This is a genomic window from Geodermatophilus sp. SYSU D00965 (assembly GCF_054050075.1).
In genome coordinates, this window is record NZ_JBJGYQ010000004.1 from 112,954 (window position 1) to 169,128 (window position 56,175).

55 protein-coding genes and 3 tRNA genes are annotated in these 56,175 nt (G+C 74.0%); 35 read left to right on the top strand and 23 right to left on the bottom strand.

Annotated elements, in window-relative coordinates:
* The first annotated feature begins 2 nt into the window (after positions 1-2).
* Positions 3-185, top strand: coding sequence for a hypothetical protein (locus ACI789_RS05105; RefSeq protein WP_457007014.1), 183 nt, complete (start codon positions 3-5; stop codon positions 183-185).
* A gap of 237 nt (positions 186-422) precedes the next feature.
* On the opposite strand, the gene rpsA is transcribed toward ACI789_RS05105, so the two are convergent.
* Entirely contained in the window at positions 423-1,883 is a 1,461-nt protein-coding gene (rpsA, locus tag ACI789_RS05110; RefSeq protein WP_457007015.1) for a 30S ribosomal protein S1, read from the bottom strand.
* Between the two features lie 214 nt (positions 1,884-2,097).
* Here rpsA and ACI789_RS05115 point away from each other — a divergent pair, with 214 nt between their 5' ends.
* Positions 2,098-2,946, top strand: coding sequence for a class I SAM-dependent methyltransferase (locus tag ACI789_RS05115; RefSeq protein ID WP_457007016.1), 849 nt, complete (start codon positions 2,098-2,100; stop codon positions 2,944-2,946).
* 400 nt (positions 2,947-3,346) lie between these two features.
* On the opposite strand, the gene ACI789_RS05120 is transcribed toward ACI789_RS05115, so the two are convergent.
* Together ACI789_RS05120 and polA are read right to left on the bottom strand one after the other, a co-directional pair.
* Positions 3,347-4,546, bottom strand: a complete 1,200-nt coding sequence (locus ACI789_RS05120) for an FAD-dependent oxidoreductase (RefSeq protein WP_457007017.1) — start codon at positions 4,544-4,546, stop codon at positions 3,347-3,349.
* A gap of 173 nt (positions 4,547-4,719) precedes the next feature.
* Positions 4,720-7,464, bottom strand: a complete 2,745-nt coding sequence (gene polA / locus ACI789_RS05125; protein WP_457007018.1) for a DNA polymerase I — start codon at positions 7,462-7,464, stop codon at positions 4,720-4,722.
* A 97-nt stretch (positions 7,465-7,561) separates the two neighbouring features.
* Here polA and ACI789_RS05130 point away from each other — a divergent pair, with 97 nt between their 5' ends.
* Entirely contained in the window at positions 7,562-7,978 is a 417-nt protein-coding gene (locus tag ACI789_RS05130) for a PaaI family thioesterase (RefSeq protein ID WP_457007019.1), read from the top strand.
* A gap of 20 nt (positions 7,979-7,998) precedes the next feature.
* Here ACI789_RS05130 and ACI789_RS05135 read toward each other — a convergent pair whose 3' ends face one another.
* A complete protein-coding gene (locus ACI789_RS05135; protein ID WP_457007020.1) occupies positions 7,999-8,394 on the bottom strand; it encodes a VOC family protein in 396 nt (131 codons plus the stop codon).
* Positions 8,395-8,449: 55 nt separating this feature from the next.
* Complete coding sequence (locus ACI789_RS05140) at positions 8,450-9,091, bottom strand: GNAT family N-acetyltransferase (protein ID WP_457007021.1); 642 nt, start codon at positions 9,089-9,091, stop codon at positions 8,450-8,452.
* A gap of 346 nt (positions 9,092-9,437) precedes the next feature.
* Between ACI789_RS05140 and ACI789_RS05145 the strand changes: the two genes are divergently transcribed.
* The 5 genes from ACI789_RS05145 to ACI789_RS05165 all read left to right on the top strand — a co-directional run bounded on the left by ACI789_RS05145 (position 9,438) and on the right by ACI789_RS05165 (position 14,113).
* The gene (locus ACI789_RS05145) at positions 9,438-10,640 is read left to right on the top strand and encodes an ABC transporter permease subunit (protein WP_457007022.1); all 1,203 of its coding nucleotides are present in this window, start codon (positions 9,438-9,440) and stop codon (positions 10,638-10,640) included.
* Positions 10,641-10,643: 3 nt separating this feature from the next.
* Complete coding sequence (locus ACI789_RS05150) at positions 10,644-11,642, top strand: branched-chain amino acid ABC transporter permease (RefSeq protein WP_457007023.1); 999 nt, start codon at positions 10,644-10,646, stop codon at positions 11,640-11,642.
* On the top strand, positions 11,632-12,681 hold the full coding sequence (locus ACI789_RS05155; protein WP_457007024.1) for an ABC transporter ATP-binding protein: 1,050 nt from the start codon (positions 11,632-11,634) through the stop codon (positions 12,679-12,681). The genes ACI789_RS05150 and ACI789_RS05155 overlap by 11 nt, the downstream gene beginning before the upstream one ends.
* Positions 12,678-13,535 (top strand): ABC transporter ATP-binding protein, encoded by an 858-nt coding sequence (locus ACI789_RS05160; RefSeq protein ID WP_456920602.1) that lies wholly within the window; start codon positions 12,678-12,680, stop codon positions 13,533-13,535. The genes ACI789_RS05155 and ACI789_RS05160 overlap by 4 nt, the downstream gene beginning before the upstream one ends.
* A gap of 158 nt (positions 13,536-13,693) precedes the next feature.
* Positions 13,694-14,113, top strand: a complete 420-nt coding sequence (locus ACI789_RS05165; protein ID WP_457007025.1) for a DUF7712 family protein — start codon at positions 13,694-13,696, stop codon at positions 14,111-14,113.
* Positions 14,114-14,323: 210 nt separating this feature from the next.
* Here ACI789_RS05165 and ACI789_RS05170 read toward each other — a convergent pair whose 3' ends face one another.
* The 3 genes from ACI789_RS05170 to ACI789_RS05180 are packed head-to-tail and all read right to left on the bottom strand — an operon-like array spanning position 14,324 to position 17,099.
* Positions 14,324-15,142, bottom strand: coding sequence for an ABC transporter permease (locus ACI789_RS05170; protein ID WP_457007026.1), 819 nt, complete (start codon positions 15,140-15,142; stop codon positions 14,324-14,326).
* Positions 15,139-15,993: an ABC transporter permease gene (locus ACI789_RS05175; protein WP_456917693.1), complete on the bottom strand. Its 855-nt coding sequence runs from the start codon at positions 15,991-15,993 to the stop codon at positions 15,139-15,141. Before ACI789_RS05175 ends, ACI789_RS05170 begins: the two co-directional genes overlap by 4 nt.
* 29 nt (positions 15,994-16,022) lie before the next feature.
* Positions 16,023-17,099, bottom strand: coding sequence for an ABC transporter substrate-binding protein (locus ACI789_RS05180; RefSeq protein ID WP_456917692.1), 1,077 nt, complete (start codon positions 17,097-17,099; stop codon positions 16,023-16,025).
* A 419-nt stretch (positions 17,100-17,518) separates the two neighbouring features.
* On the opposite strand from ACI789_RS05180, the gene hisD reads away from it, so the two are divergent.
* The 5 genes from hisD to ACI789_RS05205 all read left to right on the top strand — a co-directional run bounded on the left by hisD (position 17,519) and on the right by ACI789_RS05205 (position 22,603).
* A complete protein-coding gene (gene hisD / locus ACI789_RS05185; protein ID WP_457007027.1) occupies positions 17,519-18,838 on the top strand; it encodes a histidinol dehydrogenase in 1,320 nt (439 codons plus the stop codon).
* A gap of 35 nt (positions 18,839-18,873) precedes the next feature.
* Positions 18,874-19,875 (top strand): amidohydrolase family protein, encoded by a 1,002-nt coding sequence (locus tag ACI789_RS05190; protein WP_457007028.1) that lies wholly within the window; start codon positions 18,874-18,876, stop codon positions 19,873-19,875.
* Positions 19,876-19,883: 8 nt separating this feature from the next.
* Complete coding sequence (locus tag ACI789_RS05195) at positions 19,884-20,870, top strand: Gfo/Idh/MocA family protein (protein ID WP_457007029.1); 987 nt, start codon at positions 19,884-19,886, stop codon at positions 20,868-20,870.
* A gap of 168 nt (positions 20,871-21,038) precedes the next feature.
* The gene (locus ACI789_RS05200) at positions 21,039-21,725 is read left to right on the top strand and encodes a cyclase family protein (protein WP_457007030.1); all 687 of its coding nucleotides are present in this window, start codon (positions 21,039-21,041) and stop codon (positions 21,723-21,725) included.
* Positions 21,722-22,603 carry an NAD(P)-dependent oxidoreductase gene (locus ACI789_RS05205; RefSeq protein WP_457007031.1) on the top strand — a complete coding sequence of 294 codons (882 nt, stop codon included), beginning with the start codon at positions 21,722-21,724 and terminating at the stop codon, positions 22,601-22,603. Before ACI789_RS05200 ends, ACI789_RS05205 begins: the two co-directional genes overlap by 4 nt.
* Positions 22,604-22,674: 71 nt before the next feature.
* On the opposite strand, the gene ACI789_RS05210 is transcribed toward ACI789_RS05205, so the two are convergent.
* A complete protein-coding gene (locus tag ACI789_RS05210; RefSeq protein ID WP_457007032.1) occupies positions 22,675-23,823 on the bottom strand; it encodes a DUF3500 domain-containing protein in 1,149 nt (382 codons plus the stop codon).
* A 176-nt stretch (positions 23,824-23,999) separates the two neighbouring features.
* Here ACI789_RS05210 and cimA point away from each other — a divergent pair, with 176 nt between their 5' ends.
* A complete protein-coding gene (gene cimA, locus ACI789_RS05215; RefSeq protein WP_457007033.1) occupies positions 24,000-25,607 on the top strand; it encodes a citramalate synthase in 1,608 nt (535 codons plus the stop codon).
* Between the two features lie 73 nt (positions 25,608-25,680).
* Here the strand turns inward: cimA and ACI789_RS05220 are convergent, their stop codons facing one another.
* The 5 genes from ACI789_RS05220 to ACI789_RS05240 form a co-directional block, all read right to left on the bottom strand.
* On the bottom strand, positions 25,681-26,088 hold the full coding sequence (locus tag ACI789_RS05220; protein ID WP_457007034.1) for a hypothetical protein: 408 nt from the start codon (positions 26,086-26,088) through the stop codon (positions 25,681-25,683).
* Between the two features lie 81 nt (positions 26,089-26,169).
* Entirely contained in the window at positions 26,170-26,823 is a 654-nt protein-coding gene (locus ACI789_RS05225) for a response regulator (RefSeq protein WP_457007035.1), read from the bottom strand.
* Positions 26,820-27,938, bottom strand: coding sequence for a sensor histidine kinase (locus ACI789_RS05230; protein ID WP_457007036.1), 1,119 nt, complete (start codon positions 27,936-27,938; stop codon positions 26,820-26,822). Before ACI789_RS05230 ends, ACI789_RS05225 begins: the two co-directional genes overlap by 4 nt.
* 65 nt (positions 27,939-28,003) lie before the next feature.
* The gene (locus tag ACI789_RS05235; RefSeq protein ID WP_456917681.1) at positions 28,004-28,333 is read right to left on the bottom strand and encodes a putative quinol monooxygenase; all 330 of its coding nucleotides are present in this window, start codon (positions 28,331-28,333) and stop codon (positions 28,004-28,006) included.
* Between the two features lie 51 nt (positions 28,334-28,384).
* On the bottom strand, positions 28,385-28,765 hold the full coding sequence (locus ACI789_RS05240) for a VOC family protein (protein WP_457007037.1): 381 nt from the start codon (positions 28,763-28,765) through the stop codon (positions 28,385-28,387).
* A 66-nt stretch (positions 28,766-28,831) separates the two neighbouring features.
* Here ACI789_RS05240 and ACI789_RS05245 point away from each other — a divergent pair, with 66 nt between their 5' ends.
* From ACI789_RS05245 to ACI789_RS05290, 10 genes are all read left to right on the top strand, one after another.
* Complete coding sequence (locus ACI789_RS05245) at positions 28,832-29,644, top strand: fumarylacetoacetate hydrolase family protein (RefSeq protein WP_456917679.1); 813 nt, start codon at positions 28,832-28,834, stop codon at positions 29,642-29,644.
* Positions 29,641-31,128, top strand: a complete 1,488-nt coding sequence (gltX, locus tag ACI789_RS05250; protein ID WP_457007038.1) for a glutamate--tRNA ligase — start codon at positions 29,641-29,643, stop codon at positions 31,126-31,128. The genes ACI789_RS05245 and gltX overlap by 4 nt, the downstream gene beginning before the upstream one ends.
* Positions 31,129-31,135: 7 nt before the next feature.
* Positions 31,136-32,380, top strand: a complete 1,245-nt coding sequence (locus ACI789_RS05255; RefSeq protein WP_457007039.1) for a CPBP family intramembrane glutamic endopeptidase — start codon at positions 31,136-31,138, stop codon at positions 32,378-32,380.
* Positions 32,366-32,437, top strand: a tRNA-Gln gene (locus ACI789_RS05260). Before ACI789_RS05255 ends, ACI789_RS05260 begins: the two co-directional genes overlap by 15 nt.
* Before the next feature lie 34 nt (positions 32,438-32,471).
* Positions 32,472-32,544 (top strand) — tRNA-Glu (locus ACI789_RS05265).
* Positions 32,545-32,657: 113 nt separating this feature from the next.
* Positions 32,658-32,730: transfer RNA gene (locus ACI789_RS05270), tRNA-Glu, on the top strand.
* A gap of 137 nt (positions 32,731-32,867) precedes the next feature.
* Positions 32,868-33,962, top strand: a complete 1,095-nt coding sequence (gene galT, locus ACI789_RS05275; protein WP_457007040.1) for a galactose-1-phosphate uridylyltransferase — start codon at positions 32,868-32,870, stop codon at positions 33,960-33,962.
* Entirely contained in the window at positions 33,959-35,116 is a 1,158-nt protein-coding gene (gene galK, locus ACI789_RS05280) for a galactokinase (protein WP_457007041.1), read from the top strand. The genes galT and galK overlap by 4 nt, the downstream gene beginning before the upstream one ends.
* Before the next feature lie 28 nt (positions 35,117-35,144).
* The gene (locus ACI789_RS05285) at positions 35,145-36,806 is read left to right on the top strand and encodes a sodium:solute symporter family protein (protein WP_457007042.1); all 1,662 of its coding nucleotides are present in this window, start codon (positions 35,145-35,147) and stop codon (positions 36,804-36,806) included.
* Between the two features lie 14 nt (positions 36,807-36,820).
* Entirely contained in the window at positions 36,821-37,090 is a 270-nt protein-coding gene (locus ACI789_RS05290) for a hypothetical protein (protein ID WP_457007043.1), read from the top strand.
* A gap of 91 nt (positions 37,091-37,181) precedes the next feature.
* Here the strand turns inward: ACI789_RS05290 and ACI789_RS05295 are convergent, their stop codons facing one another.
* Together ACI789_RS05295 and ACI789_RS05300 are read right to left on the bottom strand one after the other, a co-directional pair.
* On the bottom strand, positions 37,182-38,288 hold the full coding sequence (locus ACI789_RS05295; RefSeq protein ID WP_457007044.1) for a sulfite oxidase: 1,107 nt from the start codon (positions 38,286-38,288) through the stop codon (positions 37,182-37,184).
* A gap of 184 nt (positions 38,289-38,472) precedes the next feature.
* Positions 38,473-39,150, bottom strand: a complete 678-nt coding sequence (locus tag ACI789_RS05300) for an IclR family transcriptional regulator (protein WP_457007045.1) — start codon at positions 39,148-39,150, stop codon at positions 38,473-38,475.
* A 99-nt stretch (positions 39,151-39,249) separates the two neighbouring features.
* On the opposite strand from ACI789_RS05300, the gene leuC reads away from it, so the two are divergent.
* Both leuC and leuD read left to right on the top strand, forming a co-directional pair.
* Positions 39,250-40,674, top strand: coding sequence for a 3-isopropylmalate dehydratase large subunit (gene leuC / locus ACI789_RS05305; protein ID WP_457007046.1), 1,425 nt, complete (start codon positions 39,250-39,252; stop codon positions 40,672-40,674).
* 38 nt (positions 40,675-40,712) lie between these two features.
* The gene (leuD, locus tag ACI789_RS05310; RefSeq protein ID WP_457007047.1) at positions 40,713-41,318 is read left to right on the top strand and encodes a 3-isopropylmalate dehydratase small subunit; all 606 of its coding nucleotides are present in this window, start codon (positions 40,713-40,715) and stop codon (positions 41,316-41,318) included.
* 46 nt (positions 41,319-41,364) lie between these two features.
* On the opposite strand, the gene ACI789_RS05315 is transcribed toward leuD, so the two are convergent.
* The 3 genes from ACI789_RS05315 to cofC are packed head-to-tail and all read right to left on the bottom strand — an operon-like array spanning position 41,365 to position 45,036.
* A complete protein-coding gene (locus ACI789_RS05315; protein WP_457007048.1) occupies positions 41,365-42,279 on the bottom strand; it encodes an NUDIX hydrolase in 915 nt (304 codons plus the stop codon).
* A complete protein-coding gene (locus tag ACI789_RS05320; RefSeq protein WP_457007049.1) occupies positions 42,279-44,348 on the bottom strand; it encodes an RNA degradosome polyphosphate kinase in 2,070 nt (689 codons plus the stop codon). The genes ACI789_RS05315 and ACI789_RS05320 overlap by 1 nt, the downstream gene beginning before the upstream one ends.
* Before the next feature lie 40 nt (positions 44,349-44,388).
* Positions 44,389-45,036 carry a 2-phospho-L-lactate guanylyltransferase gene (gene cofC, locus ACI789_RS05325; protein ID WP_457007050.1) on the bottom strand — a complete coding sequence of 216 codons (648 nt, stop codon included), beginning with the start codon at positions 45,034-45,036 and terminating at the stop codon, positions 44,389-44,391.
* A 140-nt stretch (positions 45,037-45,176) separates the two neighbouring features.
* Here cofC and ACI789_RS05330 point away from each other — a divergent pair, with 140 nt between their 5' ends.
* Genes ACI789_RS05330 through ACI789_RS05345 form a run of 4 tightly spaced genes read left to right on the top strand, consistent with a single transcriptional unit; the run spans position 45,177 to position 49,790 of the window.
* The gene (locus ACI789_RS05330; RefSeq protein WP_457007051.1) at positions 45,177-45,986 is read left to right on the top strand and encodes a lysophospholipid acyltransferase family protein; all 810 of its coding nucleotides are present in this window, start codon (positions 45,177-45,179) and stop codon (positions 45,984-45,986) included.
* Positions 45,983-46,978, top strand: coding sequence for an NAD(P)H-dependent glycerol-3-phosphate dehydrogenase (locus tag ACI789_RS05335; RefSeq protein ID WP_457007052.1), 996 nt, complete (start codon positions 45,983-45,985; stop codon positions 46,976-46,978). The genes ACI789_RS05330 and ACI789_RS05335 overlap by 4 nt, the downstream gene beginning before the upstream one ends.
* 26 nt (positions 46,979-47,004) lie before the next feature.
* Positions 47,005-48,138 carry a cystathionine gamma-lyase gene (locus ACI789_RS05340; RefSeq protein ID WP_457007053.1) on the top strand — a complete coding sequence of 378 codons (1,134 nt, stop codon included), beginning with the start codon at positions 47,005-47,007 and terminating at the stop codon, positions 48,136-48,138.
* Entirely contained in the window at positions 48,135-49,790 is a 1,656-nt protein-coding gene (locus tag ACI789_RS05345; RefSeq protein WP_457007054.1) for a TIGR03767 family metallophosphoesterase, read from the top strand. The genes ACI789_RS05340 and ACI789_RS05345 overlap by 4 nt, the downstream gene beginning before the upstream one ends.
* A 4-nt stretch (positions 49,791-49,794) precedes the next feature.
* Here the strand turns inward: ACI789_RS05345 and ACI789_RS05350 are convergent, their stop codons facing one another.
* Positions 49,795-50,598 carry a CDP-alcohol phosphatidyltransferase family protein gene (locus ACI789_RS05350; protein WP_457007055.1) on the bottom strand — a complete coding sequence of 268 codons (804 nt, stop codon included), beginning with the start codon at positions 50,596-50,598 and terminating at the stop codon, positions 49,795-49,797.
* 98 nt (positions 50,599-50,696) lie between these two features.
* On the opposite strand from ACI789_RS05350, the gene ACI789_RS05355 reads away from it, so the two are divergent.
* The gene (locus ACI789_RS05355) at positions 50,697-51,848 is read left to right on the top strand and encodes a D-alanine--D-alanine ligase family protein (RefSeq protein WP_457007056.1); all 1,152 of its coding nucleotides are present in this window, start codon (positions 50,697-50,699) and stop codon (positions 51,846-51,848) included.
* Positions 51,845-52,531: a hypothetical protein gene (locus ACI789_RS05360; protein ID WP_457007057.1), complete on the top strand. Its 687-nt coding sequence runs from the start codon at positions 51,845-51,847 to the stop codon at positions 52,529-52,531. Before ACI789_RS05355 ends, ACI789_RS05360 begins: the two co-directional genes overlap by 4 nt.
* 4 nt (positions 52,532-52,535) lie before the next feature.
* Here ACI789_RS05360 and ACI789_RS05365 read toward each other — a convergent pair whose 3' ends face one another.
* Together ACI789_RS05365 and ACI789_RS05370 are read right to left on the bottom strand one after the other, a co-directional pair.
* On the bottom strand, positions 52,536-53,132 hold the full coding sequence (locus ACI789_RS05365; protein WP_457007133.1) for a DUF3515 domain-containing protein: 597 nt from the start codon (positions 53,130-53,132) through the stop codon (positions 52,536-52,538).
* 7 nt (positions 53,133-53,139) lie between these two features.
* On the bottom strand, positions 53,140-53,373 hold the full coding sequence (locus tag ACI789_RS05370; RefSeq protein ID WP_135140864.1) for an Lrp/AsnC ligand binding domain-containing protein: 234 nt from the start codon (positions 53,371-53,373) through the stop codon (positions 53,140-53,142).
* A 92-nt stretch (positions 53,374-53,465) separates the two neighbouring features.
* Between ACI789_RS05370 and ACI789_RS05375 the strand changes: the two genes are divergently transcribed.
* The 3 genes from ACI789_RS05375 to ACI789_RS05385 are packed head-to-tail and all read left to right on the top strand — an operon-like array spanning position 53,466 to position 55,604.
* Positions 53,466-54,506: a thiamine-phosphate kinase gene (locus tag ACI789_RS05375; protein ID WP_457007058.1), complete on the top strand. Its 1,041-nt coding sequence runs from the start codon at positions 53,466-53,468 to the stop codon at positions 54,504-54,506.
* Positions 54,490-54,996, top strand: coding sequence for a GNAT family N-acetyltransferase (locus ACI789_RS05380; RefSeq protein ID WP_457007059.1), 507 nt, complete (start codon positions 54,490-54,492; stop codon positions 54,994-54,996). The genes ACI789_RS05375 and ACI789_RS05380 overlap by 17 nt, the downstream gene beginning before the upstream one ends.
* Entirely contained in the window at positions 54,984-55,604 is a 621-nt protein-coding gene (locus ACI789_RS05385; protein WP_456917655.1) for a cytidylate kinase-like family protein, read from the top strand. The genes ACI789_RS05380 and ACI789_RS05385 overlap by 13 nt, the downstream gene beginning before the upstream one ends.
* Before the next feature lie 231 nt (positions 55,605-55,835).
* Here the strand turns inward: ACI789_RS05385 and rpmB are convergent, their stop codons facing one another.
* The gene (rpmB, locus tag ACI789_RS05390) at positions 55,836-56,027 is read right to left on the bottom strand and encodes a 50S ribosomal protein L28 (RefSeq protein WP_457007060.1); all 192 of its coding nucleotides are present in this window, start codon (positions 56,025-56,027) and stop codon (positions 55,836-55,838) included.
* Between the last annotated feature and the right edge of the window lie 148 nt (positions 56,028-56,175).

Below are 56,175 nucleotides of genomic sequence, written 5' to 3' on the forward strand. Positions count from 1 at the left end.
GCGTGCGGTGCACCGACCTGCCGGCCGTGCGTGAGCGGCTGGAGCGCAACGCCGGTGTCCGCCCGCGCAACGCCTTCATGCGCTGGCTGTCGGCCACCGCCCCGGCCGGGCGGCACACCTGGCAGTTCCTCGCCCAGGCCGGCGGCCGGCCGCGCACGGCGTTCGCCATCATCCTCAGCCTCTGAGCTGGGATCCCGCCCGCTCGTAGAGCACTCCCTGCGCCGCGCCCGCGGTGGGGTCCCCACAGGGGGCCGGGAGCCCGCGTGAACGACGAGAGAGGGCCCGTGGACGCACGTCCCCCGGCCCTCTCTCGTGCCTGCCGTCCGCCCCGCCTGCCGGCCGACCTGCGGACGACGGAGGCCCGGGACCCCGCAGGGTCCCGGGCCTCCGCCTCAGGTGTCGCTCAGCTCAGCCGAGGACGGTCACTCGCCGCCGGCCAGCTTGGCGCGCAGCGCCGCGAGCGCCTCGTCGCTGGCGAGCGTGCCGCCGGAGGTGTCGCTCGGAGCGGTGTCGCCGCTGGAGTAGTTCCCACCGGCCGCAGCCTCGGCGTCGGCCGCGCGGGCGTCGGCGATCTGCTTGCGGTGCGCCTCGTAGCGAGCCTGGGCCTCGGCGTACTGCCGCTCCCACTCGTCGCGCTGCGCCTCGAACCCCTCGCGCCACTCCCCGGTCTCCGGGTCGAAGCCCTCGGGGTAGATGTAGTTGCCCTGCTCGTCGTACGACGCGGCCATGCCGTACGCCGCCGGGTCGAACTGGTCCTCCTCGCCGATGACGCCCTCGTTGGCCTGCTTGAGCGACAGCGAGATCCGGCGCCGGTCGAGGTCGATGTCGATGACCTTGACCAGGATCTCGTCGCCGACCTGCACGACCTGCTCGGGGATCTCCACGTGGCGCTCGGCCAGCTCGGAGATGTGCACCAGACCCTCGATGCCCTCGTCGACGCGGACGAACGCACCGAAGGGCACCAGCTTGGTGACCTTGCCGGGGACGACCTGGCCGATCTGGTGGGTCCGGGCGAACTGACGCCACGGGTCCTCCTGCGTCGCCTTCAGCGACAGGGAGACCCGCTCGCGGTCGAGGTCGACGTCGAGGACCTCGACGGTGACCTCCTGGCCCACCTCGACGACCTCGGACGGGTGGTCGATGTGCTTCCAGGACAGCTCGGAGACGTGCACCAGACCGTCGACGCCGCCCAGGTCCACGAACGCACCGAAGTTGACGATCGAGGAGACGACGCCGGTGCGGACCTGGCCCTTGGCGAGCTTGTTGAGGAACTCGCTGCGGACCTCGGACTGGGTCTGCTCCAGCCACTGACGGCGGGAGAGGACGACGTTGTTGCGGTTCTTGTCGAGCTCGATGATCTTGGCCTCGAGCTCGCGGCCCACGTAGGGCTGCAGGTCGCGGACGCGGCGCATCTCGACCAGCGAGGCGGGGAGGAACCCGCGCAGGCCGATGTCGAGGATGAGACCGCCCTTGACGACCTCGATGACGGTGCCGGTGACGACCTCGTCGGCTTCCTTCTTCGCCTCGATCGTTCCCCAGGCGCGCTCGTACTGGGCGCGCTTCTTGGACAGGATCAGGCGGCCTTCCTTGTCCTCCTTCTGGAGGACGAGGGCTTCCACCTCGTCGCCGACGGTCACGACCTCGTTGGGGTCGACGTCGTGCTTGATGGACAGCTCCCGCGAGGGGATGACGCCCTCGGTCTTGTAGCCGATGTCCAGCAGCACCTCGTCGCGGTCGACCTTGACGATGACGCCTTCGACGATGTCGCCGTCGTTGAAGTACTTGATCGTCTGGTCGATGGCCGCGAGGAAGTCCTCCTCGGTGCCGATGTCGTTGACGGCGACCTGGGGAGTGCTGTTCGGACGGACCTGGGTGGAGGTCATGTGGTCGAGTGCTCCGGACGGGGGTGGAGTAGGGACAGGACGACCCGCGGCCGGGTGACCGCGGGGAGCGGGGAGACCGGCGCGCGCCGACCCCCGACGGGGACAGCACTGACAGACCTCTGGCGCATTCCCCATGGTACGGACGTCCGGAGGAGTGGGTCCACCTGGGTGCGCGCCCCCTCCGGGGGCCCCGGCGTGTCACGATCGGCGTGTCATGGACATCCCGCCGCATCCCCCCGGTCTGCCGCTCGCCGACGACGGCTACCCGGCTCCGGGCGGCGTGACCCGGCGGCCGGCCGGCGCCGCGGAGTCGGTCCGGGCCAACCGCCGCTGGTGGGACGCCGCCGCGCCGGCCTACCTCGCCGAGCACGGCGCGGACCTCGGCGACGTCGACTTCCTCTGGTGCCCCGAGGGGCTTCGGGAGAGCGACGCGCACCTGCTCGGGGACGTCGCGGGCCGCCGGGTGCTCGAGGTGGGCTGCGGGTCGGCGCCCTGCTCTCGCTGGCTGCGCCGGGCGGGCGCCGAGGCCGTCGCGCTGGACCTCTCCGGCGGCATGCTGGCCCGCGCCGCGGAGCTCAACCGGTCCACCGGCACCCCCGTCCCGCTGGTCCAGGCCGACGTCGGCGCGCTGCCGCTGACCTCGGCGAGCGTGGACCTCGCCTGCTCGGCCTACGGCGGGCTGCCGTTCGTCGCCGACGTCGAGGGCGCCCTGGGCGAGGTGGCGCGGGTGCTGCGCCCGGGCGGGCGCTTCGTCGCGTCGGTGAACCACCCCATGCGCTGGCCCTTCCCGGACTCCCCCGACCCCGAGGACCTGCGCATCGTCTCCTCCTACTTCGACCGCACCCCGTACGTCGAGACCGACGACGACGGGCGGGCGGTGTACGTGGAGCACCACCGCACGGTCGGCGACTGGGTGCGCGCGGTCGTCGGCGCCGGGTTCGCGCTGGAGGACCTCGTCGAGCCGGAGTGGACGCCCGGCCGCACCCAGTTGTGGGGGCAGTGGTCGCCGGAGCGCGGGGCGCTCGTCCCGGGCACGCTGGTCCTGGTCTGCCGCCGACCCTGACCCTCCACCTCAGCTGGAGGGTGGGGGCTCAGCCGGCCGGCGGCGGGGCCGTCTCCGCGAGCCACGCGGCGACCAGTGCCCAGCTCCGCGCGTTGTTTGGCCTCGGCGGCGAAGCCGTGCCGTTGCCCGGAACCCCGTGCGCGGCCAGCTCCAGCTGGTCGGCCCGCACGCCGCCGTCCCGCAGGAAGGCCCCCCGTCGTACCCAGCCAGTCGGTCGACTGGCTGCCGCCGCCGTGCACGAGCACCACCGGGGGCAGGCCGGAGAGCTCGGCCGGGGCCTCCCACTGCACCCACGCCGGGCCGAGCTGCCCGGGGCCGCCGGCGTCCTCCGTGAGGTCGCCGGGCAGCCAGAACGCGCCGCGGCGGCGGTGCACGGGCTCGGCGACCTCGTGCGGGGCGCTCACCGGACCCCGACCAGGGACGGCGTCTCCATCCGCTTGGTCAGCATGAGCCGCTCCAGGAGCGCCTCGCGGTCGTGCTCGAGCGGGCGCAGCCCGGCCATCGTCTGCTCCACGCCGTCCGGGTGCGACGCGTGGTAGATCGAGCGCTTGATGGCCGACGCGGTGGGGCTGACCAGCTCGACGAACACCCGGCGTCGCTCGGCGGCGTAGACGTCGAGCACCGACTCGTCGGCCTCCCGCCGGATCACCGCGGCCAGCGCCTCCTGCAGGACGAAGGTGTCGAACAGGCCGCCGGTCAGCCCCAGGCCGCCGGTCGGGTTGGTCACGTGCGCGGCGTCGCCGGCCAGCAGCACCCGCCCCTCCCGGAAGCGGGTCGCGGCGCGCTGGTGCATGCGGTACGGCGCGAACTCGACCAGCTCGGGGCCGTCGCCGTCCCCGAGCGCCGCGTCGAAGAAGCGCGGCATCCGGTCGCGGACGCTCTCCTCGGGCAGGGCGTCGTCCTCGCAGTACGTGTACCGCCACACACCGCCGCCGTGCGAGTCGTCGAGCTTCGCGATCACGGCGCCGAACTCGTCGTCCACGACGAAGGTGGTCTGCGCGAAGCCGCCGTCCTGGAACGGGTAGCGGACGTTGGTCGCCACGAACCGCTCGGGCCAGGTGAAGCCCTCGAAGTCGATGCCCAGGGCGCGGCGCACGCCGCTGCGGGCGCCGTCGGCCCCGATCAGCCACCCGGCCCGCAGCGACCGGCGCCCCGCCGGCGTCTCGGCGACGACGGTGACCCCGGTGTCGTCCTGGGCGACCTCGACGACGTCGTGCTGCCACAGCACCGTGGCCGAGTCGTACGCGGCCAGCTCGGCGAGCACCAGCTGAACGAGGGCGCCCTGGCCGAGGTGCAGGTTGTACGGCCGGGGGACGACGCCCTCCAGTGGCTGTAGCCCGAAGCGGACCCGCTCCCCCGTCCGGTGCGCCCGGTACTCGTAGTCCTGCTTGAGGAAGCCGCGGGCGGCGGCCTGCTCGTAGACGCCGAGCCGGTCCAGCCCCTCGAGCACCGCCCAGTGGTAGACGGCCGCGCGCGGCGACATGACGACGTCGGGCGCGCGATCGAGCACCGTCACCGGGATGCCCGCCCGGGCCAGGCCCAGGGCGTTGAGGATGCCCACGGGCCCGGCGCCCACCACCAGCACTGTGTCGTCGGTCACGCACCGAACGTCGCCGAGGGGGCGGCGGGGGTCAACCCGCCCTCCGCCCTCCGGAAGCAGCAGGACCCCGTCCTCGGCCGCGGTGCAGGGTCCCGCGCCGAGCCTGCGAGGCAGTGAGGGCCCCGTCCTCCCCGCCCTACGCAGGCTCAGGGCGGGCCCCGGGACGGGGCCGCTCAGTGCGCGGCGGCGTCCCAGCTGGCGCCGAAGCCGACCGAGACCTCCAGCGGCACCGAGAGCTGCGCGGCACCGGCCATCTCGCGGCGGACGAGCGCCTCCAGGGCCGCCTCCTCCCCCGCCGCCACCTCGAGCACGAGTTCGTCGTGGACCTGCAGCAGCATCCGCGAGCGCAGCCCCTCGGCGGCGATGGCCTTCTCCACGTTCAGCATGGCCACCTTGATGACGTCGGCGGCCGAGCCCTGGATGGGCGCGTTGAGCGCCATCCGCTCGGCCATCTGGCGCCGCTGCCCGTTGTCGCTGGTCAGGTCGGGCAGGTACCGGCGCCGGCCCAGCGTCGTCTCGGTGTAGCCGGTCTGCCGGGCGTCGTCAACGACGCTGTCGAGGTAGTCGCGGATGCCGCCGAATCGCTCGAAGTAGGCGTGCATCTGCTCGCGCGCCTCCTCGGTGGAGATGCGCAGCTGCTGGGACAGGCCGTAGGCCGACAGCCCGTAGGCCAGCCCGTAGCTCATCGCCTTGATCCGCCGGCGCATCTCCGGGTCGACGTCCTCGATCGGGATGTTGAACGCCCGCGCGGCGACGAAGGAGTGCAGGTCCTCCCCCGACGTGAAGGCCTCGATCAGGCCCGCGTCGCCGGAGAGGTGGGCCATGATCCGCATCTCGATCTGGCTGTAGTCCGCCGTCATCAGCGTCTGGTAGCCGGAGCCGACGACGAACGCCTGCCGGATCCGGCGGCCCTCGGCGGTGCGGATCGGGATGTTCTGCAGGTTCGGGTCGGTGGAGGAGAGCCGGCCGGTGGCGGCGATCGTCTGCTGGAACGTGGTGTGGATGCGGCCGCCGTCGTCGACCATCGGGATCAGGCCGTCGATGACCGTGCGCAGCCGGGTGACGTCCCGGTGACGGAGCAGGTGCTCGAGGAACGGGTGACCGGTCTGCTCGAGCAGCCAGGTGAGCGCGTCGGCGTCCGTGGTGTAGCCGGACTTGATCTTCTTCGTCTTCGGCAGGCCGAGCTCGTCGAAGAGCACCGCCTGCAGCTGCTTGGGCGAGCCCAGGTTCACCTCGCGGCCGATGACCGCGTAGCACTCGGCGGCCGCGGCCGCGACGCCCTCGGCGAACTCCCGCTGCAGCTCCTGCAGGAACTCCAGGTCGGCGGCGATCCCGCGCTGCTCCATACGGGCCAGGACGAAGGTGAGCGGCAGCTCCATCGCGCCCAGCAGGTGGTCGCCGCCGCGCTGGCCGAGCACCGACTCCAGCGCGTCGGACAGGTCGTTGACCGCGACGGCCTTGAGCACGTCGGCGGTGGCCGCCTCGCGGGCGAGGTCGTCCTCCGACGGGCCCATCCCGTCGAGGGTCAGCTGCGCCTCCTCGGCGGCGGTGTCCTTGAGCTCCCGGCGCAGGTAGCGCACCGCCAGGTCGGCGAGGTCGAACGAGCGCTGGCCGGGCATCGCCAGGTAGGCGGCGAGCGCGGTGTCGCTGACCACGCCCTCGAGCTCCCAGCCGCGGGCCCAGACGGCCAGCAGTGGGCCCTTCACCTCGTGGACGACCTTGGGCCGGTCCCGGTCGGCGAGCCACGCGGCGAGCGCCTGCTCGTCGGCGACGTCGAGGCCGGGGCCCAGGTCGACGAAGGTGGTGTGGTCGTCGGCGGCGGCCAGCGCGAGACCGGTGAGCTCCCCCGTGCCGCGGCCCCACGTGCCGCGGAAGATGACGCCGGTGCGCCCGGTCCGGGCGTGCTCGTCCAGCCAGGCCCCGAGCCCGCCGGCCGGCACCTCGTCGACGACGACGTCGAAGCCGCCCTCGACCTCCGGCTCGGCGCTGGTGAGCGTCGCGAACAGCCGCTCCCGGAGCACCCGGAACTGCAGGTTGTCGAAGAGGGTGTGCACCTCGTTGCGGTCCCACGGCTGGACGGCGAGGTCGGCCGGGCCGAGGTCCAGCGCCACGTTCCGGTCGAGCTCGGTCAGCCGGCGGTTCTGCAGCACCGAGGACAGGTGCTCGCGCAGCTTCTCGCCCACCTTGCCCTTGACCGTGTCGACCCGGTCGACCAGCGCGTCGAGCGACCCGTACTCGCGCACCCACTTGGCGGCGGTCTTCTCCCCCACGCTCGGGATGCTCGGCAGGTTGTCGCTGGGGTCGCCCCGCAGCGCGGCGAAGTCCGGGTACTGGGCCGGCGTGAGGCCGTACTTGGCCTCGACCTCCTCCGGCGTGAACCGGGTGAGGTCGGAGACCCCCTTGCGCGGGTAGAGCACCGTGACGTGCTCGTTGACCAGTTGCAGCGCGTCGCGGTCGCCGGTGGCGATGAGCACGTCCATGCCCTGCTCGACCGCCTGCACCGTCAGGGTGGCGATCACATCGTCGGCCTCGAAGCCCTCGGCGGTGATGACCGGCACGCGCAGCGCCCCGAGCACCTCCTGGATCAGGCTGACCTGGCCGCGGAAGTCCGTCGGGCTCTCGGCCCGGTTGGCCTTGTACTCCGCATAGATCTCGCTGCGGAAGGTCTTGCGGCCCACGTCGAAGGCGACCGCGAGGTGCGTCGGCTGCTCGTCGCGCAGGATGTTGATCAACATGGACGTGAACCCGTAGACGGCGTTCGTCGGCTGGCCCGTGGTGGTGGAGAAGTTCTCCACCGGCAGGGCGAAGAAGGCGCGGTAGGCCAGGGAGTGCCCGTCGAGCAGCAGCAGCCGCGGGCGCACCCCGGCATCTGTCGGGGCGGTGGGGCTGGACGCGGGGGCGGAGACCGGAGCGGACATCGGGGCCGATCCTAGAGAAAGGACCCCGCTGCCCCCCGCCCCTCGCACGCTCGGGTCGGACCCCTGCAGCGGGGCCGCGGCCGGTTACCGTGCCGGGGTGACCCTCGCCCGCCCCGACTGGCTGCCGCCCGGGTTCTCCAGCCCGCTCGACGAGAAGCTGGGCATCGAGATCACCGACTACGACCCCGACCACCTGGTCGCGACGATGCCGGTCGAGGGCAACCAGCAGCCGGCCGGGCTGCTGCACGGCGGCGCCACCTGCGCGCTGGTGGAGACGGTCGGCTCCTGGGCCGCCGCGCTGGGCGCGGGCCCGGGGCGCCGCTGCGTGGGCGTCGAGCTCAACGTCAGCTACCTGCGGGCGGCCACGAGCGGGACGGTCACCGCCGTCGCCACGCCTGTGCGGCGGGGCCGGACGCTGGCCACCTTCCGCGTCGAGGTCAGCGACGACACCGGCCGCCCCACGGCGACCGCCCGGCTGACCTGCATGCTCGGCGACGCGACGCCCTCCTGGTAGCGGCGCGCGGCACCTGGCCGCTACGGGAGGTTCAGCTGCCAGGAGACCCCGAAGCGGTCGTTCACCCAGCCGAAGCGGCGGCTGAAGCCGTAGTCGTCCAGCGGCATCAGGACGGCGCCGCCGTCGGAGAGGCCCGCGAACAGCCGGTCGAGCTCCTCGGCCGATGCCGCGTCGACGAAGATCGAGAAGGACGGCGTGAAGGTGAAGGCGTGCACCGGGGGGCTGTCGAAGCAGCGGAACACCTGGCCGGCGATGGCGAAGGTGGCCTGCTCCACCGTCCCCTCCACGCCCTGCCCGTCGGCTCCCCAGCGGGTGAGGGTCAGGACGCGCGAGTCGTCGAACAGCGACGTGTAGAGCTCGAGGGCGCGCTCTGCCTCGCCCGTGAACATGAGGAAGGGGGTCACCTGCTCCGGCATGGCGGCAGGCTAGCGGCGGCCGCCGACAGGCCCGGCCGCGCGAGCGGTGGCCCCCTCAGCCCTCGGCGGCGTCGGCGACCGGCACCACCCGCGCGAGCGGCCGGCGACGCACCGGGGGACGGCGGGGCACCGGGACGGTCACCCCGCCCCGCTGCCAGGACGACAACGCCCGGGCCAGGGTCTCCCGCGGCACGATCCGCCGTGTGGTGAGCGGCGCGAACCCCATGCGCGCGAAGAACCGCTGCCGCTCGGCCTCGTGCCCACCGACGGCGGCCACGACGTGGTCGGCCCCCGCCTCGGTCGCGTAGGCCACGGCGGCCGCCAGCAGCGCAGCGCCGGCACCGCGACGGCGGTGCTCGCGGTGGACGACGAGGTTGTCGACGGTCACCTGCGGGACACCGAGGACGACCGAGAGCGGGTCGAGCCCCAGGATCGCCAGCCCCACCACGAGCTCGCCGCGCACCCCGCCGTCGGGGGCGTTGGGACCCGGGAGCACGGCCAGCGCCACCCGGTGCCGGGGATCGGCGAGCAGCCGGCGGAAGCCGGCCGCCGCGGCCGCGCCGGGCGTCTGCCCGGTGAGCACCCCCTCGGCGTGCGCCTCGGCCCGGTGCTGGCGCACCAGGGCGAGGACGGCAGGCAGGTCGTCGGGACGCGCCGCGCGCGTCGTGACGAGGGACCTCGAACCGGATCCTGGCACCGGAGTCCTCCCCTGGACGGTGGCAGCAGAGTGCACCCCCGACGGCCCGCGGGCACGGCGGCGCGCCGCTCCGGCGGCGGGGGTGACAGGCGCGGCGTGTCGCGGAAAGGTCACAGGTCGCGGTGAGGACAGCGACTGGAAACAGAGCCGGGTTAGGGTCCCCCGCACTCAGCACGCCCAGGGAGGTCGAGTGACGCACGCGCCAGGCCGTGTCCGACGGCACGGTCGACGACCGGCTCCACCCGGGGACCCCGCCGGGTCCGCGGGCCGGTCAGGTCCCCCCACCCGGCGCCGTTACCTGGTCCGGCTGCTCCTGGTCGCCGTCTTCGGCCTCGGGCTCGCCGCGGTGGTACCCGGCATCGCCCAGGCCGAGGGCGAGCAGGTCGCCGGGACGCTGCAGACCAGCCGCAGCGGGCCCATCGAGGGCGTCGAGATGACCGTCACCACGGCCGACGGCCAGGAGGTCGACTCCGTCGAGACCGACGAGCAGGGCCGCTGGGAGGTCGACCTGCCCGGGCCCGGCGAGTACGTCGTCACGCTCAACGCCGACGACCTGCCCGAGAACGTCCAGCTCGCCGGCGAGGACAACCGCACGGTGACCGTGGACGAGGGCCGCCGGCAGGCGGTCATCATCGGCCTCAACGACGGCAGCCGGGAGGGCGGGGGAAGCACCGTCCGCGCCGTCCAGCTGCTGGTCGACGGCATCCGCTTCGGCCTGCTCATCGCCATGTGCGCGGTGGGCCTGTCGCTCATCTTCGGGACGACGGGGCTGACGAACTTCGCGCACGGCGAGCTGGTCACGATCGGCGCCGTCGTCGCGTGGTTCATCAACGTCCGGGGCGGCGTCCCGCTGATCCCGGCCGCGCTGATCGCCATGGTGGTCGGGGCGGCGGTGGGCGCCCTCAACGAGCTGGCGCTGTGGCGGCCGCTGCGCCGCCGCGGCACCGGCCTGATCGCGGCGCTGGTCGTCTCCATCGGCCTGTCCCTGGCCCTGCGCTACCTCATCCAGCTGGTCTACGGCGGCCGGTCCAACCCCTACCAGGGTGTCGGTGGGGGCCGCGCGGTCGACTACGGCCTGTTCCGGCTGACCAACGCCGACCTCACCTCGATCGTCATCTCGATCGTCGTCCTGGTGCTCGTCGCGCTGATGCTGCAGCGCACCAAGATCGGCAAGGCCATGCGGGCGGTCGCGGACAACCGCGACCTGGCCGCCTCCTCCGGGATCGACGTGAACCGCGTCATCCTGGTCGTCTGGATGATGGGCGGGGGCCTCGCCGCGCTCGGCGGGGTGCTGCTGGGCCTCTCCGACCAGGTGCAGTGGGACATGGGCTTCCGGCTGCTGCTGCTGATGTTCGCCGGCGTCACGCTCGGCGGGCTGGGCACCGCCTACGGCGCCCTGATCGGGAGCCTCGTCGTGGGCGTCTTCGTCCAGATGTCGACGCTGGTCATCCCCAACGACGTCAAGTACGTCGGCGGTCTGCTGCTGCTGATCGTCATCCTCGTCATCCGGCCCCAGGGGATCCTGGGCAGCCGCGTCCGGGTGGGCTGACCCTTGAGCGAAGTCATCAACGCACTCGCCGTCGCGGGCAAGGCCGCCCTGGGCTTCCAGGCGATCTTCTTCGTCCTGCTGGCCGTCGGCATCAACGTGCAGTTCGGCTACACCGGCCTGCTGAACTTCGGCCAGATCGCCTTCGCCATGCTCGGCGGGTTCGGCATCGCCATCTCGGTGAGCAAGTGGGGGCTGGACTTCTGGGTGGGCGTCGCGATCGGCCTGCTGTCAGCGGTCGTCCTCGCGCTCCTGCTCGGTCTGCCCACCCTGCGGCTGCGGGCGGACTACCTGGCGATCGTCACCATCGCCGCGGCGGAGGGGCTGCGATTGCTCTTCCGGTCCGTCTCGGCCACGCCGTTGACCAACGGCACCCGCGGCATCTCGGCGTTCAACGGCGACTTCCTCGCGCTCGCGCCGTGGGCGACCAACGAGCGCTACCGCATCCTGGGCACCAGCTGGTCCGGCGGTGAGCTGTGGGTCGCCTTCGTGGGCTGGGTGCTGGTGCTCCTGTCCTGCCTGCTCATCTGGGCGCTCATGCGCAGCCCGTGGGGCCGCGTGGTCCGCTCCATCCGTGAGGACGAGGACGCCGTCCGCGCCCTCGGCAAGAACGTCTACGTCTACAAGATGCAGGCCCTGGTCATGGGCGGCATCCTCGGCGCCCTCGGCGGGATGGTCTACGCCGTCGGCACCGGCTCGGCGATCCCCGACCAGTACCAGAACGCCAACACGTTCCTGGCCTACGCCGCGCTGATCCTCGGCGGCGCCGCGACGGTGTTCGGTCCGGTGATCGGGGGGATGATCCTGTTGTTCATCCTGCAGTTCGCCGACGCCGGGCTGCGCGCGCTGATCGACAACGGGGTCATCCCCGAGGGCCTGCTCACCTCCACCGACGTCGCGACGATCCGCTTCGTCCTCGTGGGGCTGGGGCTCATGCTGTTGTTGGTCTTCCGGCCACAAGGCATCTTCGGTGACCGACGAGAGGTGATGCTCGATGCCCGCTGACCCCACGCCTGCTCAGCCGGGGCAGCCCGAGCCCCCCGCGGGCAGCGGAGCGCACGCCGCGTCCCTCGACCCGGCCGCCGGCGGCGCGCCGCGGCGGGTGGCCCAGGCCGCCCTGCGCGACGTCCCGTGGGAGGTCGGCGTCGCCAAGCCCGACCCGATCGTCGTGGTGGACGGCGTGACCCGGACCTTCGGCGGCCTCACCGCGGTCGCGGTGGAGCACCTGGAGATCCAGCGCGGCGGCATCACCGGCCTGATCGGCCCCAACGGTGCCGGCAAGACGACGCTGTTCAACCTGCTCACCGGGTTCGACCAGCCCAACGCCGGGCGGTGGACCTTCGACGGCAAGTCGCTGTCCAACCTGCCGCCGCACCGGGTCGCCCGGCTCGGCGTCGTCCGCACCTTCCAGCTGACCAAGGCGCTGTCCCGGCTCACCGTGCTGCAGAACATGCTGCTCGGTGCCCAGGGCCAGAAGGGCGAGAGCTTCTTCGGGGCGCTGCTGCCCGGCTGGAAGTCGCAGGAGCGGGCCAACACCGACAAGGCGATGGAGCTGCTCACCCGCTTCAAGCTCGACGCCAAGAAGGACGACTTCGCCGGCACCCTCTCCGGCGGTCAGCGCAAGCTGCTGGAGATGGCGCGGGCGCTGATGAGCGACCCGAAGGTCGTCATGCTCGACGAGCCGATGGCCGGGGTGAACCCGGCGCTGACCCAGAGCCTGCTCGGGCACGTCAAGGACCTGCGCGAGCAGGGCATGACGGTGATCTTCGTCGAGCACGACATGGACGTCGTCCGGGACATCAGCGACTGGGTGGTCGTCATGGCCGCCGGCCGGGTGATCGCCGAGGGGCCGCCGGAGTCGATCAGCCAGAACCAGGCCGTGGTCGACGCCTACCTCGGCGCCCACCACGACGCCCCGCTCACCGTCGAGGAGGAGGACCGCGTCCTCGCCCAGGCCGAGCGCGAGATCGCCCGCGAGGAGCACGTCGACGGCGACGACGTCTTCAGCTCCGACGTCCCGCCCCAGGAGAGGACCGACCGATGAGCGACCCCCTGTTCGAGGTCGACGAGTCCGGCGAGGACCTCACCCGCGCCGACCAGGCCGCCTCGCCGGCCGCGACGCTGTCCCCCGCGGAGAAGGCCGCGACCCGGGAGGAGCACGTCCGGCTGGCCGAGGGCGCGCTGGTCCGGGCCGACGACCTGGTGGCCGGGTACGTGCCGGGCGTCAACATCCTCCGGGGCTGCGACTTCTACCTCCAGGACGGCGAGCTCGTCGGGATCATCGGGCCCAACGGCGCCGGCAAGTCCACGCTGCTCAAGACCCTGTTCGGGCTCATCCCCGTCCGGTCGGGCTCGGTGACGCTGCGCGGCGAGGACATCACCTCCGCTCCCGCGCACCGGCTGGTGTCGCTGGGGGTCGGCTACGTCCCGCAGAACAACAACGTGTTCCCCTCGCTGACCATCGAGGAGAACATGCAGATGGGCGTCTACCTGCGGCCGAAGACGTTCAAGGAGCGCTTCGACTACGTCATCGACCTGTTCCCGCTGCTCGGCGAGCGCCGCAAGGGCAAGGCCGGTGCGCTGTCCGGCGGCGAGCGGCAGATGGTCGCCATGGGCCGGGCGCTGATGATGGACCCGTCGGTGCTGCTGCTCGACGAGCCGTCGGCCGGCCTGTCCCCCGCCTACCAGGACGAGGTGTTCATCCGCTGCCGGCGGATCAACGCCACCGGGGTCTCGATCATCATGGTCGAGCAGAACGCCCGGCGGTGCCTGCAGATCTGCGACCGCGGGTACGTCCTCGACCAGGGCCGCAACGCCTACACCGACACCGGGGACAACCTCATGCACGACCCGAAGGTCATCGAGCTCTACCTGGGGACGCTCGCCAAGGCCCACTGAGAGAGGACCGCCCTTCCCCCCACGCCTCGCAGGCGCAGGCGGAGGTCCCCTGAAGGGCGGCCGGTCCAGCGCCTCACCACGACGGCGCCGTCCCCACCCCGGGGACGGCGCCGTCGCGTGTCTGCAGGTCCGGCTCGCGCGGCGGGTACGGGGGCGGCATGAACTGGACCTGGAACATGCGGTCGCGCGACGGCGGCATGAACGGCCTGGAGTTCGCCCGGGCCACGACCGCCGGCGGTTTCCGCCGGGTGCTGGTGCACGCCGCGCCCGCCCAGCTGCACGTCGAGGTGGTCGCCGACGACGACAGCGTCGTCCTGCGCGCCGACGCCGACCGCGAGGGCGACTACTCCCCCCTCACGCTGCTCGAGCTCGGCGACGACGGCATCCGCCGCAGCGAGGTGTGGCCCGGACCGGAGCTGCACGGCGTCCCGGTGGTCCTGCCGGGCGGAGAGGTCGGCGTCCTGACCGCCTGGGAGCACGCCGAGGACCGCAGCTGGTGGCGGTGGTCGGTGGAGTTCTCCAACCACAAGGGCCGGCCGGCGGACTGGCAGCCCGCCGGCCAGCGCCTGCAGCGCTGAGCGGCCCGGACAGCACGGTGGGGGGGGGGGGGGGGGGGGGGGGGGGGGGCGGGGGGGGGGGGGGGGGGGGGGGGGGGGGGGGGGGGGGGGGGGGGGGGGGGGGGGGGGGGGGGCGGGGGGGGGGGGGGGGGGGGGGGGGGGGGGGGGGGGGGGGGGGGGGGGGGGGGGGGGGCGGCGCCCCCCCCCCCCCCCCCCCCCCCCACCGGTCGGTCAGTGGGCGGCGTCCCGCCAGCGGAAGGCGCGCCTCGACAGCCGCTCGAGGATGAGCTGGTCGAGGATGATGATCACGCCGACGAAGAGCACCACCCAGGCCGCGAAGCCGGCGAACTGGTTGGCGTCGTACCAGTACCGGGCCCGGTAGCCGGCGCCGCCCGAGCCGCCGAACCACTCGGCCAGCAGCACGCCGTTCCAGCCCATGATCACGGCGAAGCGCAGGCCGGCCATGATGTACCCGGCGACCGCGGGCAGGACGAGGTCCTGCACCCGCCGGGTGAGCGGGACGCCGTAGGACGCCGACATGTCGCGCAGGTCGCGGGAGATGCCCCCGACGCCCTGGGCCACGTTCACGATCACGAAGGGCACCGCGGTCAGGAACGTGGTGACGATCGGGCTGGTGTGGCCGAAGCCGAACCACATGACCGTGAGGAAGGCCCACATGATCGCGGGGATCGACAGGCCGACCAGGACGAGGCTCTCGCCGAACGCCCGGGCCATGGGGGACAGGCCGATGAGGACGCCGACGAGGATGCCGACTACCACCGACAGCCCGACCCCGATGCCGAACCGGTAGAAGGTGTCGGCGAAGTTCCCGAACACCTCCCCCCGGCGGAACTCCTCGACCAGCGACTCGACCACCGACACCGGGCCGGGGATCCGCTCGAAGAGCCAGGCGAGCACCACCCACAGGAGGAACGCGGCCAGGTAGAAGGTGGCACGGGCCGCCCGGTCGGAGCCGAGCCGCCGCTGCCAGGCCGGCCGGGACCGGGCGATCTCCTCCTGGGACAGACGGCGGGTGAGCGTGTCCGTCATCGGGCCGCCCTCTCTTCCGGGCGCCAGGCGAGCACGCGCTGCTCCAGCTTGCGCAGCAGCAGGCGCTCGATCAGCAGCATGAACAGGATGAACAGGGCCATCCAGGCGATGACGCCGGTGATGTTGAACAGCTGGTACTCGGTGCGGATCTGGAAGCCGACGCCGTTGGTGCCGCCGAACACCTCGGTCAGCGCCTCGACCTTCCAGGCGACCGCGAAGGACATCCGGACCGCGGCGAACAGGAAGGGCACGATCGTCGGGAGGAACACGTCCCGGCGGATCTGCTGCGGGCTGCGGCCGAACGCCTGGCTCATCTTGACCAGGTTCTGGTCGACGCCCCGGATGCCCTCGGCCACGTTGAGCGCCACGTAGGGCGTCGACACCAGGGCCACGGCCAGCACCGGGCCGAGGTCCGACAGGCCGAAGATGATCAGCGACAGGACCGCGTAGGTGAGCGCCGGGATGGTGCCCGCGACGGTCACGCCGTCCAGGAAGAAGGCCTTCCAGTAGTTGTAGCGGCCCATGAGGTAGCCGACCGGGGCGCCGATGAGGACGGCGACCCCGAAGCCGGCGAACGTCTTGAGGACGCTGGCGAGGAAGTCCGACACGAGGGCACCGCTGGCGACGATGTCCCACATCTCGACGCTGACCTCGAGCGGGTTCGGCAGGGTGCCGAAGGGCAGGTAGTACGCGGCCACCTGCCAGACGCCGAGCATGGCGGCCCAGCCGGCCAGGAGGAGGGCGAGGTGCCGGCGCTTGTTGCGCGCGGCCGCGCGGCGAGCCTGCTCCTCGCCCTCCTGCCAGGTGACCGCCGGCGCCGTCGGGGGCGCCTCGACCACGGGGTTGGACATGGTTCTCCCTCGTCGGGTCGTGCTGTCGGTCAGGGCTGCTGGAGGTCGGTGGTGAAGTTCGGGTCCTCGACGTCCTGCTCGATGAAGCCCGTCTCCCGCATGAGGTCGAAGACCTCCATCTCGCCGTCGGCCCACTCCTGGTCGATGTAGGCGCTGTCGACGAACCAGTCGAACTTGTTCTCCAGCCAGTCCTGCAGGAAGGCCATCTCCTCCGGGTTGCGGACGGCGAAGTCCTCCGGGTAGGCGGCGATGATCTCGTCGCGGTGCTGCTGCCACTCCTGGATGCCCCGGTCCCACAGCTCGATCAGGAACTGCGCCTCCTCCTGGTTCTTCTCCACCCAGGCCTCGCGGGCCACGAAGACGTTGGTCTGCGGGTGGGTGAGGACCGAGGAGTCGCTGGCGTAGTTCTGCGCCCAGAACTGCGCGGCGGCCTGGCTGTCGTACAGCGGCTTGATCTGGCCGCCCATCAGCTGCGGGACGGCGAAGTCGGGCAGGCACAGGCACGCGTCGGCGTCCCCGCGGGCCACCAGGTCGGCCAGGTTCTGGATGTCGGTGACGACCAGCTCGTAGTCACCGCCGCCGGCGCGCAGGTCCAGGCCGCACTTCTCCTTGGCGTACATGCCCCAGATCAGCGTGATGCTGACGTTGGTGAACGTGGCGATCTTCTGGCCCTTGAGGTCGCAGATGGTCTGCGCGGGGTTGTCCGCGCCGACGGCCACGATGCTGCGGTCGGTGTTGTACTTGCCGAAGACGGTGGCCGGCTCGCCGGTCGCCTCCTCCAGGTCGGGCACCTCGTAGCTGGCCGCCGAGATGACGTCGGCGTGGCCCCCGGCGTAGACGCCGAACTCGTCCCAGGACGACGAGGTCAGGATCTGGATGCCGGCGGCCTCCTCCATCTCCTGCTTGATGCCCTGGTCCTCGAGCCACTTCCAGACCGGGTCGGGCGCCATGACCATGTTCACGACGCCGTTGGCGTCCTTCGCCTCGCCGGCCGCCTGACTCGATCCGCCGCCGGACGCGCACGCGGTGGCCGTGACCGCGAGCGCGGCCACCCCGGCCACCAGGCGCAGCTTCCCCGCCCGGGTGCTGCCTGCCCTGTTCCCCATGGGTTCCCTGCCTTCTGGTCGGGGACGCGTCCGCCGCGTCCGTCGCACGGGTGCCGCTCGTGGTGACTGCCGGCGCACCTGCCGCCGGCCGGTGGAGCTCAGGCGCCCGGTCGCGAGCCGGCCGGGGGAGCGTGCCGGAGTGTGACCGAGACCACGTATACGGGCCGGAACTGTGCACGGGAGTGCCTGTACACGTCAAGCACTCGTCCATCGCCGACTGCCGGCCGGGGGCCCGGTGGCGGGGCGTGGCGCCGGCCGGACGCCCGGCCATCGGCCCGCTGGCGCATCGCTGACCTGCGGCTTCACGGAGCGGACGGCCCGCGGCGGCGCGCTGCGCCGGTCGCCGACCGACCGGCCGCTTGACATGACTAGGTATGCACAACACGATGCAGGCCCCGACGTGACCTGGAGCACACCTGATGATCCGGCAGCTGAAGAAGAGGGCCTCCGACGCCGCACCGCGGCAGGGCTCGCCCGAGGTGGCCGACGTGGTCGCCCGCGTGATCGCCGACGTCCGCACCCGGGGCGACGAGGCGGTGCGCGAGTACTCCGAGCGGTTCGACTCCTGGTCCCCGGAGGACTTCCGGCTCGGGCCCGAGGAGGTCGAGCGCATCGTCGCGGGCGTGGACCCCGAGGTGGTCGACGACCTGCGGACGGTGCAGGCCAACGTGGCGGCGTTCGCGCGGCACCAGCTGGACTCGATGCGCGAGTTCGAGGTGGAGACGCAGCCCGGCGTCTTCCTGGGGCAGCGGCACCTGCCGATCGCGGCGACCGGCGCCTACGTGCCCGGTGGGCGCTACCCGCTCACCGCCTCGGCGCACATGACGGTGGTGACCGCGAAGGTCGCCGGGGTGGGCCGGGTGACGGCGTGCACGCCGCCCATCCGCGGGCAGGTCCCCGCGGCCACGGTCGCCGCGATGCACCTGGCCGGCGCGGACGAGATCTTCCTGCTCGGCGGGGTCCAGGCCGTCGCCGCCATGGCGCTGGGCACCGAGACGATCGGCAAGGTGGACCTGCTGGCCGGCCCGGGCAACGCCTACGTCGCCGAGGCCAAGCGGCAGCTGTTCGGCGAGGTCGGCATCGACCTGTTCGCGGGCCCCACCGAGATCCTCGTCGTCGCCGACGACAGCGCCGACCCCTTCGTCGTCGCCGTCGACCTGCTCAGCCAGGCCGAGCACGGCCCGGACTCACCGGCGGTCCTGATCACCACGTCGGAGACGGTCGCGCGGGAGGCGATGGCGCACGTCGACCGGCTGCTCCCGGACATGCCGACCGTCGACATGGCCGGCCCGGCATGGCGGGACCACGGGCAGGTCCTCGTCGTGGACGACCTGGACGAGGCCTACCGGCTGGCCGACGAGTTCGCCAGCGAGCACGTCCAGATCCTCACCGAGGAGCCGCGCCGGGCGCTGGAGCAGATGCGCAACTACGGTGCCCTGTTCCTCGGGGAGGGGACCTGCGTCTCCTACGGGGACAAGGTCATCGGCACCAACCACGTCCTGCCCACGCGCGGGGCCGCCCGGTACACCGGCGGCCTGTGGGTGGGGAAGTACCTGCGGACGGTGACCTACCAGGAGGTCACCGACCCCGCGGCCAGCGCCGCCCTCGGCGAGCTGTGCGGCCGCGCGGCCCGGATCGAGCTGTTCGAGGGCCACGCCCGCTCCGGCGACGTCCGCGCGGCCAAGTACGCGCAGGCCGACCTGCCCTGGGCGCCCGACGTGTACGCCCCCGTCTCCTGACCCGACGCACCCCGATCCCCTACCGAGAGGACGCCATGTCCGGCCGCACCGTCGACATCCACGCCCACGTGTTCACCCCGGCGTGCCAGGAGCTCGTGAAGGGCCTCATGGAACCGCAGTACGAGCCGTTCTCGTACTGGGCCGGGGCGGAGACCAACGAGTACCAGCCCAAGCACACCGCCGAGATCATGCCCAAGCTGACCGACGTCGACGTCCGGCTGGCCGACATGGACACCATGGGGATCGACGTCCAGGCGATCTCGGTCGCCCCGCCGCAGTACTACTACTGGACCGACGTCGAGCTCGGCCGGACGCTCGCGCGGATGCAGAACGAGAACCTGGCCTCGATCGTGGCCGACCACCCCGACCGCTTCGTCGGGCTGGCCACGGTGCCGCTGCAGGACGTGTCCTCCGCGGTGGAGGAGCTCGAGCACTGCGTCCGCGAGTACGGCTTCCGCGGTGTGGAGATCAACACCAACGTCTTCGGCCTGGACCTCGACGACCGGCGGTTCCGGCGGTTCTTCGCCAAGGCCGAAGAGCTCGACGTCGTCGTCCTGCTGCACCCCAACGGCTTCACCCACGGGGAGCGGCTGCAGAAGTACTACATGACCAACGTGATCGGGAACCCGCTGGACACCACGGTCGCGATCAACCGGATCATCCACGGCGGCGTCCTCGAGGACCACCCGGCGCTCAAGCTGTGCCTGGTGCACGGCGGCGGGTTCCTGCCCTTCTACTCCTCGCGGATCGACCACTCCTACGAGCTGCGGCCCGAGGGCCGGCACCACATCAGCCGGCCGCCGAGCACCTACCTCAAGCAGGTCTACGTCGACTGCCTGGTGTTCGACTCCGTCCACCTGGAGTTCCTCATCCAGCAGATGGGTCCCGACCACGTGGTCATCGGCACCGACTACCCCTTCGACATGGGCCACTACGACCCGCTCGGGCAGATCGACGGCGTCCGGGGCCTCAGCGACGAGGACCGGAACCTGATCCGCAGCGCGACCGCCGCCAAGCTGCTCAAGCTGGACGGCTGAGGCCTGCCGTGGACGTCGCCGTGGTCGGGCTGGGCTGGTGGGGCCAGAAGGTCCTCGACGAGCTGGCCGGCAGCAGCACCGTCCGGGCGGTGGTGGGTGTGGACCCCCAGCCGGCCGGGCGGGAGCGGGGAGCGGCGCGGGGCCTGCCGACGACGGCCGACCTCGCCGAGGCGCTGGCCGACCCCGCCGTCGAGGCCGTGGTGCTGTGCTCGCCGCACCGGTTCCACTCCGCGCAGATCGTCGCCGCCGCCGAGGCCGGCAAGCACGTGTTCTGCGAGAAGCCGTTCAGCACGACGGTGGACGACGCCGACGTGGCCCTCGCGGCCGTCGCGGCGGCCGGCGTCCAGCTGGGCGTGGGGCACGAGCGGCGCTTCGAGCCGCCGGTGGTGGAGCTGCAGGAGCGGGTGCGCTCCGGCGAGCTGGGCACGCCGCTGGTCTTCGAGGGCAACTTCAGCCAGGACAAGTTCCTGGCGCTGCCCCCGGACAACTGGCGGCTGTCCAGCGTCGAGGCGCCGGTCGGCCCGCTGTCGGCGACCGGCATCCACCTGGTCGACCTCGCCGTCGGCCTGCTCGGGGAGCCGGTGGAGGTGTGGGCCCGGCTGGCCACCCGCGCCACGTCGTTCGGCAACGGCGACACGCTCTCGGTGACCCTCGGCTTCGCCAGCGGGGCGACCGCGAGCATCACCGCCATCCTGACCACGCCGTTCATCGGGCGGATCTGCCTGCTCGGCTCGGAGGGCTGGATGGAGATCCGCGACCGCGCCCACCCGGAGTCCCCGGCCGGGTGGGACGTCACCACGCGATACCGGGACAGCGAGCCGACCACCCGGTTCGTCCCGCCCAGCCCCGCCGTCCGCGACAACCTCGAGCGCTTCGCCGCCGCCGTCGAGGGCACCGCCGAGTACCCGATCCCGCCGAGCGACGTCCGCGCCACCGTGCGCGCGTTCGAGGCGATCACCCGGTCGGCCCTCAGCGGCGCGGTGGAGCGCGTCTAGAAGGACCCCCTGCTCCCCACGACTCGCCGGCTCGCCGCGGGCCCCTGCAGGGGGCCACCCCGTCCCACCGCACCACCCGTCCCCAGAAGGACCTCGTCCTCCCCACCCCTCGCAAGCTCGGGGCGGTTCCCAGGACGAGGCCGTCAGTCCCACTGCCGAGGAGAGCGCATGCAGATCATCGACCTGTCCCAGGACATCTACGAGGGGATGAAGGTCTACCCCGGGCACCTGAAGACCGTGCAGTTCGAGCACGCCACGCACGAGGAGACCGCCCCCCGGTTCGAGGGCGGCTTCTCGTTCCAGACCACCGGGTTCATCCTCAACGACAACGGGCCCACGCACGTGGACTCGTTCTCCCACCTGGACCCGGCGCCCGGCGCCGAGACCATCGACCAGATGCCGCTGGAGCTGTTCTACGGGCCCGCGGTGTGCCTGGACGTGACCGAGTTCGCGCCGCAGACCGACATCACCGCCGAGGACCTCGACCGGATCGAGGCCGCGTCGCCGGTCGACGTGCAGCGCGGCGACATCGTGCTGTTCCACACCGCGACCTGGAACAAGTTCGTGGGGGACAAGCGGTACCTCACCGACTTCGCGGGGCTGGGCGAGTCCGCGGCGGAGTGGATCGTGCAGCGCGGCGTGAAGACCTTCGGCGTGGACAGCCCCACCCCGGACAACCCGGCGAGCAAGAGCTACCCGATCCACATGATGTGCCGGCGCGAGCACATCACCCACTACGAGAACCTGGCCAACCTCGACCAGGTGGTCAACCGCCGGTTCACCTTCGTCGGCTTCCCCCTCAAGGTCCGCGGGGCGCACGGCGGCCCCACCCGCGCGGTGGCGCTGGTCGAGTGAGCGGGGGTCAGGGCGCTCCGGTCGTCGCCGTCCTCGGCACCGGCACGATGGGTGCCGGGATGGTGCGGTCGCTGGTCCGCGCGGGCGTGCCCGTGCGGATGTGGAACCGCGACGGTCGCAAGGCGCAAGCGCTGGCCGGTCCGGGCGCCGAGGCGTGCGACTCGCCGGCCGCGGCGGCCGAGGGGGCCGACGTCGTCCTGACGATGCTGTTCGACGCCGGTGCGGTGGTCGACGCGGTCCGCCGGGCCGCGCCGGCCGCCGGCACGGTGTGGCTGCAGTGCTCGACGGTCGGCATCGAGGACGTCGAGCGCCAGGCCGAGCTCGCCCGGGAGCTCGGCCTGGTGCTGGTCGACTGCCCGGTGCAGGGCACCCGCAAGCCCGCCAAGGAGGGCGCGCTGGTCCTGCTCGCCTCCGGTCCGGACGACGCTCGCGAGCGGTTGGCGCCGGTGTTCGACGCGCTCGGCCGCAAGACCCTGTGGCTGGGGGAGGCCGGCGCCGGGACCCGGCTCAAGCTGGTCTGCAACGCGTGGGTGCTGACCCTCGTCGCCGGCGTCGCGCAGTCGGTGGCGCTGGCCCGCGGGCTCGGGCTGGACCCGCAGGACTTCTTCCGGGTCCTCGAGGGCGGTCACCTCGACGCCCCGTTCGCCCGCGTCAAGGGCGCGGCGATGATCGACGGCGACTACGCGGTCTCCTTCGCGCTGCCGGGAGCGATGAAGGACGTCGACCTCATCCGGGCCGCCCTGGCCGCGGCCGGGATCTCCGACCGGTTGGCCGCCGCCGTCCACGCCGCACTGGAGACGGCGGCCGGCCGCGTCGACGACCCCGCGGCGGTGGACATGGCCGCGCTCGTGGAGGGGCTGCCGGTGGACGCCCGCTGAGCCCCGCGGTCAGCGCGCACCTGCCGGCGTCCGCGCCCGATCCGTTCCTCGCTGCGGTGCTCTCCGGGCCGTCAGCCGGCGTGGTGCCGGCTCCGGTGCTCGGCGAGCACGTCGAGCCCGAAGTCGGCCTGCGGGTCGCGCCACACCGAGTGCGCGTGGTTGGCCCCGCGGGCGGTGTTGTCCCACTCCACCAGCAGCCGGGGGGCCTGCAGCCGGTAGTAGTGCGGCTGCCCCGGCTCCAGCGAGCCGGCCCACGCCACGTGCACCCGGTCCAGGTCGACCTGCGGCGCCAGCCCGTCGGGCACCCGGCCGACGTAGGCGCTCAGCAGCGTCTGCAGCAGGGCGCGCTGCTCGCGGTCGAGCTCGGTCGCGGGCAGCCCCTTGGGTTCGGCGGTCAGCGCCAGCCGCCGGTGGTCGGCCGGGCCGAAACCGCTGGCCCCCTCGGCGGTCTCGGCCATGCGGGTCACCCGCTCCAGCAGGCGGGGGTCGGTGAAGCGCTGCCGCCAGATGTCGGACAGCTGGATCAGCTCGTCCCCCTCGTCGATGCGCGGACGGTTGCCGCCGACGATGTCCGACGGCGCCCGGTCCAGCAGCACCGCGGCCGCGCGCAGGTCCGGGGGCAGCGACCGCACCAGGTCCCGCGCCAGGTCCTCGACGCTGCCCAGCAGGCGGAGGTCCGCGCCGCCGAGCACCGGTGCCGAGGCCGGGTCCGCGCCCACGAAGCACGGGGTCGTCGACCGGACGGCACCGTCGACGACGAGGTTGTTCAGCGAGACGTGGTGGCCGCCGAAGCGCCAGCCCCAGGGCCGCTCGCCGCCCGGGGTGCCGAAGACGCGCAGGTAGTACAGGCCCGGGTCGCGCCCGCGCTCGCGACCCCAGTCGACCGACCAGCCCTCCAGGTGGTCGAGGACGTTCTCCCAGCCGATGACGGAGGCGACGGTGACGTACCCGGCGGTCGACAGGCCGCTGGCGACCAGCCGCATGGCCAGCTGCTGCTGCGCCGGGCGCTGCCGGCCCAGGGGGAGCCCGCCGTGGTCGGTCGGCGTGTAGTACCACCGCAGCCGCTCGGCCTCGGCCGCCTCGTCGTCGGGGCCGGGCCAGGCGGCCAGCTCCCGCTGGTCGGGGTCGAGCGCGTCGAGCCAGGCGGTGGCGGCGTCGGCCATGGCCTCGGCCACCTCGCGTGCCGCCATTCCCGCGGCCGGGTCGCTGGTCGTCGTCATGGCCCCGAACCGTAGGACCTGCCGAGCCGCCGTGGTTTACTCGTCGTGATGCACCCCACCGGCTCGATCATCATCGCCTAGCGCGCAGTCACCTCCCCGACTGCGCGCAGACCTCCCGTACCCGGGGGGTCTTTTTCGTGTTCGGGCCGTTGCCGACCAGCTCCCGGGAGACCCCGATGCCCCTCGACCCGCCCACCGCCGCCGACTTCCACGTCTTCGACACCACCCTGCGCGACGGCGCGCAGCGGGAGGGCGTGAGCTACTCCGTCGCCGACAAGCTGGCCGTGGCCCGGCTGCTCGACGAGATCGGCGTGGGGTTCATCGAGGGCGGGTGGCCCGGCGCGCTGCCCAAGGACACCGAGTTCTTCGCCCGTGCCCGCACCGAGCTCAAGCTCCGGCACGCCCAGCTGGTCGCGTTCGGCGCCACCCGCAAGGCCGGCGTGCGGGTGGAGGACGACCCGCAGGTGCGGGCGCTGCTCGACGCCGAGACGCCGGTCGTCTGCCTGGTGGCCAAGTCCGACGTCCGGCACGTCCGCGACGCGCTGCGCACGACGCTCGAGGAGAACCTGGCGATGGTGCGCGACACCGTCGAGTTCTTCGTGCGGCACGGCCGCCGGGTGTTCCTCGACTGCGAGCACTTCTTCGACGGCTACGCGGCCGACCCGGACTACGGCGTCCGCGTGCTGGAGACCGCCTTCGCCGCCGGCGCCGAGGTCGGGGTCATGTGCGACACCAACGGCGGGATGCTGCCGATGGGCGTGGGCCGGGTCGTCGCCGACGTCCGCTCCCGGGTGGCCGGCAGGCTGGGCATCCACTGCCAGGACGACACCGGCTGCGCGGTCGCCAACAGCCTGGCCGCGGTGGAGGCCGGCGTCACCCACGTCCAGGGGACGGCGAACGGCTACGGCGAGCGGGCCGGCAACGCCGACACCTTCGCCCTCGTCGCCAACCTGGTGACGAAGATGGGGCTGCCGGTCGTGCCGGCCGAGTGCCTGCCGGAGCTGCAGCGGGTCAGCCACGCGATCGCCGAGCTGGCCAACATCGCCCCCGACGAGCACCAGCCCTACGTCGGCGCCTCGGCGTTCGCGCACAAGGCCGGGCTGCACGCCAGCGCGATCAAGGTCAGCCCCGAGCTGTACAACCACCTCGACCCGGCCGTCGTCGGCAACGACATGCGGATCCTGGTGACCGAGATGGCCGGCCGGGCCTCGGTGGAGCTCAAGGGCCGCGAGCTCGGCGTCGACCTCGACGGCCACCCCGACGCCATCGCCCGCGTCGTCGACCAGGTCAAGGTGCTCGAGGCCGACGGCTGGTCCTTCGAGGCCGCCGACGCCTCCTTCGAGCTGCTGCTGCGCGCCCAGCTGCCCGACGCCCCGGCGCCGCTGTTCGAGCTGGAGAGCTACAAGACCTCGGTCGAGCACTGGGGCAACGGCGTCGTGGTCAGCGAGGCCACCGTCAAGGTGCACGTCGACGGCGAGCGGATCATCAGCACCGGGGAGGGCAACGGCCCGGTCAACGCCCTCGACAACGCGCTGCGGCAGGCGCTGGTGAGCCGCTACCCGCAGCTGGCCGACGTCCAGCTCGCCGACTACAAGGTCCGCATCCTCGGCTGGAAGGGCGGCACCAGCGCCACCACCCGGGTGCTCATCGACTCCACCGACGGGGTGGGGGAGTGGACCACCGTCGGCGTGCACGACAACATCGTCGAGGCCTCCTGGCACGCGCTGGTCGACGCGCTGACCTACGCCGTCCGCCACCGCGCTCCCGCAGCAGCCCAGGCCTGAGCGCGCCGCGGGCCGTCCGTCCTCGGGGGACGGACGGCCCGCGGGTGGCCGGTCCGACGGGGCGCGCTGCCCCTCAGTGGCAGTACTCGGCGGGGCGCAGGAGCATCGCCAGCGCCATCAGCGGCAGCATCGCGACGTGCCCGACGGTCATGAGCACACCGCCGGAGACGGCACCCGCCCAGTAGGGCGCCAGCAGGACGGCGAACGGCAGGTACATCGCGGCCGACATCTCGGCGACCGCCCGCCACGAGTGGCCGCGGAAGCGCATCCACGCGCCCATCCCGATCGCCATGTTGGTGGCCATGACCACCACGGAGACGTCGAGGCGGTCGTCGAGCCCGGGCCAGACCAGTTCCTCGACCGGCCCGAGCGCGACCATCCCGACGACCATCGCCACGACCATCTCGAGGTAGTGGCGGACGAAGTGCCAGGTGCGCCGCCCGCGGGAGGCGGTGTGCTGCGGGGTCTGCGTCGTCGTCATGCGGTCAGCGTCGGGCGTCGCGGCGTCCCCGCCACGTGCCGGAGGTCACGGTCGCCGGTCACGACCCGGCACGGTCGGTGGTCAGACCAGGTCGAGGGCGCGGGCCCGCAGGGCGGCCTGGGTGCGGTCCCGGGCGCCCAGCTTGACCAGCACGTTGGTGACGTGGTTCTTGACCGTGCCCTCCGCCAGGAACAGCGTCGCGGCGATCTCCCGGTTGCTGCGCCCGTCGGCCAGCAGCCGGAGGACGTCGAGCTCGCGCGCGGACAGCGGGTCCACCAGCGGCTGCGGGCGCGGGCGCGGGGCGTCGTCGAGCTGGGCGAAGCGGGCGACGACCTTGGCCGCGACCGACGGCTGCAGCACCGACTCCCCGCGGGCGGCCGACAGGAGCGCCTCCACCAGCCGGTCGGAGGAGACGTCCTTGAGCAGGTAGCCGACCGCGCCGGCGCGCAGCGCGGCGAACACGTCCTCGTCGTCGTCGAACGTCGTCAGCGCCAGCACCCGGACGGCGGGCTGCTCGACCCGCAGCCGCCGGGTCGCGGCGATCCCGTCGAGCACGGGCATGTGCAGGTCCATGAGGACGACGTCGGGCTGCAGCTCGGCGGCCCGCTCCAGCGCCTGCGCGCCGTCGGCGGCCTCCCCGGCCACCTCCACCTCCGGCCGCGCACCGAGCAGCGTGACCAGGGCCTCGCGGAACAGCGCCTGGTCGTCGACGACCAGCACCCGGACGGCGCTCACCCGGGCACCTCCACCAGCAGCGCCGTGCCCTCGCCCGGCGCGGACTCGACGGTCAGCCGCCCGCCCACCCGGGCCGCGCGCTCGCGCAGCCCCAGCAGCCCGAAGGTGCGCCGGTCCCCGGTGTCCCGGGAGGCCGGCAGGCCCCGGCCGTCGTCACGGACGGCGAGCCGCACCGTGCCGTCGCCGGCGTAGGTGAGCGTCACCCGGGCGCTGGTGGCTCCGGCGTGCTTGCGGACGTTGGTCAGCCCCTCCTGGGCCGAGCGGAACAGCGACTCCTCCGACTCGGGAGGCAGCCGGCGCTCGGGCCCGACCACCTCCAGCGTGGTCGGCAGGCCCGCGGCGGACACCTCCGCGGTCAGCGCCGCCAGCCCCGCCCGCAGCGCCGGAGCCGCCGCCGGGTCCCGCAGGGCGGCGACCGACCGGCGGACCTCGGCGAGCGCCTCGCTGGCCTGGTGCTGCGCCTTGGCCAGCACCTCGTCGGCGCGGCCGGGGTCGGTCGGCAGCACCGCCCGGGCGGCCTGGACCTGCATCTGCACCACGGTGAGGTGGTGGCCGAGGCCGTCGTGGATGTCGCGGGCCAGCCGGTTGCGCTCACGCGTGGTGGCCAGCTCCTCGGCCTGGGCCGCGTGCCCGCGCAGCAGCTCGTTGGCCTCGGCGAGCTCGGCCCGCGCGCGCTGCTCCCGCCGCAGCAGCTCGGTCACCACGGCGGTGAAGACGGCGGCGCCCAGCAGGCCCAGCCCGTTGCGCACGAAGTCCGCCCACCCCATGCCGAGGTGCACCAGCGGCACGACCGCCGTGACCGCCGCGGCCCCCGGGAGCGGCAGCAGCAGGACGCTCTGGCTGACCAGGACCAGCAGCAGCAGGGTCGCCCCGACGCCGGCCTGCGCCGCGCCGAACAGCAGGGCGCCGAGGGGCAGCTGCAGGCACACGTGCCCGGCGGTCAGCCAGTAGCGGCGGGGGACCGGCTGCCGGGTCAGCCAGGGGAACGTGACGAGCGAGTGGACCGCGTAGGTGACCCCGAGGGCGACCGCGAGCCACGGGCGGGTGTCGTCGGTGGCCTCGACCACGACGGTGAGCAGCGCGACGCAGGTCAGCACCGCCAGGGCGCGGTTCACCCGGTCACTCTCGCGCCGCGGGCGCGGCCGGTCAACGCGCCCGCGCCCGCGGCGAGCTCAGGCGCTCAGCCCCGCGGCTGCACCTCGCCCATGGGGCCGAAGCCGCTGACCTCCGGGGCGTCGATGTAGATGATCTGCGGCTGCTCGGCGACCAGGTCCGACATCCAGTCGAAGGCGGCCTTGGCGTGCGGGGTGGCCACGTGCGAGGCGCCGGCCTCGGAGTCGCGGAAGCCCTCGATGCAGACGAACGTGTTCGGGTCCTCGACGCTGCGGGACCACTCGAAGAACAGGCTGCCCTCCTCGGCGTTCACCGCCGCCGCGTACTCGTCGGCCTTGGCCCGGAACTCGTCGATCCTGTCCGGCCGGACGGGGAACTTGATGACGATCAGGATCACGGGGTCCTCCTCGGTCTGGGGGCTGGGGCAGGTCTGCAGCAGGTGACCGGTCTACACCGGGTCGAGCCGGCGGCGCAGCAGGCAGAACGGGTTGCCCTCCGGGTCGGCGAGCACGTGCCAGTCCTCCTCACCGGTCTGGCCGACGTCGGCCCGCGCCGCGCCCAGACCCAGCAGCCGCTCCAGCTCGGCGTCCTGGTCCCGGTCGGTGGCGTTGACGTCCAGGTGCAGCCGGGGCTTGCCCGGGGACGGGTCGGCCACCGGGGCGAAGACCAGCGTCGGCGCGGGCCCGCCGAAGCCCGCCTCGGGGCCGATCTCGACCGCGCCGTCGTCCTCCCGGCCGATGACCCGGTAGCCCAGGACCTGCGCCCACCAGGCGGCCAGCGCCTCGGGGTCGCGGCAGTCGACGACGATCTCGCTGAGCCGGCACGCCATGAGCCGACCGTAGGGCCGCCGCGGCGCGGGCGCGGCTCGGAGGCGGCGGGTCAGTAGCCTCGACCCGTGCGCATCGTCCGCTTCGCCTCGCCCTCCGGTATGTCCTTCGGTGTCCTCGACGGGGACGGTCAGGTCGCCCAGATCGAGGGGCACCCCTTCGGCACCATCTCCTTCACCGGCCAGCGGTTCGCGCAGGCCGACGTCCGGCTGCTCTCGCCGATCCTGCCGAGCAAGGTCGTCTGCGTCGGCAAGAACTACGCCGCGCACGTCGAGGAGATGAAGACCGGGGACGCGCCGAAGGAGCCGCTGCTGTTCCTCAAGCCCTCGACGTCGGTGATCGGCCCCGGCGACGCCATCCGCATCCCGCCGGGCAGCACCAACGTCCACCACGAGGCCGAGCTCGCCGTCGTCATCGGCGCCCGCGGTGCCCGGCACGTCAGCCCGGAGCAGGCGCTGTCGACCGTCTTCGGCTACACGATCGGCAACGACGTCACCGAGCGGGACATGCAGCGCAGCGACGGGCAGTGGACCCGCGCCAAGGGCTTCGACTCGTTCTGCCCGCTCGGCCCGTGGATCGAGACCGACCTGGGCGCGCTGGGCAAGGACCCGGCCGACCTCGAGGTCACCTGCACCGTGGACGACGAGCTGCGCCAGTCCGGCCGCACCAGCCAGCTGCTGTTCGACGTCCCGACGCTGATCTCCTACATCTCGCAGGTGATGACCCTGCTGCCCGGCGACGTGGTGCTCACCGGCACGCCGTCCGGCGTCGGGCCCATCGCCCCCGGCCAGCGGGTCGAGGTCACCATCGAGGGGCTGGGCACGCTGGCCAACACCGTCACCGGCGCCGACACCACCTCGACGGCCGGGGGCGCGCGGTGACCGCCCCCGCGGCCGGCGTCCGCACCCGCTTCTGCCCGTCCCCGACGGGCACGGTGCACGTCGGCCTCCTCCGGACGGCGCTGTTCAACTGGGCGCACGCCCGGCACACCGGTGGCACGTTCGTCTTCCGCATCGAGGACACCGACGCCTCCCGGGACTCCGAGGAGTCCTACCGGCACCTGCTCGACAGCCTGCGCTGGCTGGGCCTGGACTGGGACGAGGGCCCCGAGGTCGGCGGCCCGCACGGGCCCTACCGGCAGTCGCAGCGCCACGACGTCTACCGGGAGGTGGCCGCCAAGCTGCTGGCGGCCGGGCACGCCTACGAGTCGTTCTCCACGAACGAGGAGGTCGAGGCCCGCCGGCTGGCCGCCGGGCAGGACCCCAAGCTCGGCTACGACAACGCCGACCGTTTCCTCACCGACGCGCAGAAGGCCGCCTTCCGCGACGAGGGCCGCCAGCCGGTGCTGCGGCTGCGCATGCCCGACGAGGACCTGGTCTGGACCGACCTGGTCCGCGGCGAGGTGCGGTTCGCGGCGGGGTCGGTGCCCGACTTCGTCCTCGTCCGCGGCAACGGCGTCCCGCTGTACCCGTTCGTGAACCCCGTCGACGACGCGCTGATGGAGGTCACCGACGTGCTGCGCGGGGAGGACCTGCTGCCCTCCACACCGCGGCAGCTGGCCCTGTACGCGGCGCTCACCGACATCGGCGTCGCCCGCGGCACCCCCCGCTTCGGGCACCTGCCCTACGTGACGGGGGAGGGCAACAAGAAGCTCTCCAAGCGCGACCCGCAGTCCAACGTCGACGTCTACCGCGAGCGCGGGTTCGTCCCGGAGGGGTTCGCCAACTACCTGGCGCTGCTGGGCTGGGCCATCGCCGAGGACCGGGACGTCTTCTCGATGGCCGAGATGGCCGAGGCCTTCGACGTCACGCGGGTCAGCGCCAACCCCGCCCGCTTCGACGTGAAGAAGGCCGAGGCGATCAACGCCACGCACCTGCGGGCGCTGCCGGTCGAGGATTTCGTGGCCCGCGTCGTGCCCTTCCTCGCCGGCGCCGGCCTGGTCAGCGACCCGCCGACGGCCGAGCAGGAGCGGGTGCTGCGGGCGATCGCGCCGATGGCCCAGGAGCGCGTCGTCGTGCTCTCCGACGCCGTCGAGCTGCTGCGGTTCCTCTTCGTGGAGGACGTCGAGCTCGACCCGGCGGCCGCCGCCAAGCAGCTGGCCGGCCCGGAGGCCGCCGAGGTGCTGGACGCCGCGACGACGGCGCTGCGCGACCTGCCCGAGTGGACCGCCCCCGCTGTCGAGGAGGCCCTCAAGACCGCGCTCGTGGACGGGCTGGGCCGCAAGCCGCGGCAGGCCTTCGGGCCGGTCCGGGTCGCGGTCAGCGGCCGCACCGTGTCCCCACCGCTGTACGAGTCGATCGAGCTGCTCGGCCGCGACCGCACGCTGGCCCGCCTGGCCGCGGGCCGGGCGGCCGTCCCCGGCTGACCGCGCCGTGACGACGCCCCCGGGAGGTCCTGGCCCGGCCGACGACGAGCCCTACACCGGGCCGCCGCCGACCGGGCCCTACGGGGCGCCGCCGTACGTCCCCGGCGCGGTGCACGGCGTGCACTCGCTGCCGGCGACCGGTGCCGCGGCCGGACCGGTGCCCTGGCCGCTCGGGCCGGTGCCGCTGCAGCCCGGTCCGCACACGGCCCCGCCGGGCCTGCCGCCGGGGCTGCGCTGGGCGCCGCCGCCGGGCACGCCGCCGCACGACGTCCCCGTGCCGTACCTGCACGCGATGCGCTCGCGGGACTGGCGCTGGTGGCGGCCGCTGCTGGGGCTGCTCCTGGTGGTCGTCGTCTACACCGTGGCCGCCACGGTCGTGGTGCTGGCCGCGCTGCTCACCGGGGCGTTCCCGGACCTGCAGCTGCTCGACCTGGTCGACCCCGGCGTCCTGCTGATCACCAACCTGTCCCTGATCGTGGCGATCCCGATCGTCTGGCTGGCCTGGGTCGCCGCGCACGGGATGCGGCCGGGCTGGTCGTCGTCGGTGCTGGGGCGGCTGCGCCGGCGGCTGTTCGCCCCGTTCACCCTGCTGTCCCTGCCCACGCTGGGCGCGGGCATCCTGCTGACCGTCCTGCTCGGGTTCCTCCTCGAGGGCGGCGAGGTCACCGGGCCGGTGCCCTCCTACGGCTGGCTGCTGCTGGTCGTCGTGCTCACCACGCCGCTGCAGTCGGCGGCCGAGGAGTACGTCTTCCGCGGGTACCTCAGCCAGGCCATCGCCGCGTGGTTCCGCGACGCGCGGGCCGGTGCCGTCGTCGCCGGTGTGGTCACCGCCGCGCTGTTCTCCGCGGCGCACGCCCCGCCGGACGTCTGGACCTTCCTCGACCGGTTCGCCTTCGGGCTGGCCGCCTCCGCCGTCGTGTGGCTGACCGGCGGCCTGGAGGCGGCGATCGTGCTGCACGCGGTCAACAACGTGCTGGTGTTCGTGCTGGCCGGCGGGCTGGGCGAGGGCGTGACCTCCGACTCGGTGCCGACCGGCACGGGGGTGCTCGTGGTCGTCATCGACCTGCTCGCGATGGCCGCCTACGTGGCGCTCGTGGCGCGGGCCCGGGAGCGGCTGCGGCCGGAGACGCTCACCCCCGCGCTGGACCTGCGACCAGGGTCACCCCGGGGGGTGGCGAACCCGCCGCAGAGCGTCGGGTATGGTGGTCTGCAGCGCCGCGAGGTGCAGCACGACCCTTGGGGTATGGGGTAATTGGCAGCCCGACGGATTCTGGCTCCGTTAGTCTAGGTTCGAGTCCTGGTACCCCAGCGAGGAAGCCTGGTTCCTCTTGCACCACCCGCACGGCCCCGTCGTCTAGCGGCCCAGGACGCCGCCCTCTCACGGCGGTAGCGAGGGTTCGAATCCCTTCGGGGCTACAGCAGGGGAGACCCCCTGGCCATCCGGCCAGGGGGTCTTCTCGTTGCCGGGCCGGCGTGTCCCGGGGTGGTGCGCGCGCCCGCGAGGCGGCATGGCAGGATGGTTCCCGCACGGCCCCGTCGTCTAGCGGCCCAGGACGCCGCCCTCTCACGGCGGTAGCGAGGGTTCGAATCCCTTCGGGGCTACAGCAGGGGAGAGCCCCCGGCCATCCGGCCGGGGGCTCTCGTCGTCCCGGGGTGGCTGACCGGGCCGATCGCCGCAGGACTAGCGTCTCCGGCGCTGCTCACGGTCCGTGACGGGCGGCGGGAAGGCGGGAGTGCACGTGATCCGGACGAGTCGTCGGCTGGCCGACGGCCGGGAGATCCTCTACTTCGACGCGGGGTCGCAGGCCCCCGACCGGACGGCGGAGGACACCCGCGACCTGCCCCAGGTGAGCACCCGGTCGCAGCTGCGCTGGGACCCCCTGCTCGGCGAGTGGGTCGTCCTGGCCTCGCACCGGCAGACGCGGACCTTCCTCCCGCCGGCCGACCTGTGCCCGCTGGACCCGACCCGGCCCGGCCGGGAGCCCACGGAGATCCCGGAGGCCGACTACCAGGTCGTCGTCTTCGAGAACCGCTTCCCGTCGCTGGCGACCGCGGTGGACCGCGACGTCCCGAAGACGGCGCCGGGTGCGCCGCTGACCGAGCTGCGGCCGGGGTTCGGCCGCTGCGAGGTGGTCGTGTTCACCAGCGACCACGACCGCTCCTTCGCCACCCTCGGGTTCGACCGGGCGCGGCTGGTGGTCGACGTCTGGGCCGAGCGGACCGCGGAGCTGTCGGGGATCGAGGGCGTGGAGCAGGTCTTCGTCTTCGAGAACTCCGGCGAGGAGATCGGGGTGACCCTCTCCCACCCGCACGGGCAGATCTACGCCTACCCCTTCGTGACCCCGCGGCTGGAGAAGGTGCTCGCCTCCATCGAGCGGCACCGGCGGGAGACCGGCGGGGACCTGTTCGCCGACGTGCTCGCCGCCGAGCGCAGCGGTCCGCGCGTGGTCGCGGCCAACGAGCACTGGACGGCGTTCGTCCCGGCCGCGGCCCGCTGGCCCTACGAGCTGCAGCTGTTCCCGCACCGCCGGGTGCCGGACCTCCCGGCGCTCACCGACGAGGAGCGCGACGCGCTGGCCGAGGTCTACCTCGACGTGCTCGGCCGGTTCGCGCACCGGTTCGACACCCCGATGCCCTACATCGCCGCGTGGAACCAGGCGCCGGTCGGCCGCGGCCGCGCCGACTGGTGGCTGCACCTGCAGTTGTTCTCGCTGCGCCGGGCGCCGGGGAAGCTCAAGTACCTGGCCGGCTCGGAGTCGGGCATGGGCGCCTTCATCAGCGACACGACGCCCGAGGACGTCGCCGAGCAGCTCCGCGCGGTGGTGGTCCCGTGAGCCAGGTGCAGCGGGTGCGCTCGGCGTTCGCCGAGGCCTTCGGCCGCGAGCCCGAGGGGGTCTGGGCGGCGCCGGGGCGGGTCAACGTCATCGGCGAGCACACCGACTACAACGACGGCTTCGTGCTGCCGGTGGCGCTGCCGCACACCACCCGGGCCGCCGTGGCCCGGCGCGAGGACGGCCTGGTGGCGATCGCCTCCCTCCAGCACCCCCGGGACCGCGTCGAGGTGCCGGTCGGCGAGCTGGCGCCCGGGCGGCCCGACGGGTGGTCGGGCTACGTGGCCGGCGTCGTCGCCGAGCTGCGCGACCGGCTGCCCGGCGGGGTGAGCGTCGTCGTGGACGGCGACGTGCCCTCCGGCGCCGGGCTGTCCTCCTCGGCGGCGCTCGAGTGCGCCGTCGCGCTCGCGCTGCGGGACCTCGCCGCCCCCGAGCTCGCCACCGCTGACCTGGTCGACGTGGCCCGCCGGGCGGAGAACGACTTCGTCGGCGCCCCGACGGGGATCCTCGACCAGTCCGCGTCGCTGCTGTGCACCGTCGGGCACGCGCTGTTCCTGGACACCCGCGACCGCAGCTGCGAGCAGGTGCCCTTCGACCTGGCGGCGGCGGGCCTGGAGCTGCTCGTCGTCGACACCGGGACGACCCACGACCACGCCACCGGCGGGTACGGCGACCGGCGGCGGGAGTGCGAGCAGGCCGCCGAGCGGCTCGGGGTCGCCGCGCTGCGCGACGTCCCGGACGTCGCCGCCCTCGCCGCCCTGGACGACGGCACGCCGGAGGGGGCGGTGCTGCTGCGCCGCGCCCGGCACATCGTCACCGAGAACGCCCGGGTGCTCGACGTCGTCCGGGTGCTGCGGGGGCCCGACGGGCCGGCGGCGATCGGGCCGGTGCTCACCGCGGGGCACGCCTCGCTGCGCGACGACTTCGAGATCTCCACGGCCGAGCTGGACACGTGCGTGGCCACGGCGCTGGAGGCCGGCGCCGCCGGGGCGCGGATGGTCGGCGGCGGCTTCGGCGGGAGCGCGATCGTGCTCGTGGACGCCTCGTTGACCAGCGAAGTCGCGACGATGATCACGGATCGTTTCGCGCAGGCGGGGTACAGCGCGCCACGGACCTTCGCCGTCGTGCCGTCTCCGGGGGCCCACCGACTGGTCTGACCCCACTCCGAGAAGCGGAGGTCCTGCCGTGGACGCGCTGCGCCTGGACGCCTCGTTCGTCGACTACGCGCTCGTCGTCGTCTACTTCGCCGTCGTCCTGCTGATCGGGTTCGCGGCCCGCCGTCGCGTCTCCGACAGCCTGGACTTCTTCCTCTCGGGGCGGTCGCTGCCGGCGTGGGTGACCGGTCTGGCGTTCATCTCGGCGAACCTGGGCGCGGTCGAGATCATCGGGATGTCGGCCAACGGCGCGCAGTACGGCATGCCGACCATGCACTACTTCTGGGTCGGCGCGGTGCCCGCCATGCTCTTCCTGGGCGTGGTGATGATGCCCTTCTACTACGGGTCGAAGGTGCGCAGCGTCCCGGAGTTCATGCGCCGGCGGTTCGGTACCGGTGCCCACCTGGTCAACGCGCTGAGCTTCGCCCTGGCGCAGGTGCTCATCGCGGGGATCAACCTGTTCCTGCTGGCCACCATCGTCAACGCGCTGCTGGGCTGGCCGCTGTGGGTGTCGCTGATCGTCGCGGCCGTGGTGGTGCTCAGCTACATCACCCTGGGCGGGCTGTCGGCGGCCATCTACAACGAGGTGCTGCAGTTCTTCGTCATCGTCGCGGCTCTGCTGCCGCTGACGCTGATCGGCCTGCACCGCGTCGGCGGCGTCGGCGGGCTGATCGACGAGTTCACGTCCGCCGGCTACGAGGAGCAGTTGTCCTCGTGGCCGGGCACGGAGCTGTCCGGCTTCCAGAGCCCGGTTTGGTCGACCGTCGGCATCGTCTTCGGCCTCGGGTTCGTGCTCTCCTTCGGCTACTGGACGACGAACTTCGTCGAGGTCCAGCGGGCGATGGCGACCAAGTCGATGTCCGCGGCGCGCAGCACGCCGATCATCGGGTCGTTCCCGAAGATGTTCGTGCCGTTCATCGTGGTCATCCCGGGCATGATCGCCTCGGTCCTGGTGCCGGAGATCGAGCAGCTCAAGGCCGGGCAGGACAGCGAGCTGACCTACAACGAGGCGATCCTCGGGCTGATCCGGGACGTGCTGCCCAACGGGCTGCTGGGCATCGCGATCGCCGGCCTGCTCGCCGCCTTCATGGCGGGGATGGCGGCCAACATCTCCGCGTTCAACACCGTCTTCAGCTACGACCTGTGGCAGCAGTACGTGAAGAAGGACCGGCCCGACGGCTACTACCTCACGGTCGGCCGCTGGGCGACGGTGGGGGCCACGGTCGTCGCCATCGGCACGGCGCTCATCGCGGCCGGCTACAGCAACCTGATGGACTACCTGCAGACGCTGTTCGGCTTCTTCAACGCCCCGCTGTTCGCCACGTTCATCCTCGGCATGTTCTGGAAGCGGATGACGCCGACGGCCGGCTGGGCCGGGCTGGTCTCGGGGACCCTCGGGGCGATCGTCGTCTTCGTGCTCAGCGAGACCGGCGTCCTGACGCTGCCCGGGCAGGGCGCGGCGTTCGTGGCGGCCGGCACGGCGTTCGTCGTCGACATCGTGGTCAGCGTCGCGGTGACGGCGGTGACCACGCCGAAGCCGGTGGCCGAGCTGGCCGGCCTGGTCTACTCCGAGACCCCCCGCGAGGCACGCACCGATCCCGAGGCGCACCGGCTGCCCTGGTACCAGTCGCCGACCAAGCTGGCCGGGATCTCCCTGGTCCTGGTCGTGGCCCTGAACGTCATCTTCCGGTGAGAGGGGAGCGCGACGTGAGCGAGCAGCGCAGGCACGCGGCGGGGGCGTTCGACGTCCGCAACGTCATCGCGGGCCTGATCGGCCTCTACGGACTCGTGCTGGTCCTCATGGGGCTGTTCGCGTTCGATGACGCCGAGCAGGCCAGGACCGGCGACGTCAACGCCAACCTGTGGGCCGGCATCGGGATGCTGGTGTTCGCCGCGGCGTTCGGGCTGTGGTCGCGGCTGCGTCCGGTGGTCGTCGAGGAGCGTCCGGCCGACGACCACGACCGCCCGGCGCACTGAGCAAGGACCCCCAGGAGGACCCCGTCCCACCCACCGCTCGCAGGCTCGCGGCGGTGCCCTGGACGGGGCCGCGTGCGAAGGCGGATCCGGGTCATCCCAGCACGGTGACCGGCACCCGCTGCACGAGGTTGTTCGCCATGCCCTGCCGGTTCCACGGCTGCTCGGTCGGCTGCGGCCCGGCCTCGTCGGAGGCGCGGACGACGAACTCGTAGTTGCCCGGCTCGGCGGTCCACGGCAGCACCCAGGCGCGCCAGGCGTAGGGGTGCGCCGGGTCCGGGGGCGCCAGGTCGGCCTGCAGCCAGCTCGTCCCGCCGTCGGGACTGACCTCCACGGAGGTCACCGGCGCCCGGCCGGACCAGGCGCGCCCGATCAGCGTCACCGGCCCCGGGCGGCAGAACCGCTCCCGGGTCATGAAGTCGGGGAAGCCGGGCGGGGTCATCAGCGCCCGCGGGGCGATGCGGGTCACCGGCTCGCCCTCGTCGTCGGCGTCCACCTTGAGCCGGTAGGCCGTGGCGTTCTGGAAGCCGTCGAAGGGGCGGTCGAGCACGTCGATGCGGGTCAGCCACTTCACCTGGGCCATGCCGTACCAGCCGGGGACCACCAGTCGCAGGGGAGCGCCGTGCTGGGGCGGCAGCGGGGCCCCGTTCATCGCCCACACCAGCAGGACGTCGGGTCGCAGCGCCTCGGTCAGCGGCAGGCTCCTCGCGTAGTCCTGCTCGACACCGCGCTCGAGCCCGTGGTCGGCGCCGGTGAAGGCGACGTCGACGGCGTCCGGTCGCAGGCCCGCCTCCTCGAGGAGAGGAGCCAGCGGCGTGCCGGTCCACTCCGCGGAGCCGACCGCCTCCAGCAGCCAGGGCTGGCTGACCGGCCGGGGCTCGAGCCGGGCGCGGCCGTTGCCGGCGCACTCCAGCAGCACGCGAGAGGTGACCTCCGGCCGGGCGCGCAGGTCGTCGAGGTCCAGCGACAGCGGCCGCTCGACCGCGCCGCCGACCTCCAGCCGCCAGCCGGCGGGGTCGACCGCCGGGATGTCGTAGTGGGTGAGCACGTAGTGCAGCCCCGGCGGGGTGACGTCGTAGCGCAGCGCCTCCAGCGGCATGCCGTGGTTGCGCGTGGCCAGCGCCAGTTCGTCCAGGCCGATGCCCTCCCCGGGCTCGGCGATGCGGAAGCGGCCCCGGGCGGACACATCGGTGAGGCTCATGACAGGTGTGTACGCCCGCCCGCGCCCCCGGAGAACCCCTCCTCCGCGTTGATCATGGGCTTGGTGCAGGGGACGCGCGACGACACGCCGCGGGTGCCGACCACAAGCCCATGATCAACTGCGGGGGGTGGGTGCGGACGGCGGTGGGTGCGGACGGCGGGGCTCTCAGCGGGCGGCGGGGCTCTCAGCGGGCGGCGCGGGAGATGGCGCCGGCCGCCTCCAGCACGGCGCCGACGATCTCCGGGGCCGGACGGCGGCCCAGCCGCTCCACCGGCCCGGAGATCGAGACCGCACCCAGCACCCCGCCGGCGGCGTCGCGCACCGGTGCCGACAGCGACGCCACGCCGGGCTCGCGCTCGGCGATGCTGTGCGCCCAGCCCCGCCGGCGGACGTCGAGCAGCGTGCGCGCGGTGAAGCTCGCGGCCGGCAGCAGCGGGGTGACCTCGTCGGCCGGCGCGAAGGCCAGCAGCGCGTGCGCCGCGGAGCCGGCGGTCATGGGCAGCCGTGCTCCGACGGGGACGGTGTCGCGCAGCCCGTGGGACCGCTCGGCGGCGGCCACGCACACCCGGGTGGCGCCGTCGCGCACGTAGAACTGCGCGCTCTCCCCGCTCTGGTCGCGCAGTGTGGCCAGGTGCCGGCCGGCCACCTCGGCGAGGTCGGCGGTGCCCCGCCCCAGTTCGGCCAGGCCCGGTCCGGGCGCCCACGCCCCGGCCGTCGTGCGGCGGACCAGGCGGTGGCCCTCCAGCGCGACGGCCAGCCGGTGCGCGGTCGCACGGGGCAGCCCCGTGCGCTCGACCAGCTCGGCGAGGGTCGCGGGCTCGGCGGCGACGGCGCGGAGGATGGCCACTGCTTTGTCCAGCACGGCAACGGGGTTAGGCTGTCCCACACAGCAATACTCGCATCCCACTGCATGGGATGGCCAGCAGGCCGCAGCGAGACCGCACCCAGGAGGGACCCCACCGTGCCGAAGACCCTGGCGGAGAAGGTCTACGACGCCCACGTCGTGCGCAGCGCCGCGGGTGAGCCGGACCTGCTCTTCATCGACCTGCACCTCGTGCACGAGGTGACCAGCCCCCAGGCGTTCGACGGCCTCCGGGCGGCCGGCCGCACCGTCCGCCGTCCGGACCTCACGATGGCGACCGAGGACCACAACGTCCCGACGCTGGACATCCTCAAGCCCATCGCCGACCCGGTCAGCCGCGCGCAGGTCGAGGCGCTGCGCCGCAACGCCGCCGAGTTCGGCATCCGGCTGGCCCCGATGGGCGACCGCGACCAGGGCATCGTGCACGTCATCGGCCCGCAGCTGGGCCTCACCCAGCCGGGCATGACGATCGTCTGCGGTGACAGCCACACCTCCACCCACGGGGCGTTCGGCGCGTTGGCCTTCGGCATCGGCACCAGCGAGGTCGAGCACGTGCTGGCCACGCAGACGCTGCCGCAGTACCGGCCCAAGCAGATGGCGGTCACCGTCGACGGCGAGCTGCCGCCGGGTGTGTCCGCCAAGGACGTCATCCTGGCCGTCATCGCCCAGATCGGCACCGGCGGCGGCCAGGGCCACGTCATCGAGTACCGCGGCAGCGCCATCGAGAAGCTGTCGATGGAGGCCCGGATGACGATCTGCAACATGTCGATCGAGGCCGGCGCCAAGGCCGGGCTGATCGCCCCGGACGAGACCACCTTCGCGTTCCTGCAGGACAAGCCGCACGCCCCGAAGGGCGCCGACTGGGACGCCGCCGTCGAGTACTGGCGGACGCTGCGCACCGACGAGGACGCCGTCTTCGACCGCGAGGTGCACATCGACGCGGCGTCCCTGACGCCCTTCGTCACCTGGGGCACCAACCCCGGCCAGGGCCTGCCGATCGCCGAGCGGGTGCCCGACCCGGCCGACTTCGCCGACGAGAACGACCGGCGTGACGTCGAGGGCGCGCTGGCCTACATGGGCCTGACCCCGGGCACCCCGCTGCGCGAGATCGAGGTCGACACCGTCTTCCTGGGCTCGTGCACCAACGGCCGGATCGAGGACCTGCGGGTCGCCGCCGAGCTGCTGCGCGGCAAGAAGGTCGACGCGCACACCCGGATGCTCGTCGTCCCGGGGTCGGTGGCCGTCAAGGCGCAGGCCGAGGCGGAGGGCCTGGACCAGGTCTTCGTCGAGGCCGGCGCCGAGTGGCGCGGCGCGGGCTGCTCGATGTGCCTGGGCATGAACCCCGACCAGCTCAAGCCGGGGGAGCGCTCGGCCTCCACGAGCAACCGCAACTTCCAGGGCCGTCAGGGCAAGGGCGGCCGCACCCACCTGGTCAGCCCCGCCGTCGCCGCGGCCACCGCGATCACCGGCAAGCTCACCGCCCCGGCCGACCTGGACGACGCCGCCCGCCTCGAGACGGTCTGACCACCCGCCCCGCCGCCCCAGACAGGAAGTCCGAGTCAATGGAAGCCTTCACCACCCACACCGGCACCGCGGCCCCGCTGCGGCGGACCAACGTCGACACCGACCAGATCATCCCGGCCGAGTACCTCAAGCGGATCACCCGCACCGGGTTCGAGGACGGCCTGTTCGTCGCCTGGCGCACCAACGAGCCGGAGTTCGTGCTCAACAAGCCGGAGTACGCCAACGCCTCGGTCCTGGTGGCCGGTCCGGACTTCGGCACCGGCTCGTCCCGCGAGCACGCCGTCTGGGCGCTGATGGACGGCGGGTTCCGCGTGGTCATCAGCTCGCGGTTCGCCGACATCTTCCGCAACAACTCGACCAAGGCCGGGCTGCTCACCGTGCTGCTGCCGCAGGCCGACGTCGAGGCGCTGTGGAAGGCGATCGAGGCCGACCCCACCCTCGAGGTGACCGTCGACCTGCAGGCCAAGGAGGTCCGCTACGCGGGCGTCACCGTGCCGTTCGAGATCGACGACTACACCCGCTGGCGGCTGCTGGAGGGCCTCGACGACGTCGGCCTGACCGAGCGGCACCTGGCCGAGATCGAGGCCTACGAGGCCGGCCGCAAGCCCTGGCTGCCGAAGGCGCAGCCCGCCCTCCCCGCGTGACCCGTCCCTGAGGGGCACAAGTGGCCACTTCTGCCCCTCAGGGACCTCAGCGGGGGGCGCTGTCGTCGGAGTCGGAGTCGGGGTCGAAGTCGCGGTAGTAGTCCGCGGCCAGCGCGCCCGGCCGGCTGCCGAGGGCCCAGGTGCTGCCCTTGGCAGCCGGCGGGTGCAGCCGCCCGGCCGCCCCGGCCCAGCGCACACCCAGGTCGAGCAGCACCGACGGGATGGCCCCGCCCTGGCTGCAGACGACGGTGACCCCGGGCGACCCGAGCAGCCGCTCCACGACCGCGAGGCCCGCCTCGGGGTCGGCGGAGAACTCCTCCTCGCCCAGCTCCGGGCAGTCCTCGACGGCGAGCCCCAGTCGCTCGGCCAGGGGCTCCACCGTCTCCCGGCAGCGCGTGGGCCGGGCCGACAGCACCGCCGTCGGGCCGAACAGCGGCAGCACCTGGGCCAGCCGCGCGGCCTGCCGTCGTCCCTTGCCGTCCAGGGGGCGCAGCTCGTCGGGGCCGTCCCACTCCGACTTGTCCCCGGCCCGGCCGTGCCGCACCAGCAGCAGCGCCGGCTCGCGGGGGACGTCGGTGCGCGCGAGGTCGGCCAGCACCGCACGGTCGGCGTCGTGGCTCACCAGCGCCCCGGCGTCGTCCAGGGACAGCCAGCGCAGCTCGTCGACCTCGGAGTTGGGCACGAACTCCCCACCGACCACCCGCATCAGCCAGTAGTCCACGCGCTTGGTGCCCTCGGGGACCTCGTACTCGGTGCGCACGCTGCGCCGGCCCGCGACGACGTCCAGCCCGGTCTCCTCGACGGCCTCCCGGGCGGCGGCGGTCAGCGCGTGCTCGCCGGCGTCGAGCTTGCCCTTGGGCAGCGACCAGTCGTCGTACTTGGGCCGGTGCACCACCGCCGTCTCGATGGCCCCGTCACGGGCCGGCCGCCACAGCGCCCCGCCCGCTGCCCGGACGACCATCACCCCGCGCCGTTCGCGTGCTCGGCGGCCATGGCCATGAGCCCCGCCTGGTAGTCCCGGCCCTCCCGGCGGGTCCAGGTCGCGTCGGCCCCCAGCTCCCAGCAGCGGACGTCGTCGGCCATCGCCTGGTCGAAGACGTCCTCCAGCGTGCGGTGCGCCTGCTCGTCGCAGACCTGCAGCAGCACCTCCACCCGGCGGTCGAGGTTGCGGTGCATGAGGTCGGCGCTGCCGATCCACCACTCGCCCTCGCCGGCGTTGCGGAAGTTCATCACCCGCGAGTGCTCCAGGAACCGGCCGACGATCGACCGCACCCGCACGTTCTCGGACAGGCCCGGGACGCCGGGGCGCAGCGAGCAGATGCCGCGGATGAACAGCTCCACCGGCACACCGGCCGCCGACGCCTCGTACAGCGCGTCGATCACCTGCTCGTCGACCAGCGAGTTCACCTTGATCCGGATGCCGGCCGGGCGGCCCTCACGGGCGTGGCGGGCCTCCCGGCGGATCTTCTCCACCAGCCCGGCGCGGACCCCGTGCGGCGCCACCATCAACCGGCGGTAGGTCGTCTGGCGCGAGTACCCGGTGAGGGTGTTGAACAGGTCGGTGAGGTCGGCGCCCACCCGCGGGTCGGCGGTGAGGATGCCGAGGTCCTCGTAGAGGCGGGCGGTCTTCGGGTTGTAGTTGCCCGTGCCGATGTGGCAGTAGCGGCGGATGACGCCGCCCTCGCGGCGCACCACGAGCGCCGTCTTGCAGTGCGTCTTCAGCCCGACCAGTCCGTAGACCACGTGGCAGCCGGCACGCTCCAGCGAGCGGGCCCAGCTGATGTTGGCCTCCTCGTCGAAGCGGGCCTTGATCTCGACGAGGACGACGACCTGCTTGCCGGCCTCGGCCGCGTCGATGAGGGCGTTGACGATCGGGGAGTCGCCGGAGGTGCGGTAGAGCGTCTGCTTGATCGCCAGGACGTTCGGGTCGGCGGCGGCCTGCTCGATGAACCGCTGCACGCTGGTCGCGAACGACTGGTACGGGTGGTGGACGAGCACGTCGCCCTCGCGCAGCGTGGCGAACACGCTCTTGGGCGTCTCGCCCTCCGACAGCCGGGGGTGGGTGGCCGGGACGAACGGCTCGTCCTTGAGCTCCGGCCGGTCGAGGTCGACCAGCGCCCACAGCGCGGCCAGGTCGAGCAGGCCGGGCACCTGGACGACGTCCTCCTTGTCGACCTCCAGCTCGTTGATCAGCACCTGGAGGATCCGGGGGTCCATCGACTCGGCGACCTCCAGCCGCACCGCCGGGCCGAAGCGGCGGCGGGCCAGCTCGCGCTCGAGGGCCTGGAGCAGGTCCTCGTCGCGGTCCTCCTCGACCTCGAGGTCGGCGTTGCGGGTGACCCGGAACAGGTGGTGGTCGAGCACGTCGAGGCCGGGGAACAGCTGCGGCAGGTGCGCGGCGATGAGGTCCTCGAGCGGCAGGAAGGTCGCCTCGGAGTCGACCGCCCCCACCGGCACGAACCGCGGCACGTTGTTGGGCACCTTGAGCCGGGCGAAGCGCGGCGCGCCCGTGTCGGGGTCGCGCACCGAGACGGCGAGGTTCAGCGAGAGCCCGCTGATGTAGGGGAACGGGTGCGCCGGGTCGACGGCGAGCGGGGTGAGCACCGGGAACACCTGGTCGCGGAAGTACTCGCGCAGCCGCTTGGCCTCGACGTCGGCCAGCTCGTCCCAGTGCACGATGCGGATCCCGGCGTCCTCCAGCCGCGGGGTGATGTCCTTGGTGAAGACGTCGCCGTGCCGGTGCACCAGCTCGCGGGTCCGCTCGGTCACCCGCGCCAGCTGCTCGCGGATGGTCAGCCCGTCGGGGGAGCGGACCGTCAGCCCGGTGCTCTGCCGGCGCTTCAGCCCGGCGATCCGCACCATGTAGAACTCGTCGAGGTTGCTCGCGAAGATCGCGAGGAACTTCACCCGTTCCAGGAGCGGCAGGGAGTCGTCCTCGGCCAGTTCGAGGACGCGGGCGTTGAAGTCGAGCCAGGACAGCTCGCGGTTGATGTACCGGTCGGACGGCGCGCCGGATCGGGTGGAGGGCACGCGGTCATCGTGCCGCAGCAAGGTGAACGGCAGGCAACGGTCACAGGCAGCAGGCGGTCCTGGCCAGCAGGGCGCCGGTGCGGGGCCCCACCCCCAGGGCCACGGCCGCGGCCAGGTCGGCCGGCGTGTCCACGTCCCGGGACAGCCCCGGCCACCGCCCGGTGAGCTCGACCGCGCCGCCCTCGCGGTGCCGCTCGGCCGACCCGGCCCCGAACGCGGGGGCCAGGTCCACGCCGGCGGCGGTCAGCAGCGTCGTCCCGGTGCCCTGCGCGTCGGTGACCAGGCAGCGCGGCGCCGCCCCGGCCGCGGTCAGCGCGGCGGTCAGCTCGTCGGGGCGCAGCGCGGGCAGGTCGGAGGACAGCGCCGCGACGGAGCGGCTGCCGGTGGCGCGGGCGCCGTGGGCGAGAGCGGGGTTCAGGCCGCGGTCGGGCTGGTCGGGCACGGTACGGGCGCCCAGCGCGGTCACCAGCGCGGCCGACCGCGGCTCGTCGGTGACCACCAGGACGTCGGCGACCGCGGCCGAGGCGAGCGCGGCCGCGACCGTGTCGGCCAGCAGCGCCAGCACCAGCTCGGCGTGCGCGGCGCCCGGCGGACCGCCGAGCGAGTCGGTCAGCGGGGTCAGCCGGGTCTTGGCGACGGCGAGCCGTTTCGCCGGGACGACGACCGACCACCGGGACACGGGTCCCATGTGACCACACCCGCCGGGAGCGGGGCCCGGTTCTCCGCACGAGGACCCCGTGCAGCGCGGGGACCGGGCCAGGCCCGATCATGGGCGCAGATCCCATCCCGCGGCGGCAGGCCACGGGAGCGGCAGGAGGGAGGGTGCCGGTGAGCCAGGACCGGTCCCCGGGGACCACGCACCGACCGGGAGGCCCGCCGGCGCGGTGGCGCACGCGCGGGCGGATCCCCCCGGCGCTGTGGCTGTGCGTCGTGCTGGTCTACCCGCTGGTCTCCCTGCTGTTCCGGCTGCGCTACCGGCACACCGAGCGGTTCCCGCGCACCGGGCCGGTGATCGTGGTCGCCAACCACGTCTCGGTCCTCGACCCGCTGGCGTGCGCCCGGCTGGTGTGGGACTGCGGCCGCGTCCCGCACTTCCTGGCGAAGGCGTCGGTCTTCAAGGGCGTGGTCGGGAGGATCCTGCGCAGCGCCGGGCAGATCCCGGTGTCCCGCGGCTCGGCCGACGCGCGCAGCTCGCTGACCGCGGCGGAGGACGACCTCGCCCGGGGCAACGTCGTCGTCATCTACCCGGAGGGCTCGGTCACCCGCGACCCCGACTGGTGGCCGATGGAGGCCCGCACCGGCGTGGCCCGGCTGGCCCTGAGCACCGACGCGGTGGTGCTGCCGGTGGCCCAGTGGGGGCCGCAGCGGCTGCACGACTACCACGCCAAGAAGCTGCACCTGCGGCTGCGGGTGCCGACCGACTACCTGGTCGGCGAGCCGCTGGACCTCGAGGAGCTGCGCGCCGAGGTCCGCGCCGGCCGGCCCCTCACCGCGGACCTGCTGCGCGAGGTCACCGAGCGGATGATGGCCGCCGTCCGCGACCAGCTGGCCGAGCTGCGCGGCGAGCCGGCCCCGGCGACGTTCGCGCCGCGCCCGCAGCGCCGCCTGCCCGGCGACCTGCCGGGGAGCGCCGCGTGACGCGAGCGGCGGTCCTCGGCGCCGGTTCCTGGGGGACGACGTTCGGCAAGGTGCTCGCCGACGCCGGCTGCTCGGTCACCCTGCACGCCCGGCGGCCGGAGCTGGCGCGGGTGATCACCGAGACGCGGGAGAACCCGGACTACCTGCCCGGCATCCGGCTGCCCGGGCGGTTGCGGGCCACCGCGGACGCCGAGGAGGCGCTGCAGGACGCCGAGATCGTCGTCCTCGCCGTCCCCTCGCAGTCGCTGCGGGACAACCTCACCGAGTGGACGCCGCTGCTGCCCGACGACGCGGTGCTGCTGTCGCTGATGAAGGGCATCGAGCTCGGCACCACCAAGCGGATGAGCCAGGTCATCTGCGAGGTCACCGGCGCCGGCGCGGACCGGGTGGCGGCGCTGTCGGGCCCCAACCTGGCGCGGGAGATCGCCGAGGAGCAGCCCGCCGCGACGGTCATCGCCTGCGCCGACCACGAGCGCGCGGCGCAGGTCCAGGCCGCCTGTCACACCCCCTACCTGCGGCCGTACACCAACCGCGACCTGGTCGGCTGCGAGATCGGCGGGGCGGTGAAGAACGTCATCGCGCTGGCCTGCGGCATCACCGAGGGGATGGGGTTCGGGGACAACACCCGCGCCTCGCTGATCACCCGCGGGCTGGCCGAGACCGCCCGCCTGGGCGCCGCCCTCGGCGCGGAGCCGACCACGTTCGCCGGGCTGGCCGGCCTCGGCGACCTGGTCGCCACCTGCAGCTCGCCGCTGTCGCGCAACCGCACGTTCGGGGAGAAGCTGGGGCGTGGGATGACGCTGGAGGAGGTCCAGCAGACCACCCGCCAGGTCGCCGAGGGCGTCAAGAGCTGCCGCCCGGTGCTCGACCTGGCCGGCGCGCACGGGGTCGACATGCCGCTCACCGAGGCGGTCGTCCGGGTGTGCCACGAGAACGTGCCGGCGGCGCAGATGGTGAAGGAGATCATGTCCCGGGAAGCGAAGCCCGAGTGACCGAGCCGACCGAGGGCGGAGCCCGGGTGACCGAGCCCGCCTGGGGGGACGGCACCCGGTCGGTCCGGGCCGGCGAGACCGAGACCGTCCCCGGTGCGCCGCTGCGGCCCTCGCCGGTCTTCGCCGCCCCGTACCACCTCGGCGACCAGCCCCCGCGGGCCGGCGGCGCCGACGCCTACGCGCGCACCGAGCACCCGACGCTGCGGGTCTTCGAGGCCGCCGTCGGGGAGCTCGACGGCGGCCGCTGCCTGTCCTTCGCCACCGGCATGGCCGCGGTCAGCGCCGCGGTGCTGGCCGTGGCCCGGGCCGGGGACCGCGTGGTGCTGCCCTCGGACGGCTACTACACGACCCGGCTGCTCGCCCGCGAGGAGCTCGAGCGCCTCGGCGTCCGCGTCGAGTACGTGCCCACGCCCGCGATCGAGGCGGTCGCCGCCCGCGGGGACCTGGAGGGCGCCCGGCTGGTCCTGCTGGAGACCCCCAGCAACCCGCAGCTGGACGTCTGCGACATCGCCGCGGTCGCCCGGGCCACCCGCGCCGCCGGAGCCGTCCTGGCCGTGGACAACACCACCGCCACCCCGCTCGGCCAGCGGCCGCTCGAGCTCGGCGCCGACCTCACCGTCGGCAGCGACACCAAGGCGCTGACCGGCCACAGCGACCTGCTGCTCGGCCACGTGAGCACGACCGACGACGAGCTGTGGGCCCGGCTCAAGGCCTTCCGCGACCACACCGGCGGCACGCCGGGGCCGTTCGAGGCGTGGCTCGGGCACCGCTCGATGAGCACGCTGGACCTGCGGCTGGCCCGCCAGGCCGCGACCGCGGCGGCCGTCGCCGACCTGCTGGCGGCGCACCCCGCGGTGACCGGCGTCCGGTGGCCGTGGCGTCCCGGCGACCCGTCGCACGCCCTGGCCACCCGGCAGATGCTGCGCCCGAACGGGGTGCTGTCGGCGCAGCTGGCCGACGAGGACGCGGTGCGGCGGCTGCTGGCCGGCAGCCGGCTGTGGACGGCGGCGACCAGCTTCGGCGGGGTGCACAGCACCGTCGACCGCCGGGCGCAGTGGGGCGGGGACGCCGTCCCGCCGGGCTTCGTCCGCCTCTCCTGCGGGATCGAGGACACCGCCGACCTCGTCGCCGACCTCACCGCCGCGCTCGACCGCCGGTGAGCCGCACGACGCTGGAGCGCGTGCTCGGCGCCGGCCCGGTGCTGCGCCGTGGCCGCGACACCGACTACCACGCGCTGGCCTGGCACCCGGGGGAGCGGCACCGCACCCGCCGGGAGCTGGTCGGCGCCACCTGGGAGCCGCCGCGCACCGGGGTGCGGCCGCTGGCCTGCCTGGCGCACGTGACCGACGTCCAGCTGGCCGACGTGTGCTCCCCGGCCCGCTTCGAGTTCTTCAACGGGCACTTCGCCGACCCGCGGATGCGCGCGCTGGTGCCGATGCACCGGCCGCAGGAGGCGATCACCGCGCACGCGGTGGACGCGCTCGTCCGCACGCTCAACGGGCTGTCCGGCGGGCCGCGCACCGGGCACCCGCTGCAGGTGGTGGTCACCACCGGGGACGCGATCGACAACGCCCAGTGGAACGAGCTGGAGCTCTTCCTCGCCGTCCTCCGCGGCGGGCCGGTGTGGCCGGGGGCGGGCCTGTCGGCCTACGACGGCGTGCAGGCCGCCGGCTGGCCGCACGACCTGTTCTGGCGCCCCGAGGGGGACGACCCCGAGCCGGACGTCTACCGGGCCCGCCACGGCTTCCCCGACCGGCCCGGGCTGCTCGCCGCGGCGTTCGCGTCGTTCGCCGCGGAGGGGCTGCGCCTGCCCTGGCTGGGCTGCCACGGCAACCACGAGGCGCTCATCGCCGGCGTCGGCGTCCCCACCCCGGCCCTGGAGGGGCTGCTGCTCGCCGACCGCAAGCCGGTCGAGCTCGCCCCGGACGTGCCGCTGGACGACGCGCTGCGGCTGTTCACCCTCTCCTCGGAGGTCTTCACGACCGCGGGGGCCCGCACCGTCACCCCGCTGGCCCAGCGCCGGTTCATCGACCGCCGGGACTTCGTCGCCGCGCACCTGGCCGACGGCGGCCGGCCGGCCGGGCACGGGTTCACCGAGGCCAACCTGCGCGACGGCACCGCCTACTACGCGTGGGACGGCCTGCCCGGGGTCCGCGTGGTGTGCCTGGACACCACCCGGGTCACCGGCGGCGGCGACGGCTCGCTGGACGCCGCCCAGGGGCGCTGGCTGGAGGAGCGGCTGCGCGAGGTCTCCTCGGTGGTGGTCGAGCCCGACGGCACCCGGGTGGCCACCGGCAACCCCGACCGGCTGGTCGTCGTGATCTCCCACCACGGGTACTCCACGCTGCACCGCGACGACCCGTGGCGTCCGCGTCCGGCCGCGGACGCCGGCGTCCTGGGCGGCCCCGAGCTGGTCGCGCTGCTGCACCGGTTCCCCAACGTGGTGCTGTGGCTCAACGGGCACACCCACGTCAGCGAGGTGCGCCCGTGGGCCTCCCCGGAGGAGGCCGGCCGGGGCTTCTGGGAGGTCACCACCTGCGCGGTCGTCGACTGGCCCGGGCAGGCGCGGCTGGTGGAGTTCCTCGACAACGGCGACGGCACGCTGTCGCTGGTCTGCACGATGGTCGACCACGACAGCCCGGCCCGGCCGCCGTCCCCGCTGGACCCGGCGGCCCGGGCGCCCTCGGCGCTGGCGTCGCTGCACCGGGAGCTGTCGGCCAACGTGCCCTGGGCCGGCCTGGACGCCGGGCTGGCCGGCGGGCCGGAGGACCGCAACGTGGAGCTGGTGCTGCGCTCGCCGTTCCCGCGCTGAGCGGTCAGCCGGAGGCGGACAGCTCCCCGTGCCGGCGGCGGTGCGCCGCCCGCGCGGTCAGCCACAGGCTCACGGCCACGTAGTACCCGAGGTAGCCCAGCGACAGCGCGACGACCAGGAGGTTCGGGTCGGGGTACTGCACCAGCAGCAGGGCGTAGGTGCCCAGCCAGACGGCGGTCAGCGCCAGGCTCAGCCCCTGCAGGACCTGCGTGCGCGAGGGGTACAGGTAGCGCACCGGCACGAACACCAGCACGGAGCACACGACGAGGACCACAGCGATCGTCGTCGGCCCGACGTCCAGGACGACGGCGTAGAAGGCGACCACGTTCCAGTAGCTGGGGAACCCGAGGAAGGTGTGGTCGTCGGTCTTCGCGTCGACCCGGCAGAACTGGTAGCTGGAGGCCAGCAGCGGCAGCGCCGCGACGACCCACCCGGCGGCGCCGGCGGGCAGCGAGCCGGTGGTCCACAGCAGCACCACGGGGGCGAAGGCGTAGGTCAGGTAGTCGACGATGTCGTCGAGCCGGGCGCCGTCGAACCAGGGGATCGTCTCCTTGACCCGCGCGCGCCGGGCCAGCATCCCGTCGGTGCCGTCGACGACCAGCGCCACCAGGCCCAGCCACAGCGCGGTGACCGCGTTGCCGTCGAACGCCGCGAGCACGATCAGCAGCGCGAGCACCGAGCCGCTGGCGGTGTAGAGGTGGACGGCGGCGCCGGCCAGCCGCAGCCCACGCGGGTGGACCGCTCCGTCGTCGCCGGCGGGCGTCCCCGGGAGGTCCCCGCCGGACGGGGCGGCCACGTTCTCGCGCATCGCAGACGAGGCTCCCACACCGCTCCGACGGCGGCGCCGCCGCACGGGTCCGCCCGCCGCCGGGGGAGCCGCGACCGGCTCCACTAGTGTCGGCCGCGATGAGCGGACAGGCCGGCAAGCTGCGCATCGCCGTCGTCTTCGGCGGTCGCAGCGCGGAACACTCGATCTCCTGCGTCTCCGCCGGGGCCGTCCTCGCGGCCCTGGACCCCGACCGGTACGACGTCGTCCCCGTCGGCATCACCCGCCAGGGCGGGTGGGTGCTGACCGATCCCGACGTGCGCCCGGCCATCGTCGACGGCGTGCTGCCCGAGGTCACCGGCGGGACGGCGGTCACCCTGGTCGGCGACCCGGCCGGCCGGGGCCTGGTCCGCCTCGACGGCGGCGGCCCGCGGATCGAGCTCGACGTCGTCTTCCCGGTGCTGCACGGCGCCTACGGCGAGGACGGCACCATCCAGGGCCTGCTGGAGATGAGCGGGATCCCGTACGTCGGCTCCGGCGTCTTCGCCAGCGCGGCGTCGATGGACAAGGAGTTCACCAAGAAGCTGCTCGCCGCCGCCGGGCTGCCGCAGGGCGACCACGTGGTGCTGCGCGACGCCACCGGCGCGCTGTCGGCCGACCCGGACGTGCTCGACGCCGCGGCCCGCGAGCGGCTGGGCCTGCCGGTGTTCGTCAAGCCGTCGCGGGCCGGGTCGAGCATCGGGATCAGCAAGGTCACCGACTGGGCGCAGTTCCCCGCGGCCGTGGCGACCGCGGCCGCGGTCGACGCGAAGGTCGTCGTCGAGGCCGCCGTCCCCGGGCGGGAGATCGAGTGCGGCGTGCTGGCCGGCCGCGACGGCGGGCCGCCCGAGGCCAGCCTGCCCGCCGAGATCCGGCTGCGGCCGGGCACCGACTGGTACGACTTCAGCGCCAAGTACCTCGAGGACGCCGCCGAGTTCGACGTCCCCGCACAGCTCACGCCCGAGCAGACGCGCGCGGTCCAGGAGACCGCCTGCCGTGCCTACCTGGCGATGGACTGCGCGGGCCTGGCCCGGGTCGACTTCTTCCTCGGCACCGGCCCGGACGGCGCCGACCGCCTCGTCATCAACGAGGTGAACACGCTGCCCGGGTTCACCCCGATCTCGATGTACCCCCGGATGTGGGCGGCGACCGGCGTGGGCTTCGCCGAGCTCGTCGACCGGCTCGTCGCGGCCGCCCTCGTCCCGGCCCGCCCGGCGGTCGCCCCCGCCGTGGACGGCGGCGCGGGGGCGTGACCCCGCTGGGAGCGGCCCGGCCGGTCGGGACGGCGCCGCTGCCGGCCCGGCTGGTGCGGGCCGTCCTGCTGCCGGCGCTGCTCGCCGCGCTCTCCGGGTGCCTCACGCCCGTGGAGGGCGCGGCCACCGCGGTGCCGGCCGACCCGACGCCGTCCTCCCCGGAGGAGCTGGAGGCGCTGGTGGTGACCGCCGTCCCCTCCGGCCTGCCGCGGGTCCCCGACGGCGACCTCACGCCGCCGGCGGGGGAGAAGTCGGCCGAGGACGTCGCCACCTACGGGGACGACCCCGACCGGGAGCGCGAGGTGCTGGAGGACTACGGCTACCGGTTCGGCTGGGAGCGGGTCTGGAGCGCGGGAGCCGGCCCGGTGACCAGCGTGTTCGTCAACCAGTTCGGCACCCGCTCCGGCGCCGCCGACTACGCCCGCGACCTCGCGGAGAACGAGGCGGAGCGCTACGACGGCGTGCTGCGGGAGGACCCGCCGCGCCTGCCCGGCGGCTGCCGGCTGCTCACCGTGGAGCGGGCCGAGCCCGCGTCGGGCCTGTCCGGGCCCGCGGCGTCGGTCTGGTGCGGCCACGGCGTCTACAGCGTCGGCGTCACCGCGGTCGCCGGGTCGGTCGGCGCGGCCTCCCAGGAGGTCCACGCCGTCGTCGAGGCCCAGCTGGAGCGGCTGCCGCCGTCCTGACCGGTCAGGGCTGCTGGGCCGGGAGCGCGTCGTTGATGACCGGCCCGAGGGCGGTGACCGGCGCGCTGTCGGTGTCGGCGGTGACGGTGACCTGCACGAAGACGGGGCGGTCGACCGTGGTCCAGACGACGACGTCGGGGTCGCCGGTGTCGACGAACCAGTTGACGCCGTTGATCTGGATCAGCGGCGACGTCGGCTCCAGCCCCGCCGGGCGGTCCACCCCGCAGACCAGCACGACCGGCGGGTCGCCCCAGGCGTAGGCGAAGAGGCTGTCGGACTGCACCGGTCGGGACGGTTCCCCGGCCAGCTCCAGCGGCAGCGCGCTCATCAGCGCGGGGCAGGACGCGTCGGCCTCCGGGGTGACCGGTGGGACCTCCACCGGCAGCGGCGGCAGGTCCGCGCGCTCCTGCGAGGGGGTCGCCTCGACGTCGGCGACCGGGGCCCCCTCGTCGTCGCCGAGGACCCGGGTGAGCACCAGCAGGACGACGACCAGCGGGACGGCGACCGCCGCGACGAGCAGGGAGATCCGCCGCAGCGGGTCGTCGGGACGGGCCGGCGGCCTCTCGGGGGCCGGCCCGTCGGGCGGGGAGGTCTCGGTCAGCGCGCTGTCAGATGTTGACGACGGGGCAGGTCAGCGTGCGGGTGATGCCGTCGACCGACTGCACCCGCGCCACCACCAGGCGGCCCAGCTCGTCGACGGTCTCGGCCTCCGCCCGCACGATGACGTCGTAGGGGCCCGTGACGTCCTCGGCCTTGGTCACGCCCGAGATCTGGCTGATCGTCGACGCGACCTGGGCGGCCTTGCCGACTTCGGTCTGGATGAGGATGTAGGCGTGGACCACGGGAGACCTTTCCTCGGGCAGCGCTGCCGATGCGGCGTCCGCACCGGCGGGCGGACAGTTCGGCAACCTACCTCAGCGGGGGAGGGTGACCGGTGACTCGTCCCCGTCCCCTGGTGCCCCGCGAGGACCCGGCCGACAGCGTGCGGGTCGTCGGCGAGTTCGGGGTCATCGCCCGCGTGCTGTCCCGGTCGGGCACGGCGCGGGTCGCCGAGGTCGGCCCGGGGGACGACGCGGCGGTGCTGCGCGTCCCCGACGGCCGGGTGGTGGCGACCACCGACGTCCTGGTCGAGGGGCGGCACTTCCGGCGGGACTGGTCGTCGGCCGAGGACGTCGGGCACAAGGCGGCGGCGGCCAACCTCGCCGACGTCGCGGCGATGGGCGGGGTCGCCACGGCGCTCCTGGTGGGGCTGGCCTGCCCGCCGGACACCTCGACCGCCTGGCTGGAGGGGGTGGCCACCGGGCTGGCCGCGGAGTGCGCGCCGCTGGGGGCGGCCGTCGTCGGCGGTGACACCGTCGCCTCGGCGCCGGACAGCCACGGCGTCGTCCTGTCGGTGACCGCGCTGGGCGACCTGGGCGGCCGGGCCCCCGTGCTGCGCTCCGGTGCCCGGCCGGGGGACGTACTGGCCCTGGCCGGACGCCTGGGCTGGTCGGCCTGCGGGCTGGCGGTGCTGCGGCGCGGGTTCACCAGCCCCGCGGCGGCGGTCGCGGCGCACCGCCGGCCGGCGGTGCCGTACGCCGCGGGCCCGGCGGCGGCCGACGCGGGCGCGACGGCCATGTGCGACGTCAGTGACGGGCTGCTCGCCGACGCCGGGCACCTGGCCGACGACAGCGGCGTGGTCGTCGACGTCGACCGCGCGGCGCTGGTGCGGGCCACGCTGGAGCCGCCCGGGCCGCTGCAGCAGGTCGCCGCGGCGCTGGGCGGGGACCCGCTGGCGTGGGTCCTCACCGGCGGCGAGGACCACGCCCTGCTGGCCACCTTCCCGGCGGGGACGGCGCTGCCCGCGGGGTGGACGCCGATCGGGTCGGTCGTCGAGGCGCCGGGAGCAGCGGGCGTCCGGGTGGACGGCGTCCCGGCCGCCGAGGTGGCCGAGGCCGTCGGCGCGGGAGGGACCGGGCATGTCCACTTCCGGTGAGCCGGCCGTGCTGCGCGCGGTGCGCTACGACGACCCGGTCGCCCGCGCGCTGGTCGCGCGGGTCCAGCAGGAGTACGTCGTCCGGTACGGCGGGCCGGACGAGGCGGTGGTCGACCCCGCGGAGTTCGTCCCCCCGGCCGGGCTGTTCCTCGTCGCCGAGGTGGACGGCGTCCCCGCCGGCTGCGGCGCGTGGCGGGTGCACGCCGACGGCGTGGTCGAGGTCAAGCGGGTCTACGTCGAGCCGGCGTTCCGCCGCGGCGGGCTGGCCCGGCTGTTGATGGCCGAGCTGGAGCGCACCGCGGCCGCGGCGGGGCACCGGGCGGTGGTGCTCAACTCGGGCAGCCGGCAGCCCGAGGCGCTGGCTCTCTACGCCGCGCTGGGGTACACACCGGTCGCCGGCTACGGCGTCTACGCCGAGGCGCAGGGGGCGGTCTTCCTGGGCAAGGAGCTGCCGTCATCGGCAGGGGAGGAGCGGGCGTGGGCATCGTGACGATCTCGGCCGCCTACGGGGCCGGGGGCGCGGACGTGGGCCCCGCGGTCGCCGAGCGGCTGGGGCTGACCTTCCACGACCGGGCGATCCCGGCGCAGGTCGCCGGCCGGCTGGGCGTGCCGCTGAGCGAGGCCGAGGCCAACGACGAGCGGGTCGCCCGCGGGCTGTGGCGCCTGGTCGCCTCCCTCGGCACCATGCCCGACCCGGTCGGGGGCGTGGTGCCGGTGACCCAGGTGCCCGACGAGCGGGCCTTCCGGCAGCAGACCGAGCGGGTCCTCGGCGAGATCGCCGCCGGTGCCGGCGGCGTCGTGCTCGGCCGCGCCGCGGCGCTGGTCCTCGGGGACCGCGCCGACGCCCTGCACGTCCGCCTGGACGGCCCGCCCGGGCGCCGGCTGGCGGCCGCGGTGGCGCGCAGCGGCCGGCCGCGCGAGGAGGTGCGGCGGGAGATGACGGCCAACGACGCCGCGCGGGAGGCCTACGTGCGGCACTTCTACCGGTGCGACCCGGCCTCCGCGGCGCTGTACCACCTGGTCGTCGACAGCACCGCGCTGCCGCTGGACACCGTCGTCGACCTGGTGGTCACCGCCGCTCGGGCGCGCGGGATCTGACGGGAGCCCGGTCGACGCCGGGGACGGCGCGAGGCTGCGGGTGGACCGGTCGCGGGGGCCGAAGGCTCCCCGACCGGGACACGGGCAGCGGCTCAGCGCCGGCCGGGGACGACTCCTGGCCGCGGTGCTGTCCGGAGGACAGCGATGTCAACAGCAGAGGACCCCGGAGGTCGCTGACCTCCGGGGTCCTGCCCGGCCGGAGCCGGGTCGTTCAGCTCAGCCGCGCGGCGTTCAGGCGCGGGCCACCTTGCCGGCGCGGATGCACGAGGTGCAGGCGTTGATCCGGCGACGGTTGCCGGGGGCGACCAGCGCCCGCACGGACTGGATGTTCGGGTTCCAACGGCGCGGCGTGCGGCGGTGCGAGTGCGACACCGACATACCGAAACCGGGCCCCTTGCCACAGACATCGCACACGGCAGCCACGGCGGATCACTCCCAGAGAAATCGTTCAGACGAGCGGTGCGCGCAGCGCGCCCGCACAAGACCGTCGACCAGTCTAACCGCTTCCCGCCACCGGCGTCGCGCAGCCCGTCGGTGACCACCGTCGCGGCCCTCCCGGGCCGGGTCGCAG

Bases quoted from the DNA above. Each gene is read 5' to 3' on its own strand.
- rpsA (WP_457007015.1), bottom strand. From the start codon at position 1,883: ATGACCTCCACCCAGGTCCGTCCGAACAGCACTCCCCAGGTCGCCGTC.
- ACI789_RS05115 (WP_457007016.1), top strand. From the start codon at position 2,098: ATGGACATCCCGCCGCATCCCCCCGGTCTGCCGCTCGCCGACGACGGC.
- polA (WP_457007018.1), bottom strand. From the start codon at position 7,464: ATGTCCGCTCCGGTCTCCGCCCCCGCGTCCAGCCCCACCGCCCCGACA.
- ACI789_RS05135 (WP_457007020.1), bottom strand. From the start codon at position 8,394: ATGCCGGAGCAGGTGACCCCCTTCCTCATGTTCACGGGCGAGGCAGAG.
- ACI789_RS05155 (WP_457007024.1), top strand. From the start codon at position 11,632: ATGCCCGCTGACCCCACGCCTGCTCAGCCGGGGCAGCCCGAGCCCCCC.
- ACI789_RS05160 (WP_456920602.1), top strand. From the start codon at position 12,678: ATGAGCGACCCCCTGTTCGAGGTCGACGAGTCCGGCGAGGACCTCACC.
- ACI789_RS05165 (WP_457007025.1), top strand. From the start codon at position 13,694: ATGAACTGGACCTGGAACATGCGGTCGCGCGACGGCGGCATGAACGGC.
- ACI789_RS05170 (WP_457007026.1), bottom strand. From the start codon at position 15,142: ATGACGGACACGCTCACCCGCCGTCTGTCCCAGGAGGAGATCGCCCGG.
- ACI789_RS05175 (WP_456917693.1), bottom strand. From the start codon at position 15,993: ATGTCCAACCCCGTGGTCGAGGCGCCCCCGACGGCGCCGGCGGTCACC.
- ACI789_RS05180 (WP_456917692.1), bottom strand. From the start codon at position 17,099: ATGGGGAACAGGGCAGGCAGCACCCGGGCGGGGAAGCTGCGCCTGGTG.
- hisD (WP_457007027.1), top strand. From the start codon at position 17,519: ATGATCCGGCAGCTGAAGAAGAGGGCCTCCGACGCCGCACCGCGGCAG.
- ACI789_RS05190 (WP_457007028.1), top strand. From the start codon at position 18,874: ATGTCCGGCCGCACCGTCGACATCCACGCCCACGTGTTCACCCCGGCG.
- ACI789_RS05200 (WP_457007030.1), top strand. From the start codon at position 21,039: ATGCAGATCATCGACCTGTCCCAGGACATCTACGAGGGGATGAAGGTC.
- ACI789_RS05210 (WP_457007032.1), bottom strand. From the start codon at position 23,823: ATGACGACGACCAGCGACCCGGCCGCGGGAATGGCGGCACGCGAGGTG.
- cimA (WP_457007033.1), top strand. From the start codon at position 24,000: ATGCCCCTCGACCCGCCCACCGCCGCCGACTTCCACGTCTTCGACACC.
- ACI789_RS05220 (WP_457007034.1), bottom strand. From the start codon at position 26,088: ATGACGACGACGCAGACCCCGCAGCACACCGCCTCCCGCGGGCGGCGC.
- ACI789_RS05240 (WP_457007037.1), bottom strand. From the start codon at position 28,765: ATGGCGTGCCGGCTCAGCGAGATCGTCGTCGACTGCCGCGACCCCGAG.
- ACI789_RS05295 (WP_457007044.1), bottom strand. From the start codon at position 38,288: ATGAGCCTCACCGATGTGTCCGCCCGGGGCCGCTTCCGCATCGCCGAG.
- leuD (WP_457007047.1), top strand. From the start codon at position 40,713: ATGGAAGCCTTCACCACCCACACCGGCACCGCGGCCCCGCTGCGGCGG.
- ACI789_RS05315 (WP_457007048.1), bottom strand. From the start codon at position 42,279: ATGGTCGTCCGGGCAGCGGGCGGGGCGCTGTGGCGGCCGGCCCGTGAC.
- cofC (WP_457007050.1), bottom strand. From the start codon at position 45,036: ATGGGACCCGTGTCCCGGTGGTCGGTCGTCGTCCCGGCGAAACGGCTC.
- ACI789_RS05350 (WP_457007055.1), bottom strand. From the start codon at position 50,598: ATGCGCGAGAACGTGGCCGCCCCGTCCGGCGGGGACCTCCCGGGGACG.
- ACI789_RS05355 (WP_457007056.1), top strand. From the start codon at position 50,697: ATGAGCGGACAGGCCGGCAAGCTGCGCATCGCCGTCGTCTTCGGCGGT.
- ACI789_RS05380 (WP_457007059.1), top strand. From the start codon at position 54,490: ATGTCCACTTCCGGTGAGCCGGCCGTGCTGCGCGCGGTGCGCTACGAC.